Origin of the sequence: Caballeronia sp. INML1 (assembly GCF_023631085.1) — a bacterium.
Lineage (GTDB): Bacteria > Pseudomonadota > Gammaproteobacteria > Burkholderiales > Burkholderiaceae > Caballeronia > Caballeronia turbans.
On record NZ_JALQDT010000087.1, the window covers coordinates 1 to 57292 of the forward strand.

General features: G+C 64.5%; 51 protein-coding genes and 4 pseudogenes (1 of these 55 cut by a window edge). 36 read left to right on the forward strand and 19 right to left on the reverse strand.

Going from position 1 to position 57292, the window contains the following annotated elements; genetic code table 11:
- The coding region (locus tag NCR38_RS33315) for an aldehyde dehydrogenase family protein (RefSeq protein ID WP_250478509.1) at nt 1-502 on the forward strand (502 nt) is incomplete at its 5' end.
- Here the strand turns inward: NCR38_RS33315 and NCR38_RS33320 are convergent.
- The 3 genes and pseudogenes from NCR38_RS33320 to NCR38_RS33330 all read right to left on the reverse strand — a co-directional run bounded on the left by NCR38_RS33320 (nt 490) and on the right by NCR38_RS33330 (nt 4685).
- Complete coding sequence (locus NCR38_RS33320; RefSeq protein WP_061116958.1) at nt 490-2214, reverse strand: GMC family oxidoreductase; 1725 nt, start codon at nt 2212-2214, stop codon at nt 490-492. The two genes, NCR38_RS33315 and NCR38_RS33320, sit on opposite strands and share 13 nt — an antisense overlap.
- 20 nt (nt 2215-2234) lie before the next feature.
- Nucleotides 2235-3296, reverse strand: coding sequence for an ABC transporter substrate-binding protein (locus NCR38_RS33325; protein ID WP_061116959.1), 1062 nt, complete (start codon nt 3294-3296; stop codon nt 2235-2237).
- 449 nt (nt 3297-3745) lie between these two features.
- Nucleotides 3746-4685: pseudogene (locus NCR38_RS33330) on the reverse strand (LysR family transcriptional regulator).
- A 100-nt stretch (nt 4686-4785) separates the two neighbouring features.
- On the opposite strand from NCR38_RS33330, the gene NCR38_RS33335 reads away from it, so the two are divergent.
- Complete coding sequence (locus NCR38_RS33335; RefSeq protein WP_250478510.1) at nt 4786-6207, forward strand: aldehyde dehydrogenase family protein; 1422 nt, start codon at nt 4786-4788, stop codon at nt 6205-6207.
- Between the two features lie 81 nt (nt 6208-6288).
- On the opposite strand, the pseudogene NCR38_RS33340 reads toward NCR38_RS33335, so the two are convergent.
- Both NCR38_RS33340 and NCR38_RS33345 read right to left on the reverse strand, forming a co-directional pair.
- Nucleotides 6289-6423: pseudogene (locus NCR38_RS33340) on the reverse strand (CoA transferase); the annotation flags it as partial.
- A pseudogene (locus tag NCR38_RS33345) lies at nt 6408-6650 on the reverse strand (ketopantoate reductase family protein); the annotation flags it as partial. The pseudogenes NCR38_RS33345 and NCR38_RS33340, both read right to left, overlap by 16 nt.
- Nucleotides 6651-7066: 416 nt before the next feature.
- On the opposite strand from NCR38_RS33345, the gene NCR38_RS33350 reads away from it, so the two are divergent.
- The 3 genes from NCR38_RS33350 to NCR38_RS33360 are packed head-to-tail and all read left to right on the forward strand — an operon-like array spanning nt 7067 to nt 9765.
- Nucleotides 7067-7975, forward strand: a complete 909-nt coding sequence (locus NCR38_RS33350) for an ABC transporter permease (protein ID WP_061117253.1) — start codon at nt 7067-7069, stop codon at nt 7973-7975.
- A gap of 1 nt (nt 7976) precedes the next feature.
- Entirely contained in the window at nt 7977-8735 is a 759-nt protein-coding gene (locus NCR38_RS33355; protein ID WP_061116962.1) for an ABC transporter ATP-binding protein, read from the forward strand.
- A gap of 28 nt (nt 8736-8763) precedes the next feature.
- Nucleotides 8764-9765 carry an ABC transporter substrate-binding protein gene (locus NCR38_RS33360; RefSeq protein WP_061116963.1) on the forward strand — a complete coding sequence of 334 codons (1002 nt, stop codon included), beginning with the start codon at nt 8764-8766 and terminating at the stop codon, nt 9763-9765.
- Between the two features lie 60 nt (nt 9766-9825).
- On the opposite strand, the gene NCR38_RS33365 is transcribed toward NCR38_RS33360, so the two are convergent.
- The 5 genes from NCR38_RS33365 to NCR38_RS33385 are packed head-to-tail and all read right to left on the reverse strand — an operon-like array spanning nt 9826 to nt 16056.
- Entirely contained in the window at nt 9826-11061 is a 1236-nt protein-coding gene (locus tag NCR38_RS33365; RefSeq protein WP_061117254.1) for an SfnB family sulfur acquisition oxidoreductase, read from the reverse strand.
- Between the two features lie 22 nt (nt 11062-11083).
- The gene (locus NCR38_RS33370) at nt 11084-12421 is read right to left on the reverse strand and encodes an LLM class flavin-dependent oxidoreductase (protein ID WP_061116964.1); all 1338 of its coding nucleotides are present in this window, start codon (nt 12419-12421) and stop codon (nt 11084-11086) included.
- Nucleotides 12418-13611, reverse strand: coding sequence for an LLM class flavin-dependent oxidoreductase (locus NCR38_RS33375; protein WP_061116965.1), 1194 nt, complete (start codon nt 13609-13611; stop codon nt 12418-12420). The genes NCR38_RS33370 and NCR38_RS33375 overlap by 4 nt, the downstream gene beginning before the upstream one ends.
- The gene (locus NCR38_RS33380; protein ID WP_061116966.1) at nt 13608-15272 is read right to left on the reverse strand and encodes a rhodanese-like domain-containing protein; all 1665 of its coding nucleotides are present in this window, start codon (nt 15270-15272) and stop codon (nt 13608-13610) included. Before NCR38_RS33380 ends, NCR38_RS33375 begins: the two co-directional genes overlap by 4 nt.
- Nucleotides 15273-15312: 40 nt before the next feature.
- On the reverse strand, nt 15313-16056 hold the full coding sequence (locus NCR38_RS33385; RefSeq protein ID WP_250478511.1) for an SDR family NAD(P)-dependent oxidoreductase: 744 nt from the start codon (nt 16054-16056) through the stop codon (nt 15313-15315).
- Between the two features lie 231 nt (nt 16057-16287).
- Here NCR38_RS33385 and NCR38_RS33390 point away from each other — a divergent pair, with 231 nt between their 5' ends.
- Nucleotides 16288-17655, forward strand: a complete 1368-nt coding sequence (locus NCR38_RS33390; RefSeq protein ID WP_061116968.1) for an LLM class flavin-dependent oxidoreductase — start codon at nt 16288-16290, stop codon at nt 17653-17655.
- A gap of 54 nt (nt 17656-17709) precedes the next feature.
- On the opposite strand, the gene NCR38_RS33395 is transcribed toward NCR38_RS33390, so the two are convergent.
- The gene (locus NCR38_RS33395) at nt 17710-19317 is read right to left on the reverse strand and encodes a rhodanese-like domain-containing protein (RefSeq protein ID WP_061116969.1); all 1608 of its coding nucleotides are present in this window, start codon (nt 19315-19317) and stop codon (nt 17710-17712) included.
- A gap of 24 nt (nt 19318-19341) precedes the next feature.
- A pseudogene (locus NCR38_RS33400) lies at nt 19342-19602 on the reverse strand (amino acid ABC transporter permease); the annotation flags it as partial.
- A gap of 10 nt (nt 19603-19612) precedes the next feature.
- Between NCR38_RS33400 and NCR38_RS33405 the strand changes: the two are divergent.
- On the forward strand, nt 19613-20134 hold the full coding sequence (locus NCR38_RS33405) for a hypothetical protein (RefSeq protein WP_143756295.1): 522 nt from the start codon (nt 19613-19615) through the stop codon (nt 20132-20134).
- Between the two features lie 82 nt (nt 20135-20216).
- On the opposite strand, the gene NCR38_RS33410 is transcribed toward NCR38_RS33405, so the two are convergent.
- Nucleotides 20217-20519: a hypothetical protein gene (locus NCR38_RS33410; RefSeq protein WP_086960825.1), complete on the reverse strand. Its 303-nt coding sequence runs from the start codon at nt 20517-20519 to the stop codon at nt 20217-20219.
- A gap of 530 nt (nt 20520-21049) precedes the next feature.
- Here NCR38_RS33410 and NCR38_RS33415 point away from each other — a divergent pair.
- The 24 genes from NCR38_RS33415 to NCR38_RS33530 all read left to right on the forward strand — a co-directional run bounded on the left by NCR38_RS33415 (nt 21050) and on the right by NCR38_RS33530 (nt 45847).
- Nucleotides 21050-22084 carry a substrate-binding domain-containing protein gene (locus NCR38_RS33415; RefSeq protein WP_061117255.1) on the forward strand — a complete coding sequence of 345 codons (1035 nt, stop codon included), beginning with the start codon at nt 21050-21052 and terminating at the stop codon, nt 22082-22084.
- 33 nt (nt 22085-22117) lie between these two features.
- Entirely contained in the window at nt 22118-23599 is a 1482-nt protein-coding gene (locus NCR38_RS33420) for a sugar ABC transporter ATP-binding protein (RefSeq protein ID WP_061116972.1), read from the forward strand.
- On the forward strand, nt 23596-24546 hold the full coding sequence (locus NCR38_RS33425) for an ABC transporter permease (protein WP_061116973.1): 951 nt from the start codon (nt 23596-23598) through the stop codon (nt 24544-24546). The genes NCR38_RS33420 and NCR38_RS33425 overlap by 4 nt, the downstream gene beginning before the upstream one ends.
- The gene (locus NCR38_RS33430) at nt 24543-25529 is read left to right on the forward strand and encodes an ABC transporter permease (protein WP_061116974.1); all 987 of its coding nucleotides are present in this window, start codon (nt 24543-24545) and stop codon (nt 25527-25529) included. The genes NCR38_RS33425 and NCR38_RS33430 overlap by 4 nt, the downstream gene beginning before the upstream one ends.
- 49 nt (nt 25530-25578) lie before the next feature.
- A complete protein-coding gene (locus NCR38_RS33435) occupies nt 25579-26487 on the forward strand; it encodes an SMP-30/gluconolactonase/LRE family protein (protein ID WP_061117256.1) in 909 nt (302 codons plus the stop codon).
- Between the two features lie 24 nt (nt 26488-26511).
- On the forward strand, nt 26512-27531 hold the full coding sequence (locus NCR38_RS33440; protein WP_061116975.1) for an ABC transporter substrate-binding protein: 1020 nt from the start codon (nt 26512-26514) through the stop codon (nt 27529-27531).
- 269 nt (nt 27532-27800) lie between these two features.
- The gene (atzF, locus tag NCR38_RS33445) at nt 27801-29633 is read left to right on the forward strand and encodes an allophanate hydrolase (RefSeq protein WP_086960827.1); all 1833 of its coding nucleotides are present in this window, start codon (nt 27801-27803) and stop codon (nt 29631-29633) included.
- On the forward strand, nt 29630-30727 hold the full coding sequence (locus NCR38_RS33450) for a BMP family ABC transporter substrate-binding protein (protein ID WP_061116976.1): 1098 nt from the start codon (nt 29630-29632) through the stop codon (nt 30725-30727). Before atzF ends, NCR38_RS33450 begins: the two co-directional genes overlap by 4 nt.
- 22 nt (nt 30728-30749) lie before the next feature.
- A complete protein-coding gene (locus NCR38_RS33455) occupies nt 30750-31865 on the forward strand; it encodes an ABC transporter permease (protein WP_061116977.1) in 1116 nt (371 codons plus the stop codon).
- Nucleotides 31858-32784 carry an ABC transporter permease gene (locus NCR38_RS33460; RefSeq protein WP_061116978.1) on the forward strand — a complete coding sequence of 309 codons (927 nt, stop codon included), beginning with the start codon at nt 31858-31860 and terminating at the stop codon, nt 32782-32784. Before NCR38_RS33455 ends, NCR38_RS33460 begins: the two co-directional genes overlap by 8 nt.
- Nucleotides 32785-32809: 25 nt before the next feature.
- Nucleotides 32810-33502 (forward strand): cysteine hydrolase family protein, encoded by a 693-nt coding sequence (locus tag NCR38_RS33465; protein WP_061116979.1) that lies wholly within the window; start codon nt 32810-32812, stop codon nt 33500-33502.
- 2 nt (nt 33503-33504) lie between these two features.
- The gene (locus NCR38_RS33470; protein WP_061116980.1) at nt 33505-35100 is read left to right on the forward strand and encodes an ABC transporter ATP-binding protein; all 1596 of its coding nucleotides are present in this window, start codon (nt 33505-33507) and stop codon (nt 35098-35100) included.
- A gap of 14 nt (nt 35101-35114) precedes the next feature.
- Nucleotides 35115-36113, forward strand: a complete 999-nt coding sequence (locus NCR38_RS33475) for a formamidase (protein WP_061116981.1) — start codon at nt 35115-35117, stop codon at nt 36111-36113.
- A 4-nt stretch (nt 36114-36117) separates the two neighbouring features.
- On the forward strand, nt 36118-36777 hold the full coding sequence (locus NCR38_RS33480; protein WP_061116982.1) for a cysteine hydrolase family protein: 660 nt from the start codon (nt 36118-36120) through the stop codon (nt 36775-36777).
- Entirely contained in the window at nt 36777-37175 is a 399-nt protein-coding gene (gene hpxZ / locus NCR38_RS33485) for an oxalurate catabolism protein HpxZ (RefSeq protein WP_061116983.1), read from the forward strand. The genes NCR38_RS33480 and hpxZ overlap by 1 nt, the downstream gene beginning before the upstream one ends.
- A 58-nt stretch (nt 37176-37233) precedes the next feature.
- Nucleotides 37234-37929 (forward strand): GntR family transcriptional regulator, encoded by a 696-nt coding sequence (locus NCR38_RS33490; protein ID WP_086960829.1) that lies wholly within the window; start codon nt 37234-37236, stop codon nt 37927-37929.
- Between the two features lie 568 nt (nt 37930-38497).
- Nucleotides 38498-39373 carry a LysR family transcriptional regulator gene (locus NCR38_RS33495; protein WP_061116985.1) on the forward strand — a complete coding sequence of 292 codons (876 nt, stop codon included), beginning with the start codon at nt 38498-38500 and terminating at the stop codon, nt 39371-39373.
- Nucleotides 39374-39493: 120 nt separating this feature from the next.
- A complete protein-coding gene (locus NCR38_RS33500; protein WP_061116986.1) occupies nt 39494-40510 on the forward strand; it encodes a succinylglutamate desuccinylase/aspartoacylase family protein in 1017 nt (338 codons plus the stop codon).
- A gap of 28 nt (nt 40511-40538) precedes the next feature.
- Entirely contained in the window at nt 40539-41900 is a 1362-nt protein-coding gene (locus NCR38_RS33505) for an MFS transporter (RefSeq protein ID WP_061116987.1), read from the forward strand.
- 19 nt (nt 41901-41919) lie between these two features.
- Entirely contained in the window at nt 41920-42795 is an 876-nt protein-coding gene (locus NCR38_RS33510; RefSeq protein WP_061116988.1) for an MBL fold metallo-hydrolase, read from the forward strand.
- Between the two features lie 324 nt (nt 42796-43119).
- Entirely contained in the window at nt 43120-43572 is a 453-nt protein-coding gene (locus tag NCR38_RS33515; RefSeq protein ID WP_061116989.1) for a DUF2000 domain-containing protein, read from the forward strand.
- Nucleotides 43569-44303 carry an enoyl-CoA hydratase-related protein gene (locus tag NCR38_RS33520; protein ID WP_061116990.1) on the forward strand — a complete coding sequence of 245 codons (735 nt, stop codon included), beginning with the start codon at nt 43569-43571 and terminating at the stop codon, nt 44301-44303. Before NCR38_RS33515 ends, NCR38_RS33520 begins: the two co-directional genes overlap by 4 nt.
- Nucleotides 44296-45024, forward strand: coding sequence for an NAD(P)H-dependent oxidoreductase (locus tag NCR38_RS33525; protein WP_061116991.1), 729 nt, complete (start codon nt 44296-44298; stop codon nt 45022-45024). Before NCR38_RS33520 ends, NCR38_RS33525 begins: the two co-directional genes overlap by 8 nt.
- A complete protein-coding gene (locus NCR38_RS33530) occupies nt 44975-45847 on the forward strand; it encodes an AraC family transcriptional regulator (protein ID WP_250478512.1) in 873 nt (290 codons plus the stop codon). Before NCR38_RS33525 ends, NCR38_RS33530 begins: the two co-directional genes overlap by 50 nt.
- A gap of 108 nt (nt 45848-45955) precedes the next feature.
- On the opposite strand, the gene NCR38_RS33535 is transcribed toward NCR38_RS33530, so the two are convergent.
- On the reverse strand, nt 45956-46942 hold the full coding sequence (locus NCR38_RS33535) for an alkene reductase (protein ID WP_311394692.1): 987 nt from the start codon (nt 46940-46942) through the stop codon (nt 45956-45958).
- 24 nt (nt 46943-46966) lie between these two features.
- Complete coding sequence (locus NCR38_RS33540) at nt 46967-47734, reverse strand: SDR family oxidoreductase (protein ID WP_061116993.1); 768 nt, start codon at nt 47732-47734, stop codon at nt 46967-46969.
- Nucleotides 47735-47838: 104 nt separating this feature from the next.
- Here NCR38_RS33540 and NCR38_RS33545 point away from each other — a divergent pair, with 104 nt between their 5' ends.
- Nucleotides 47839-48783 (forward strand): LysR family transcriptional regulator, encoded by a 945-nt coding sequence (locus NCR38_RS33545; protein ID WP_061116994.1) that lies wholly within the window; start codon nt 47839-47841, stop codon nt 48781-48783.
- Between the two features lie 169 nt (nt 48784-48952).
- Here NCR38_RS33545 and NCR38_RS33550 read toward each other — a convergent pair whose 3' ends face one another.
- Nucleotides 48953-49177: a DUF6900 domain-containing protein gene (locus NCR38_RS33550; RefSeq protein WP_250478513.1), complete on the reverse strand. Its 225-nt coding sequence runs from the start codon at nt 49175-49177 to the stop codon at nt 48953-48955.
- 321 nt (nt 49178-49498) lie between these two features.
- On the opposite strand from NCR38_RS33550, the gene ptsP reads away from it, so the two are divergent.
- Together ptsP and ptsG are read left to right on the forward strand one after the other, a co-directional pair.
- The gene (ptsP, locus tag NCR38_RS33555) at nt 49499-52024 is read left to right on the forward strand and encodes a phosphoenolpyruvate--protein phosphotransferase (protein ID WP_061116995.1); all 2526 of its coding nucleotides are present in this window, start codon (nt 49499-49501) and stop codon (nt 52022-52024) included.
- A 31-nt stretch (nt 52025-52055) separates the two neighbouring features.
- Nucleotides 52056-53834 carry a PTS glucose transporter subunit IIBC gene (ptsG, locus tag NCR38_RS33560; RefSeq protein WP_061116996.1) on the forward strand — a complete coding sequence of 593 codons (1779 nt, stop codon included), beginning with the start codon at nt 52056-52058 and terminating at the stop codon, nt 53832-53834.
- A 155-nt stretch (nt 53835-53989) separates the two neighbouring features.
- On the opposite strand, the gene NCR38_RS33565 is transcribed toward ptsG, so the two are convergent.
- Nucleotides 53990-54253, reverse strand: coding sequence for a hypothetical protein (locus NCR38_RS33565; RefSeq protein WP_061117259.1), 264 nt, complete (start codon nt 54251-54253; stop codon nt 53990-53992).
- A gap of 98 nt (nt 54254-54351) precedes the next feature.
- Between NCR38_RS33565 and NCR38_RS33570 the strand changes: the two genes are divergently transcribed.
- Both NCR38_RS33570 and NCR38_RS33575 read left to right on the forward strand, forming a co-directional pair.
- On the forward strand, nt 54352-55032 hold the full coding sequence (locus NCR38_RS33570; protein WP_250478514.1) for a dihydrofolate reductase family protein: 681 nt from the start codon (nt 54352-54354) through the stop codon (nt 55030-55032).
- A gap of 144 nt (nt 55033-55176) precedes the next feature.
- Nucleotides 55177-55899: a DeoR/GlpR family DNA-binding transcription regulator gene (locus tag NCR38_RS33575; RefSeq protein ID WP_061116998.1), complete on the forward strand. Its 723-nt coding sequence runs from the start codon at nt 55177-55179 to the stop codon at nt 55897-55899.
- A gap of 73 nt (nt 55900-55972) precedes the next feature.
- Here NCR38_RS33575 and NCR38_RS33580 read toward each other — a convergent pair whose 3' ends face one another.
- Nucleotides 55973-57034 carry an ABC transporter permease gene (locus NCR38_RS33580; RefSeq protein ID WP_061116999.1) on the reverse strand — a complete coding sequence of 354 codons (1062 nt, stop codon included), beginning with the start codon at nt 57032-57034 and terminating at the stop codon, nt 55973-55975.
- Nucleotides 57031-57292: the final stretch of a sugar ABC transporter ATP-binding protein gene (locus NCR38_RS33585; RefSeq protein ID WP_086960831.1), read on the reverse strand. 1268 nt of this gene lie beyond the right edge of the window; 262 of the gene's 1530 nt are visible here — the last part of the coding sequence; its start codon lies beyond the right edge, outside the window; its stop codon occupies nt 57031-57033. The genes NCR38_RS33580 and NCR38_RS33585 overlap by 4 nt, the downstream gene beginning before the upstream one ends.

Below are 57292 nucleotides of genomic sequence, written 5' to 3' on the forward strand. Positions count from 1 at the left end.
ACCGGCCGGCGATCCGGCGACGACGATGGGCCCCGTGGTCAGCGATGTCCAGTTCGGGCGTGTGCAGCGGCTGATCGGCATCGGCATCGAAGAGGGCGCTTCATTGGTGACGGGCGGCCCCGGACGTCCCGATGGACTCGAACGCGGCTATTACGTGAAGCCGACGGTGTTCGCGAACGTGCATCCGTCGATGACGATTGCGCGCGAGGAAATCTTCGGCCCGGTGCTCGCGATCATGCCGTATCGCGATGAGGAAGACGCGATCGCCATCGCCAACGACACGCCTTACGGACTCGCGGCTTATGTGCAGTCGAAGGATCAGGAACGTGCGCGGCGCGTGGCCATGAAAATGCGCGCGGGCAGCGTCTACGTGAATTATCCGGTCTGGGATGCGGGCTCGCCGTTCGGTGGCTACAAGCAGTCGGGCAATGGGCGCGAATATGGCGAGTGGGGACTGGAGGCGTTTCTCGAAGTAAAGGGGATCGTCGGTTACGGGGCGTAGTCGGGCATGTGCGTTGCCGGCTCGCGTCCGTCACGCGCCGTGCCACGCAACACATCCGCCACGCGTTCCGCGATCATGATCGTCGGCACGTTTGTGTTCGCGCACGGAAGCGACGGCATCAGCGATGCATCGCACACGTACAGGCCTTCTATGCCATGAACCGCGCCGCGCGCATCAGTTACGGCCAACGGATCGTTCGATGCCCCCATGCGGCACGTTCCCGACGGATGCCAGGTGCCGCCCACCGAACGCTTCACGAACGCCGTCATCGCGTGATCGTCTTCGAGCAGTTCGTCGATGGTCACGCCCTGCGTCACGACATGCTTGATCAACCGGCCGCGCAACGGTCCCGCGAGATCGAGCAACGCGCTCAACGCGCCGCGCTGCACCGCGTTCCATGTTCCCGGAACAGCCACCGCGGCCACGCGTGGCGAATAACTCGACGGAAAGATCGCATCGCGATACGCATTCATCGATGGCGATGACAAAACGGAAGCGCCGAAGCGCAACGCAAGCTTGAGCCGTTCGAGATCGCGCGAATCGGAGAGCATGGCGAAATCGACATCGGGTTCATCGAATGCACTCGCTGACGCAAGCGTCACGCGCCCGCGCGAATACGACTTGTTGACCCAGAAGAAGATCGTTCCCAGTCGATATCCAACCGAGTGCCAGCCAGAGCGCGACAGGATCGCGCCATGCATGTCGCCTGGAACGGTATTCGGCAAGCCGGAAGAGAAGCGCACGATCGCCTGCTCGTGATGTTCGTCCGGAAACGGCGTGCGCGCTGCGCGCGGGAGATATGCGGACACGGCAATCGACGGATGCTCCATCAGATTGCGCCCGACGCCCGGACGATCAGCGAGTACATGGATGCCGAGCGAGGCGAGTTCATCGGCGGGACCGATCCCGCTTCGCATCAGCAATGCAGGACTATGAATCGCACCCGCCGATACGATCACGCGATGCGCCTTCAGTTCTTCACGTGTGCCGTGCGCGTTCACGATGCGCGCGCCGATTGCACGCTTGCCGTCGAACAGAATGCGCTCGACGACTTCGCCGGTGCGTATCGTCAGGTTGCTGCGTGCGCGCACGGCATCGTCTAGATAGCAGACTGAAGTCGGAATGCGTTCGCCCTGCGCACTGACCGCGATCGAACCGATGAAGGTGCCGTCTTGCCAGGGCCCGTTCTGATCATCGTGCAATGCATGACCGCTTTCGGCAAGCGAGCCAAGGACCGCGCGCACGAATGGCGATATGCGCGGCCATGCCGTTCGCTGGATACGCACGGGGCCATCGCTGCCGTGCAATGCGCCGCTGAAGTCGCAATCCGTTTCGAGCGCGCGAAAGTAGGGCAGGCATGTTTGCCAGTTCCAGCCCGATGCGCCGAGCGCTTCCCATTCGTCGTAGTCGGCGGGAGCGCCGCGATTGGCCATCAGTGCGTTGATGGCCGAGCCGCCGCCCAGAAGACGTGCCTGTTCGTAGCGTCGCATGGCGGCGCTGCGGCTCATGCGCGCTTTCAACGTTTGCCAGATGTTGCGCGCGTCGAGATACGCGCGGCCCGGATAACGGCTGCGAATGGCATCGGGCATCGTGTGCGCGGAGATATCGCGGCCCGCTTCGACGAGGCATACGCTCGCTCGCGCATCTTCGGAAAGGCGCGCGGCCAGCACGCAACCAGCGGAGCCGCCCCCCAGAATAAGATAGTCGAACACGTGAGGCACTCAAAGCCGCACTACTGCATGAACTTGAGCCAACGCGCCTTCGCCTGAATGCCCGGCTCCGACGCCCACCAATCCTCCGACAGCAGCGCCTGCTTCGCCGCATTCGCTGGCGCGCTCGGCAATTCGGCGGCGCGTTTGTCGGTGATCTTGCCGGTTTTGAATGCTGCCGGATTCCCCGGGCCGTAGTCGATATACAGCGGCAGATTCGCCTGCAATTCCGGCGATAGGGCCGCGTTCAGGAAGCGCACGGCATCGTTCAGATTCGGCGCGTTCTTCAGGATGCAAAGCTGCGTGTTCTGCAGAATGCCGTCGTTGAACGTAAAGGCGACGTCCGGATCATCCTTCATCACGGCGCTTGCGCGGCCATTCCAGATCATCGTCATATCGACTTCGCCGTCGTGCAGCAATTGCGCGGACTGTCCGCCCGAGGTCCACCATACGGTGATGTTCGGCTTGATCTCTTCGAGCTTCTTGAACGCGCGGTCCACGTCGAGCGGATAGAGCTTGTCGCGCGGCACGCCATCGGCGAGCAGCGCGGCTTCGAGCACGGTCATCGGATCGTTGCGCAGCGCGCGCGTGCCGGGAAAGTTCTTCACGTCCCAGAAGTCCTTCCAGCTTTGCGGCACCTTCTTGAGCGTCTTCTTGTTATAGCCGATGACGGTCGAATAGAACTCGTACGCGACCGAATAAGGCGTGCGGTATTTCTCCGGGACCGTTGCCGCGTTGGGAATCTTCGAAAAGTCGAGCTTTTCCACCAGACCTTCTCGTCCGCCGCGCAGGCAGTTGGAAGGCGGCGTATCGACGACGTCCCAGATCGGCTTGCCCGTCGCGCCTTGCGCCTTGATCTGTGGCCACGCGTCCGGAATGCTGTCCTGATTGATCGTGATGCCGAGCTGTTTCGCGGCGGGGTCGAGAATCGCCTTGGTCTGCGCTTCCTGATACGCGCCGCCTTGCGACACGAACGTGATCTTGCCCGCCGCGGATGCGGGCGCCGCACTTGCGATGGAGAGCAGCAACGTCATGGCGAGCGGGCGAACGGGGAAGTGCGTGCAACGGAACCTTGCAATGTTCATCACGGCGTTTTCCTCGACAAGGTTGAAGCGGATGTCTTGCGGATCGCGCGATCCCGCTTGCTTCGACCGAAAGCGAGGACGGCGCGTGGATGACTAAAAATATATTGAGTCAAATACGCGGCGGCAACGCCGGAATTGTTGGAGCGACCATGACCTGATGTTATGTCAGTGCAATGGTCGCATCCCGTCGCGCCTTAAGAAGACGTTTGGCGCAACTGTCGCCTTGCTCTGTCGAGATTGCTTTGCGCTTCCGTGTAACACGCAATAGACAAACTGATGCCCGTGCAACGTTGAATCGAATTGCTCGCGCTAGTCTCGCCGAGGCTAGGATTCCCGGGCGACCGGCAGATAGAGAATCACGCCGGGATCGAGAGATTGCCCCAGCGGGCGCCGAACGAAGTGATGGGTTTCTGCTAGCGCTCCCCGATCAGCAGCGCGGTGCATCGCCATCAGCGTCGCGCGGGACGCTGGCGCGCGCTCGGCGCGCGCTTGCGATTCGCTTCGGCATATTCGCGGATCATGTCCGTCAGCGCTCGCAGCCCGGCTGGCACGTGGCGCCGTCCGGGAAAGTAGAGGCAGAGCCCGTCGAGGGGCGGCGTCCAATCTTCCAGCACGCGCACGAGCGTTCCGGCCGCGAGTTCCGTGCTCACGTTCCATTCGGTCAGGTACGCGAGCCCGAGCCCCGCGCGCGCTGCAGCGAGCATCAGGCCGGGTTCGTCGAGTGTGAGCGTGCCGTCGCCGTGGATGCGCAAGGTTTCGCCGTGACGCTCGAACTCCCATTGGTAGATGGAGCCGCTCGGCATTCGGCTGCGGATGCAGCGGTGCGCCGCCAGATCCGCGGGCGTGCGCGGCGGCGGGTGTCGGCCGAAATAGTCCGGGCTGCCGACTACGGCGAAGCGCTGCCGTTCGCCAAACGGCACCGCGATCATGTCTTGCGGCACGGATTCGCTCAGACGGATGCCCGCGTCGAATCCTTCGACCACGATATCGATGAGCCGGCCTTCGGTGACGATATCGAGCTTCATGTCGGGGTAGCGTTGAAGGAATGCGATGAACAAGCGGCATCACCTGACGCGCCGCGCCCGCTGATGTATTGATGCGCAAGGTGCCCGACGGCTGGTCGCGGAAGCTGCCCGCCTGATCGAGCGCATCGCGGATGGCCGAGAGCGCGGGCGCGACGTTCTGCACGAACTGCGCGCCCGCCTCCGAGAGCGACACGCTGCGCGTCGTCCGGTTGAAGAGCCGCACGCCGATGCGGGCCTCGAGCGCGGCGACCGCGTGACTCAGCGCGGACGTCGAGATGCTCATCTCCCTTGCCGCCGCCCGGAAGCTGCGATGCCGCGCGACCGCCAGCACCGCTTCGAGCTCTCCCATTCCAGAGGTCTTCATTGTGCTAAATCGTTCAATAGGTCATGCCGGATTGTACGGCTAGTCGAATTAATCGAAACGCCTTATCTTCGTTTCAAGTTAATGACTAACGAAACGAATCATGCAGATCATCGACCGAATCTATATAGACGGCGCTTTCGTCACGCCGCACGGCGAGGAGCTTTTCGACCTCGTCAATCCCGCCACTGAGCGTGTGATCGGCCGCGTGCGGCTCGCCGACGCGCAAGACGCGCGCCGCGCCGTCGCGGCGGCGAAGCGGGCATTTTCAGCGTTCTCCCGCACGGACAGGCGCGAGCGCATCGACATGCTCAAGCGCCTGCACGCCGCCGTCGTAGCGAAAGAAGATGCGCTTTTCGAGGCGATCGTCGAGGAGTATGGCGCGCCGGTATCGCGCGGGCGCTGGATGGCGCGGCACGCGAGCAACGTGCTGATCGAGGCGGCTAGCGTGCTCGAAGACTACGCGTTCGTCCGTGAGGCGGGAACCGCCAGGGTGGTGATGCAGCCGCTCGGCGTGGCCGGGCTGATCACGCCTTGGAACAGCGACGCGGGCTTCATTTGCGGCAAACTCGCGGCGGCGCTCGCGGCCGGCTGCACGGCGGTCGTCAAGCCGAGCGAGATGAGCGCGATCCAGACGCGCGTGGTCACCGAGGCGCTGCACGACGCGGGGCTCCCCGCGGGGGTGTTCAACATCGTGACCGGGCGTGGCGAGACTGTCGGCGCGGAGATCAGCGCGCATCCGGATATCGCCAAGCTGTCGTTCACCGGCTCGACGCGCGTCGGCAAGACCATTCTGCGCACCGCCGCTGACACGCTCAAGCGCGTGACGCTGGAACTGGGCGGCAAGTCGCCGACGATCGTGCTCGACGACGCGGACTTCGATGCAGCCGTGCCGCTCGCGCTCGATGCAGGTTTCATGAACAGCGGGCAGGCATGCATCGCGGGCACCCGCATCCTGGTGCCGCGGGCGCGGCTCGCGGAGTTCGAGCATAAGATCGTGCGCGCGGTCGCGCAGATCCACTCGGGCGATCCGCGGGATCCGCGCACGGGCATCGGACCGATGGTCAGCGGCAAGCAATGGGAGCGCGTGCAGCACTATATTCGCATGGGCATCGAAGAGGGCGCGCGGCTGATTGCGGGCGGCGAGGGACGTCCGGACAACGTGGGCGCGGGCTGGTTCGTGCGTCCCACGCTCTTCAGCGACGTGCGCAACGACATGACCATTGCGCGCGAGGAGATCTTCGGGCCGGTGCTGTCGATTATCGCGTATGGCGACACGGAAGAAGCGATCGCCATCGCCAACGACACGCCCTACGGCCTGCAAGCCTACGTGTGCTCATCCGACACGGTGCGCGCGAACGCCGTTGCCGCGCGCATCGAAGCGGGGCGCGTGCTAATCAACACGCTCGCTCACGAGCCCGCCGCCCCGTTCGGCGGCTTCAAGCAATCGGGCATCGGTCGCGAATACGGTGCGTTTGGGATTGAGGCATTTCTCGAGCCGAAGGCGCTGCTTGGCGCCCGCTAGCGCTCAGCCCGACGCCGCGCGCGCCGTTTCCTCGCCGAGCAGAAGCGGCAGTTCCAGCAAGGTGCGATGCGCGCCGCCCTTGCTATGACCGCGCCCGTATACGTTCCGGGGCTCTTTGCTGCCGGGACGCTCGACCTTGATGGCTTCGGCGCCGGGTGCCGCGAGGCAGCGCCCCACGTACGGGCCCGCGAGAAAGTGGCTGTATGGAACGACTTGACGAGCACGACGACCAGATCGACCGTACCGGCCTCGGCGGCGCGTCTCGTTGCGCGGACCATGACATGCCGCGAACCGTTGGCGTCGTCGACCCGCAAACCTTCGCGGCGGATGGCTTCGACATGCGCGACCGATCGGTTGAGCAGCCACGTCTCGTGACCGGCTTCGGTAAGCGCAGCGCCGATGGCGCAGCCCAGTGCGCCGGCACCCAGCATCGCAATCTTCAATGGTCTCTCCTTGAATGGCGTCCACGATACGAGTTGCTGTTCATATCGGCAATGCAATGGCTACAATGACATCATTGCATTGGGCGATAACACCATGTCTTTCGCCTGAACTGCCATTGTGCAGGTTTGATGCTGGAAGGCCGCAAGGGGGCGTGAGTGTGAGCTCGCTGATGCCGGGAGTTGTAGTCCTGCGGCGCCACGCCGCCAACGTCAGCAATCCGCTTGGCTGCTGACGTAGAACGCGGCTCGTTCCAACGTCCGCACTTCTGACTAACGGATCGCATAAGTCTCTCAACTGCAATAGTTATTCGGAAAAGCGCGCATAGCATCCGGGAAACGCTTCGTTTGATCGGGGTGGGGACGAACGTACCATCATTCGTTCAACCTTTTCCCGATCATCCCCGCCCCGCATGCCCATGAACGTGCCCCGCTATCCTTCTGCTGCGCTACGGCTCGATGCCGGCGCGCCTTCCGAATGGGACGAAAAGCGTACCAACGATGCCCGCGCGCTCGTCGACCTGCCGACCCGCGAAGCGGCGCAGCCAGGAGCGCTCGCGTTAAGCGCACTGCGTTCGCGCGGTCTGCGTATCGGCGTGCCGCTCGCGTTGATCGTCCTGTGGCAGCTTGCCTCGTCGCTGCAACTCGTCGCGCCCGAGACCTTGCCGCCGCCGACGGTCATCGTCGCGGCACTGAAAGAACTGATCGCGGACGGCGAACTGCAAAGCGCGATTGGCGTGTCGCTCGTGCGCGCGGCGACGGGCCTTGCCATCGGCGGCGGTATCGGTCTTTTGGCCGGCCTGTTCGCGGGCCTGTGGCGCGTCGGCGAAGAGATCGTCGATGCGCCGCTGCAGATGCTGCGCACCATTCCGTTCATTGCCCTGATTCCGCTCTTCATCACTTGGTTCGGCATCGGCGAAGGCGCCAAGGTCGCGGTGATTCTTGCGGCCACGATCTTCCCGATGTATCTCAACACCTACGCGGGCGTGCGCGGCGTCGATCCGAAATTGCTCGAAGCGGCGCGAGTGTTTGGCCTGTCCAGCCGGCAAGTGGCGCTGCGCATCATTCTGCCGACGGCGCTGCCGTCGATCCTCGTCGGCGTGCGCTATTCGAGCGCCGTCGCCTTGCTCGCGCTCGTCGTCGCCGAGCAGATCAACGCGCAGAACGGCATCGGCTACATCCTCGTGAACGCGAACCAGAATCAGCGCGCAGACATCATCATCGCGGGCATTCTGGTGTATGCGGCGCTCGGCATTATCACCGACCTCTTGATGCGCGCGCTCGAACATCTCGCTCTGCCGTGGAGGCCGCGTTTTGAACTCGCGTGACATGGAACGTTTCGACGCGTTGCATCAGCGCGAATCCGCGCTCGAACTCGACGGCGTGAGCCGCGTGTTTTCCGGGCGCGCGGTGCTGAAGGACGTCTCGCTCGCCATCAAGCGTGGCCAGTTCGTCTCGATGCTCGGTGCCTCGGGCGCGGGCAAGACGACGTTGTTGCGCATCCTCGCCGGACTCGACCGCGCCGACAGCGGCCGCGTGCGCGTCGCGGGGGCGCGCTCGGTGGTGTTCCAGGAGCCGCGTCTCGTGCCCGCGAAGCGCGTATGGGAAAACGTCGTCATCGGCCACGACCGCCTGGGTGCGGCGAAGCCGTCCGCGCTCGCCGCGCTCGACGAAGTTGGCTTATCGCGCCACGCGCAAGGCTGGCCGAAGACGCTTTCCGGCGGCGAGGCTCAGCGCGTCGCGCTCGCGCGTGCGCTCGTGCGCGAGCCGAAGCTGCTGCTGCTCGACGAACCGTTTGCGGCACTCGATGCGCTGACGCGCATCCGCATGTACGAACTCGTCGCGCGTCTGTGGCTCGCGCATACGCCTGCGGTGGTGCTTGTTACGCACGACATTGACGAAGCCATTCTGCTTTCCGATCGCATCGTCGTGCTGTCGCAGGGCGAGATCAGCGCGGACGTGACGGTCGATGTTCCGCGTCCCCGTTCGCGCGGCGACGAGCAGGCCATCGCGTTGCGCGCGCGGCTGCTCGCGGAACTCGGCGTCGGCGACGATGCATTGCAGGCCGCGTCCGGAAACGCGGCATAAAGACTTCATCCACTCGGATCCCACCTTCATGCGCCTCAAGAAACGCTTCATCGCTTTATTTGTCACGAGCTTCGTCGCGGGGTCGTCGACATCGTTCGCGCAAGGCGAACCGCTGACGCTCACAATCGGCACGCAGGATGCCGCATGGCCGCTGATCGTCGAAGCGTCGCACGTGCTCGACGGTGCGCCGTACAAGGTCAAATGGGCCGTGCTGACCGGTCCGGCGGCGCAACTCTCCGCACTGTATTCGAAGGTGCTCGACGTCGGCCTGATGGGCGATACGTCGCTGATCATCGAACAGGGCAACGCGCGCACGCCATGGACCGCGGAGACCGCGCCGTTGCAGATCGTCGCGGGCTGGCGCAATCCGGACAACAGCTATCCGCCTATCGTCACGGTCGTGCGCAAGAGCGCCGACGTCAAGAACCTCGCCGATCTCAAGGGCAAGACGTGGGGCTATAACTTCGGTGGCTTCAACTATCTGCAATACGTGCTCTCGTATGTGAAGGCCGGACTCAAGCCCAAGGACTTCGAAGCCGTCAAGTTTGGCGACGGCAACGTATCCGCGTCCGCGTTCAATGCGGGGCAGGTCGCGGTCTATTCGGGCGGCTACGGCCCGGTCAAGGAAGCAGTGGACAAAGGCGATGCACGCGTCATCATCAAGAGCGACGAACTCGAAATTCCGGCGTTGTCCGTGTTCGCCGCACGCACCGACGTCCTGCGCGATCCGAAGAAGAGCGAGGCGCTCGGCGACTTCCTCGGCCGCCTGAAGAACTCGTGGACGTGGTGGGCGCAGAACGTGCCGGCAGTCGAGAAGATCTATCTCGAGAAGATGAAGCAAAGCCCGGCGCGCGCAAAGTTCTCCGCTGAAAACGGCCGTTCTCTGTTCTATCCGCTCGACAAGGAACTGGTGGCGCGCGAGCAGAAGATCGCGGACACGCTCTACAAATCCGGCGACATCAAGAATCAGATCAAGGTGGACGTGGAGTTCAACCCGGTGTTCGACAAGCAGGCCGTCGCATCGCACTGAAGCCTCGCAGAAACGGCGTGCCTCCGGTATCGAGGCACGCCGCTCGTCCTTTCGGCACCATCAGGCGTTGTCGAGCTTCGTGTATGGGTTCGCGTAAGTGAACGGATCGCAAATGAGATCGTTCAACGCATACTGCCCGACCGCGTGATATTTCCACCGCACGCTGTCGTGCAAAGTGTGCGTGCGCGCATTGCGCCAATGCCGGTCGAGATTGTGCTTCGAGAGCGTCGATTGCGTGCCCGCGAGCTCGAACAGCTTGTTCGATGCATCGAGCGCGAAACGCGTCGTGACGATCTTCGCTTCCGCCGTCGCGACGATGGCGAAGGCGACGGCCTCGCGCGGCGCATCTTTGTCGCGCGCCCGGTCGATCGACTCGGCGGCGCGCGCGGTCAGCGCCTCGGCCGCATGCAGATCGACCGTCAGTGCGCCGATGTCGCGAAGCGTGTACGGATCGCCGGTCGCATGCGATGCCCCGCTGCCGCGTGCCGGATGCGCGAGCGCGTGCAGTAAGCGCTTCGTCTCATCGAGCGAGGCGCGGCCGATACCGAGATCGATCGCCGCATGGAGCACCTGCGACACGGCATTGGCCGCATCGATATTCGCATGCCGTCCGCGCGCGACGATCTGCAGCGCATCGAGTTCGACCTCGTCGAGCCGCACCTGACCGCTCGCGGTCGTGCGCTGGCCGAAGCCCGACCAGTCGTCGATGACTTCGACGCCGCGCGCATGCCGCGCGACGAAGGCGGTCACGGGGAGGCCGTCGTCATCGCGCGCGGCGACAGGAATCCAGTGCGCGAAGAGCGCGCCGGTCGAATAGACCTTGCGCCCCGTCAGCACGAATCGGCCGCTGTTTGCGCAGCGGCGCACGCGTGTTTCGTGTTCCGAGGGCAAACGGTCGCCCGGTTCGGCGGTCGCATTGCCGAAGCGCTCCCCGGCGAGCGCGCGTGAAAAGAAGAAGTCCTGCTGACTCGGGGTGCCGTCGTGACGCAGCCGTTCGAGCGTCGCGAAGTGATTCTGCGGAATTTGCCCGAGCGACGAATCCGCCGCTGAGATCGTATCGAACACCTGCGTGATGGTGCGCACGGAGACATCGATGCCGCCGAATGCGCGCGGCACGCCGATGCCCCATAAACCGCTCGCGCTGAAGACTTCGACTTCGTTTAGCGGCAACCGGCGATCGCGATCGCGCGCGGCGGCGCCGACGGCAAATTCGGCGGCGAGACGCCGCGCGGTTTCGATGGCTTCGTCGTCCGAGCGGAGAAGCGCCGCGCGCGTGCGTTGCGTGTCCTGTGTCATGCGGTTCGTGTCCTTTCGATGTTCATGCGGCATGCGCCGACGACGCATACTGGCTGGCCGGCCGCGGCAGGCCGAGATGATCGCGCAGCGTCGTGCCTTCGTAGTCGCGGCGAAAGATGCCCTTGCGCTGCAGGATCGGCACGACGTGATCGACGAATGCGGCGAGGCCCGAAGGAAACACGTCTGCGTTGAGGTTGAAGCCGTCCGCGCCGCGTGCTTCGAACCATTGCTCGATATCGTCGGCGATCTGCTCGGGCGTGCCGACGATCATCCGGTGGGCGCCGGGGTTACGGTCGAGCAGATCGCGCACTGTGAGGTTCTCGCTCTTCGCGAGCGCGACAGTCGAGTCGATGAAACCGCGTGGCAGGTCCGAACGCGCGACCTTGCCGATGAGGTCGTAGGGCAAGGGCGCATCGATCGACAGATCGTCGGGCGCGAGGCCAAGCGCGCCCGCAAGCCGCGCGATTTCGCGATCGGTATCGAGCAGCGCATCGAGTTCGGCCTTGCGTTCGCGCGCCTCGCGCTCCGTTCCGCCGACGACCGGATACAGCCCCGGCAGCAGCAGGAAATGATCGGGATCGCGGCCATGCGCGCGCACGCGGTCTTTCATCTCCGCATAGAAGGCTTGCGCGGTCGGCAGCGTGGTCTGCGCGGTAAAGACGGCATCGGCAAAGCGTGCGGCAAGCGCACGGCCGCCTTCCGACGAGCCGGCCTGCACGAGCACCGGCCGTCCCTGCGGACTGCGCGGCACGGACAGCGGCCCGCGCACCGAAAAGTACTTGCCGCGATGCTCGATCGCATGCACACGCGAGGGATCCGTATAGCGGCCCGACGAGCGGTCGGCCACGAAGGCACCGTCTTCCCAGCTATCCCACAGCTTCGTCACGACCTCGACGAACTCCTGCGCGCGCGCATACCGTTCTTCGGTCGAGAGCGGAATCTCGTGGCTGAAGTTCGCGGCGGCGTGCGTGTCGTAAGTCGTCACCGCATTGAACGCGATGCGCCCGCCGCTCAGATGATCGACCGATGCGAAGCGGCGCGCGAGATTGAACGGATCGTTGAACGTGGTCGATGCCGTCGCGATCAGGCCGACGTGCTGCGTCGCGCTCGCGAGCGCGGTCAGCAGCACGGTCGGTTCCAGCGCCTGCGACGGGCCTTCGGCGTGATTGCGCAGCGACAGCGTATCGGAGAGAAACACCGCATCGAGCTTGCCGCGCTCGGCCGTCGCCGCGATCTCCTTGAAGAAGTTCAGGTCGATGATCGAACGCGGATTGCCGAGCGTGCGCCAGCCCGCCGGATGCCGCCCGACGCCGGTGATGTTCGTGTTCAGATGAAGTTGCCGCGGCCTCGTGGTGGTCATGTCGTCGTGTGAAGAGAGTTGGATCCAGCGAAGTCGCGACGCAGGCCCGCTTCTACGAGCAAGGGCAGCACAGCTTCACCGAAATAGGCGAGATCGGGTTCGAAGTCGAAAAAGGTCAATTGCACGCCGTCGCATCCGGCGCGTTTGAGCGCGACGAGCTTGTCGACGATCTGCTCGGGCGAACCGATCAGATGCAGATTGCCGCCGAGGATGCGCTGCTCGCGTTTGTGCTTCGCCCACGCTCGCGCGTCGCTCCGCCTGCCTTGCCCGACGAAGCCGTCGAGCGCGCCTTCATCGGCGTGCGCGACGATGGCGTCGCGGTACGCATGCGCCTCGCGCTCGGTCGGACGGCACACGATCGTCGGGTTGATCAGCGTGCGTACGCTCCGTTTCACGCGCGCGGCGCCGTCGCGAATCTTCGCGGTATGCGCGGGCAAGGCGCCGATGGCGTCGTCGAAATCCGCGCCCGCCGGACTCGTGATGAAAATGAGGTCCGAATGACGCACCGCATAGTCGATGCCGGCATCCGAGCCGGTCGCGTTGACCAGCACCGGACGGCGATAACGCGGGCGCGGGCTCACGAAGGCATCGTCGAGCTGCCAGCGCGGGGTGCGGATCGTCAGGTTCGCGTCGCTGCGCCAGAGCGTGTCGAGCACGCCGACGAATTCCGCCGCGCGTGCATAGCGCTCGTCATGCTCGATCATCGGCTGGCCGAACATCGCCCATTCGGTGGAGACGTGGCCGGTCACGAGATTGATGCCCCAGCGCCCGTTGGAGATGTGATCGAGCGTCGCGCCGAACTTCGCGAGATGCAGCGGATGCCAGGGGCCGTATAGCGCATGCACCGTCGAGATCAGCAGAATGCGCTCGGTGATCGCGGCGAGCGCGCTCGTCGCGATGAACGCATCGAGCGACTGCTCGCGATACTTCATCTGGCCGCCGTGGCCGTTCTTGCCGAGCCATTGCGCGAGTCCGAAGACGAGATCGAAGCCGAGCGCTTCGGCCTGCTTCGTCAGGCGCGCGTTGTAGTCGAAGCGCCAGTCGGTGCCGCGCGGCAGCGTCGAGATGGACCAGCCGCCGTTCTGGATCGGCAGAAAAAGGCCCAGAATCAGCGGCTGCTGGAACGCCGCGTGCAGCGGACTGCCTTCGATGTCCGCCGGGCCCGATGAGCCGTCGAACGCAGGGCTCATGCCGCACGCCCCGCGATTTCGGCGAGCCGTTCGCGGCTGCGGCGCGCGGTGGACGTTTCGAAGTCGAGCACGTCGATGGACGCGATCGCGTCGCGATTTACCTGTTCGACGAGTTGCAGTTCCCAGGCGAGGTACGCGTTCATTTGCGCGGCGACCTGATCCGGCTCTGCGTGATACGGGCTGTACCACGCGTCGTCGTCGCCGGTCAGGTTGCCGGCGTCGCCCGCCTCGTGCGGCAGCCCGAGCGCAAGCCAGCGGCGCGTGCCGCCGATCAGCGCGGACACGCCGCCGCGCGTCTGCGCGATTTCTGCCGCGACGAGTCCCGCGAGCACGCCGTCTTCGGACGTGAGCACGATCAGCGTGTCGCGCGGCAGATCGTTCAGATGCGCGAGAACCGCGCTCGCCGCGACGAAGCGCGCTCCCTTCACATGGGCGCGGCGGAATGCGAGGCTGCTGTCGATATCGATGGTCTGCACCGTGCCCGCTTCGATCTCGCGCAACAACGCATCGGCTTCTATCCAGCGCGTGCGCGCGCCGTGCGGACGCACGCGCACGGCCTGCGCACCGGCTTCGACGTGCTCCGCGACGAGCGACGCGCTCGCGGCATCGTCGAGCACGCGGACATCGAGATAGCCCAGTTGCTTGAGCCACGACGCAGTCATGCGCGCGCGCACGCCGTCGTCGTCGCGCAGCACGACGCGCGCATGCAGCGTGCCGACGTATTCGTCGGTCGCCTGCACGAGCTGTCCGCCGGGCGCGTTCTGCCAGCCTGCCGGATGACCCGCTTCATATTCGAGCGGATCGCGCACGTCGAAGCGATACAGCGTGCGTTCGCCGCTTTCGCGTTCGAGCGCGGCGAGCGTCTCGCGGTCGATGACCGGCACATACGCGCGGCGCGCAGCGGCGGCGGCGAGTTCGCGCGCGGTCGCGAGCGCCTGGCCTTCGGGGCGCGGCGCCGTGCGGATCTTGCCGTGTTCGAGCTCGAGGCCTTCGAGCAGCCACGACATCGAGCCGCCCGTGAGCGCGGCGACCGGGTTCGGCACGCCCGCATTGATCAGCGACTGTGCACCGAGAATGCTGCGTGTGCGGCCCGCGCAGTTCACGACGATCAGCGTATCCGGCGAAGGCACCGTGGCCAGCGCGCGATAGACGAGTTCCGCGCCCGCGCAATCGATGCCGCCGGGAATGCTCATCGTGTTGAATTCGCCGAACGGACGCGAGTCGAGTACGACGAGATCGTCGCCGGCATCCTGACGGGCTTTCAACGTCAAGGCGTCGATATTGGGCGTATGCAGCTTGTGCTCGATGACTTCGCCGAATGCCTTGCCCGGCACATTGGTGCCCGAAAAAATTTCGAAGCCCGCCTGCGCCCAGCCTTCGACGCCGCCTTCGAGTATCGCGACGTCGGTATAACCCCAGCGTTCGAGCAAAGCGGCTGCGCGCGGCGTGTACTCGCCGCTGGTATCGACGAGAACGATGGGTGTGCCAAGGCGCGGCACGAGGCGATCGATCAGCAGGCCGATGCGGCCCACCGGCGCAACAGACGAATAGAACAGACGCTTGCGCGCGCAGACGCCTTCCTCGCGCACGTCGAGCACGGCGAGTTCGGAGCGTTGAGCGATGAGCGTGCGCAACTGCGAGGCGGATACGGAACGGGACATGAGAGAAAAGTCCTTGAAAGTAGGGAGCGGTATCGAAAAATCAGGCGTAGGGCGGGCCGCCGCCATCGACATAGAGACGCGTGCCGGTGACGAAGCGGGCATCGTCCGAGAGCAGATACGTGACCGCCGCCGCGACGTCGCCGGGCGTGCCGGGGCCTTGCAGCGCGGTGAGACGCGTGGGTTCGGCATCGGCCTGACCGGTCGCCATCGACGCGAAGCGCGGGGTCTCGATCGGGCCGGGCGCGACCGCGTTGACGCGCACGCCATGAGGCCCGTACTTGCGCCCGAGGCCCTGCACGAGCAGATCGAGCGCGGCGTTGACGCTCGAACCGGGGAAATGGTTCGGCGGCGGTGCAATGCCGCCGCGGCCGGAAATCGCGACGATCGCGCCCTTGCCCTGCGCGATGAAGCGCGGCAGCGCCGCACGGATCGGCCGCACAGAGCCGAGCAGCTTCGCATCGATGACGCGTTGCCAGTCGTCGTCGTCCAGGTCGAGAAAGTCGCCGAACGCGCCGACGTTCGTGCTGAGCACGAGGCCATCGAGACGGCCGAATCGTTGGTCGATGTGCGCAAAGGCCTCGCGTACGCGCCTGTCGTCGGCGACGTCCACGGAAAGCGGGACGACGCGGGGCAAGTCCGTGAAGAGCGGGGCATCGACGTTGCGCGAGGACGCGACGACATGCGCGCCCCCGAAAGCGAGTCTTCGCACGACGGCCGCTCCGAGCGCGCCGAATGCGCCTGTGACCCAGAAAACCCGGTCATTGAACTGGTCGTGACTGGACATGGACTGAACATGGAATGAAAGCTCTCCATGTTGGTCGCTCGTCTCGCCAGGACGAACGGATCATTTCGCGAAAGCTCTGCATGACGGGTCCACTGAGGTATCCACGACAGGCGTAATGGGTTTTGCAGCGACCGCTCAAATTGCTTAGCTGATTAACTTGGTTGGCGCGATGCGGCCTCTCTCCTAGTGTGTATCGCTGCGAAATGCCGGCCGGGACAAAGAGCGCGCACCATGAACAGACATCTCCATTTCAACGCGTTTCACATGAATGCACCCGCGCATTCGTGGGCCGGCTTCTGGCGGCATCCGCGCGACCGTTCTCTCGAACACAACACGCTCGACTACTGGGTCGAGCTTGCACGGACTGCCGAGCGTGGCCTGTTCGACGGCGTGTTTCTGGCCGATGTCTTCGGCATCTACGACGTCTATGGCGGTGGCGTCGACGCGACCCTGTTCGCCGCTGCGCAATCGCCCTCGCACGATCCGATGCTGACGGTGCCCGCGATGGCGCATGCGACCAAGCACTTGGGCTTCGGCGTGACCGTCAATCTGACGTACGAGCATCCGTATCAGTTCGCGCGGCGCTTTTCCACGCTCGATCATCTGACCGGCGGGCGCGCGGGCTGGAACGTCGTCACCGGATATCTGGAGAGCGCGGCCCGCGGCATGGGACTTGAGAAAGCGCGCGAGCACGATGAGCGCTACGCGGCGGGCGAGGACTTCCTCGAAGCCGTCTACAAGTTATGGGAAGGAAGCTGGACGGACGGCGCGGTCGTGCGTGACAAGCGCACGGGCAAGCCGTACACGGACCCGTCGAAGATCCGCCGCGTGTCGCACGAAGGGCCGTACTTTCGCGTCGATGGCTTCAACCTCGCGGAGCCCTCGCCGCAGCGCACGCCGGTGTTGTATCAGGCCGGGGCATCGGGACGCGGCAAGGCGTTCGCGGGCAAGCACGCGGAATGCGTGTTCCTCGAAGGCCAGACGCCTGCCATCGTCGCGGCGGCGGCGCGCGACATCCGCAAGCATGCCGTCGATGCCGGCCGCGCTCCCCACGACGTGCTCCTTTATCTCGGCGCGACGGTCGTGGTGGCCCGTACATCCAGGGAAGCGCGCGAGCTACACGCCGAATACGCGGAATATGTCGATACGCCCGGTCAACTGGCACTCGTGTCGGGATGGACCGGCATCGACTTCGCGGCGATGGATCTCGACGAGCCGATCCGCTTTGTCAAGAGCAACGCGCTGCAATCGACCGTCGAAAACCTGACGAAGCGTGCCGGGCGGCCGATCACGCCGCGCGACATGACGCGCTTCGATCAGATCGGCGGCCGCGGCCCGTTCATTGTTGGCGATCCGCGAGAAGTGGCGGATCAGCTCGTCGCGTGGGCCGATGAAACGGGCGTCGATGGCTTCAATCTGCGGCGCACGGTCATGCCGGAGAGCCTGCATGCGTTCGTCGATCTGGTCGTGCCGGAGTTGCAGAGCCGCGGCCGTTACCGCGCGGCCTATGCGGACGGCACCTTGCGGGAGAAGCTGTTCGCGGGCGGCGGGCCCCATCTGCGGGACACTCATCCCGGTGCGCGTTATCGGGCGGCCTGAGGAGCGCCGCCCGCGATGCGGTGCGCAACTGCCTGGGAAAGTCGCGCGCTTTTCTCAGATCACGAAAAAGCCGTGCGTGCCGTCGCGGTCCAGTTGCGCGACGAGGCCATACTCCCAATCGAGATACGCCTGCATGGCTTCGCGCGCATTGCCGACGCCCTCATAGGGACGGCGATAACGATCGATGGGCGGCGATGCGAGCTGCGACGCTCCGCCCTCGGTCGGCAGTGCCGCGCGTGTCCACGCCGCATTGCCGCCATCGAGCACGGACACAGACTTGCCGGTCAGTGCGGCGACATCCGCGGCGGCGAACGCCGCCAACGCGCCCGAGCCGCAGGTCAGCACGTAGCGCCGCGCGTCGGGCAGATTGCGCAAATCGTCGTAGCCGGGCGCGAGGTGCGAACGCAAGATCCAGTGCGCCGCGGGAATATGCGCTTTCACGAACTTCGCGCTTGGCGCGACGTCGAGCAGCACCACGCCGTGCGACGGATCGTCGAGAAGCGCGGCAAGGGCCTGCGGCGAAATCGTCGGTAAAGGCGCGGGCTGCGGCCGCTCGGGACGATACGGGCCGGTTTCCGTCAGGTCGCCGCGATTCGCGCCATCGACGACATAAGTTTCGATGTTCATCTGCGCGAGCCATGACGCGGTCATGTTCGCGCGCACGCCGTCGTCGTCGAAGAGCACGACGCGCGCGCCGTGCACCGGCGCATACATCTCCGTTTCCTGCACGAGCTGGCCGCCGGGCGCGTCCCGAAAGCCGGGCGCATGGCCGGCTTCGTAATCATCCGGCGTGCGCACGTCGAAGCGATACGTCGTGCGCGATGCTTCGCTCGCCCAGCGCGCCGCTTCGTCTAGCGAGGTGCGGCGCACGCCGGCGCGCGTGGCGAGCGCGTGCGCCGACCGGCGCGATGCATCGAGCGTATGCGGATCGCGTCCTGCATCGATATCGAAGCGCCGTTCGCTGCCGTGTTCGAGGGTCTTTCCCGCGAGCGTCCAGCCGATCGTGCCGTTGCGCAGGGCTGCGACGGGGTTCGGCAGCTTGGCGTTGACGAGCGATTGCGCGCCGATGATGCTGCGCGTCCTGCCCGCGCAGTTCACGACGATGCGCGTCGCCGGATCCGGCGCGAGCGCACGTGCGCGCAGCACCAGTTCCGCGCCGGGCACGCTGACGCTGCCGGGAATGTTCATCGTGCGGTATTCGCCGAAGCGGCGCGCGTCGAGCACGACCACGTCCGCGCCGCTCTTTTGCAAGGCGTCGAGCGCTTCGGCCGAAAGCGATGGCGTGTGGCGCCGCGCTTCCACGAACTCGCCGAACGCCTTGCTCGGCACGTTGACGTCGCGGAACACTTCGCCGCCTGCGCGAATCCAGCCGTCGAGGCCGCCCGCGAGCAGCGCGACCTGCCTGAAGCCGAGTGCGGCGAACCGCTCGAAGGCGCGTGCCGCGAGTCCTTCGCCGTCGTCGAACAGCACGATCGGCACGTCGCGGCGCGGCAGGCGCGTGCAGGCATCGAGTTCGATGCGGGCAAGCGGAAAATTCGCTGCGAACAGCGGATGACACTGCGCGTGCGGATCTTCCTCGCGCACGTCGAGCAGGGCGAGCTCCCCTTTGGAAAGGAGCGTTTCGCGCACGTCTTCATACGTGCGCAGCGGATAAGAGGTCATTCCGGCAGATTCGATGTGACGGGTTTACTGGACGTTCACGCGGCGTTCGAGCCAGCGCGTGAAGCGCGAAACCGGATAGCAATACGCGAAGAACACGACGAGCGTGGCGACATACGTGAGCACCGTGAAGCTGGAACGCGCGACCGTGCTGCTCGCGATCTGCGCGGTATCGATCAGATCGTGGATGCCGAGGAGCGAAGACAGCGCCGTGCCCATCGTGATGATCGCATACACGTTCGTCCACGGCGGCAACATGCGGCGCGCGCATTGCGGCAGCACGATATGCGTGACGCTCGTGCGCAATCGACGCGCCGCGGACTTCGATGCGCCGCCACGCGCGCAGGCATGGATCGCGCCGCCGGTGGCCGCGCAACGATTGCGGGAGGGCGCGGCGGGCTTCGTCGCGGGATCGAGCGCGGCGTACCGGAAGGGTCATCCGGCGGGCGCGGAGTGGGTCAACCGCGCGCGTCTCGATGCGGTCATCGACACGTTGCGCGAGAAACAGGCCGCCGTCGTGTTCGGCGACGACGACACGCTCGCTTCGCTCGTCGCGATCGATCTGCGCGAACGCGTGCCGGACGCGCAGATCGAATGCGTGCGCGGCGGCGTCGCGGCGTGGCGCGCGGCCGACTTGCCGGTGGATGCCACGCCGCAGCATCCCGCCGACGAAGCGCGGATCGACTATCTGTTCTGGGCGCACGATCGTCACGAGGGCAACGTCGCGGCGATCACGAAGTATCTGCAATGGGAGGAGCAGTTGCCCGCGCAAATCGGCGATGCTGCGCGCGCCGGTTATCGTCTGCACAGGCCGCGTTGATGCGGGCGCGTCGGGTGGCGCGCGCTAGCACGCCGTGGCCGATCGAGAGCCTTTTCCGCGCACGGAGGATCAGTAACGATCGTCAGCGTCGCGCGGGATCGTCGTCAGAAGCGTTCTCGTGAAAGATCTCCATGTCGACGGTTCTGCCGTCATCGCCGAACGCGCGCGGCGCCCGGCGCAGCGCGCGCGTCTTCCACCAGAGATAGCCGACGACGATCGTGCCGACCCCGAAGAGGATGGCGAGCAGGATCAGCGACAGCATCGCGGCCGCGACGAGCACGATCACGCTCAGAACGACGGCCAGCGACCGGCCGAGCCAGCCCGGGCCGCCGGCCTGGGTTTCATTCTTGTAAGCCACACGCCGTGGCGATTCGCCGTTCTCCATTACTTGTTTCTCCGCTGCGGTTTGACGACTATCGGAATGCGGCGATCAGCGATCCTCCGCCTGAATCCGAGCCGCTGACGTTGTGCGTGCAAACGTCCTCAATGATAAATCGCTTCGGAATACGCCGATGTTTGCCTCCGCCAGCGCATTCACGGATGCTCGCGCGATGAGGGTAATCCCGCACTCGCAAGCGTCGTCCGCACGGCAACCAATTACCGTCGAACGAGTCGGATCGTGTGAAACGTGACGCGCCGCGTGACGCCGCGCGCCTGGCGCTCGTCGATTAAGGCCCGACGTTTTCTCCAACGCTGTTACCGGTAACGTCTGCGATTGCACGAGCCACCCAACAGTCGCTATACTGGCTCCGCGATCGAGTGGCCTGACCACTACGATTGGCCTGACCGCAGGACGAATCAAGCAGACAGACTGGAAGCGTCGCATCGGCACTCCGTCGATGCGCCCGGAAGGGGCGTGCTGTAGATAAAGTCGCTCAGCGCCTCTCGACAAGAAAAATGAAAGGAGACGACTCGATGTTCCGTAAAGGAGTGCAGGTGAGAGCCGCGCTGGCGCTCGCCGCTTGCGCGCTCGCAGGCGGCGCGCACGCGCAGGTCGCGACCGGCGACACCGCGCAGAAGAAGATCGCGTTATCGAACAGCTTCGCGGGTAACGCGTGGCGGCAGTCGATGCTCAAGAGCTGGAGCGCCGTCGCCCAGCAGGCGGTGGCCGACAAGAAGATCGCGGCCGCGCCCGCGTTCACGACCGCCGAAAATCAGGTGACGGAACAGGCGCAGCAGGTTCAGAACCTGATCTTGCAAGGCTATAACGCGATCGTCATCGACGCGGTATCGCCGACCGCGCTCAACGGTACGATCAAGAAAGCCTGCGCCGCGGGCGTGGTCGTCGTGTCGTTCGATGGCGTCGTCGACGAGCCGTGCGCGTATCGCGTCAATTTCGACTTCAAGGGCTGGGCGGAGCAGGGCGTCGACTATCTGGCGACGAAGCTCGACGGCAAGGGCAACATACTGGAAGTGCGCGGCGTGGCAGGCATTTCCGTCGACAACCTCATGCACGAGGGCGTGCTGGAAGGGCTCAAGAAGCATCCGGGGCTCAAGCTCGTCGGCTCCGTGAACGGCGACTGGACGCAATCGGTCGCGCAGAAGGCGGTGGCCGGCATTCTTCCGACACTGCCGCAAGTCGATGGCGTCGCCACCGAAGGCGAGATGTCGTTTGGCATCGCGCAGGCGTTCAAGGCCGCGAATCGTCCCGCGCCGCCGATGATCATCGGCAGCACCTATCCCGAACTGCAATGGTGGAGCGAGCAGGCGAAGACCGGTTATGAGTCGCGCTCGCTGTCGAATCCGCCGGGCGCGGTGTCGTTTGCGTTCTGGGTCGCGCAGCAGGTGCTCGCGGGCAAGAAAATCCCGAAGGAAGTGACGATCAACGTGCCGCTGCTCGCCATCTCGCAACAGGCGTTGCCGGCGAAGCTCGCCGCGACGCCACCGGGCGGCATCGCCGATGTGACGTACACGCTGCCGCAGACCGTGGCCTTGCTCGACAAGAAGTAAGCATGTGACGTCGCCACGCATGGAGGCATGTGAATGAGCGCAACACCCGGCACAGAGGAACAGCGCGCGCTGATTCGCTTCGAAGGCGTCGGCAAGACCTTCGGGCGGGTGCGCGCGCTCGCGGACATCGACTTCGCATTCATGCGCGGCGAATGCGTGGGTATCGCGGGACACAACGGCGCGGGCAAATCCACGCTCATGGCCGTGCTCGCGGGCGTGTATGCGCCGACGCAGGGCCGCATCGAAGTGGACGGCCAGAACGCACCGCACTACGACGCCAACGCCGCGCGCGAAGCCGGCGTGCGCTGCGTATTTCAGGAGCTTTCACTGTGCGCAAACCTGACGGTCGCGGAGAACATGACGATCGTGCATCCGCGCTTGCGCGGACGCGGCTGGCGGCGCAGGGCCACGGCGCTCATGCGCGAGAAGCTCGAAGAAATTTTTCCGGGTAACGGGCTCAAGGGCAACGAACTCGTCTCCGATCTGACGCTCACGCAACAGCAGATGGTCGAGATCGCGCGCGGGTTCACGGTGACGGACGCGCCCGTACGTCTCGTGATCCTCGACGAGCCGACGTCCTCCCTCGATGCCCATACCGCCGATCAACTGCTCGCCTTCGTGCGGCGCGCGGCGCAGCGCGGCATCACATGCCTGCTCATCACGCACATGCTCGGCGAAATCGAGCGCGTCGCGGATCGCGTCATGGTGATGCGCGACGGCGGCATCGTCGGCGTGCTGCCGGGCAGCGAGGCGAACCGGGCGTCGATCATTCAGGCGATGGGCCAGCATCTCGAAGCGGAGAAGACGCCGGCCGCCGCGCGCATGCGCAACGAACAGCGCGACGAAAAGCCTTTTCGCTGGCACGTCGGCGCGAGGAAACATACGTCGATCGAGGCGTCGCGCGGGGAGATCGTCGGATTCGCGGGACTCGCCGGGCAAGGTCAGACTGAAGCGCTGCTTGCCATCTACGAGGCAGCGACGGGCCACGGCGCGGGGCGCATGAAAGCCGCGTTCGTGGCGGGCGATCGCGGGCGCGACGGCGTGTTCCCGGTGTGGTCCATCGCGCAGAATCTCGATTTGCGGTGGCTCGTCGGCGGCGCGAAACGCAAGCACGGTCTCGTCGATCTCGCGGCGGCGCGCGCGCTCGTGGAAGCGTGGCGCGCGAAGATCGGCATACGCGGCGCGCCGATGAGCGCGGGCATCCTGTCGCTTTCGGGCGGCAACCAGCAGAAGGTGCTGTTCGCGCGCGCGCTTTCGTCGGACGCGCAGCTCATCCTCATGGACGATCCGACGCGCGGCGTCGATGTCGGCACCAAACGCGACATCTACCGGCTCGTTCACGACGAAGCCGCGAAAGGCCGCACCTTCATCTGGTACACGACGGAAAACGAAGAGCTGTCGCATTGCGACCGCACGTATGTTTTTCGCTCGTCGGCGGTGACGCGCGTGCTGCATGCCGACGAATGCACGGAAGAAGCGCTGCTCGCCGCAAGTTTCGAGGAGCAGGCCGCATGACATCCGCGCGCATCACGTTCCGGGACACGCAAGCGCGTCTGCGCGCGCTGCTTCCCGCCATCTCGCTCGTCGCGGTGCTGGTGCCGATTCTCGTCATGCAACCCACGGTGATGAGCTATTTCGGATCGAGCCTGCTGCTCAATCTCGCGGTGCCGATCGTGCTGGCCACACTCGCGCAGCTCGCGATCATCACCGTCAACGATCTCGACTTGTCCATCGGTCCGTTCGTGAGTCTCGTCGCGTGCATCGGCGCGACGCTGCTCGTCAAGCAGCCGTGGCTCGGCGCGCTCGCGCTCGCCGCCTGTGTGCTCGCGTATGCCGCCGTCGGCGCGCTGATCGAACTGCGCCAGATTCCGTCGATCGTCGTGACGCTCGGGCTGTCCTTCGTGTGGAGCGGGCTTGCGATCGTGCTGCTGCCTTCGCCGGGCGGCACGAGCCCCGGCTGGCTCGGCACGGCGATGAGCTATCAGACGCCGGTCATCGCCGCGCCGATCGTGTGGTCGGTGCTGATCGCCATCGTCGGACACATTCTGCTGATGCGCACGTCGGCTGGCGTGCGCATCCGCGGCGCGGGCGGCAATCCGCGCGCGATGCGGCGCTTCGGCTGGTCGCTCGTGCGCAGCAAGGCGACGCTCTATGGCATCGCGGGCGTGTTCGGCGTGCTGTCCGGCCTTTCGCTGCTCGGGCTCACGACGTCCGCCGACGCGAATCTCGCCCTGCGCTACACGCTGCTTTCGATTGCGGCGGTCATACTCGGCGGCGGCGAATTCGTCGGCGGGCGCGTATCGGTCATCGGCGCGGTGCTCGGTGCGATCACGCTCACGCTCGCGGCGTCGTTCCTCGCCTTTCTCAACATTTCGGCGGATTGGCAAGTCGGTATGCAGGGCGCGATCCTGATCGTCGTGCTGTCGTTGCGCGTGCTGCTGCAACGCGGGGAGCGGCAATGAAATCGCAGACATCGGGCGAAGCGCTCGCCAACAACGACACCGCGTGGGCGCGGCTCAAGGGCATTCAGGCGCCGTGGGCGTGGTCCTTCGTCGGCACCGTGCTCGTGTGGTTCGGCATCGTCGGCATCTTCGGCTTCGGCATCGCGAGCAATGTCGCGCAGACGGCCCTCACCTACGGCGTGTTCATGGTGCTGGTCGGTCTCGGGCAAATGCTCGTCATCACCTCGGGTGTCGGCAACATCGACCTATCGGTGCCATCGACGATCGCGCTCGCGGGCGTCGTCGGCATGCACGCGATGGGCGGGCTCAACGGCCAGATCGCGCTCGGCGTGGCGGCGGCGCTCGGCGTGGGCGTGGCGGTCGGGCTCGCGAACTACACGCTGATCCGGCTGCTGCGCATTCCGCCCATCATCGCGACGCTATCGTCGAGCTTCATCATTCAGTCGATCGCCATCACGCAGGGGCGTCAGCTTCCGCCGCCGCCGCCCGCGCTCGGCGCGTTCGCCACGAGCCGGCTCTTGTATGTGCCGTATATCGCGCTCGTCGCGCTCGCCTTGTCGGTCGCGCTTGCCGTGCTGCTTCATCGCGCCGTGTATGGGCGCAGGCTTTCGGCCATCGGACAGAATCCGCGCGCGGCGTGGCTTGCGGGCGTGAATGTGCATCGCACGCGGTGCCTCGCCTACGTGCTTTCGTCGATGATCGCGGCGCTCACGGCGCTTCTGCTCGCGGCGACATCGGGCGGCGCGTCGCTCGATATGGGCGTCGAGTACATGCTGATCTCGATTGCCGTGGTCGTGATCGGCGGCACGCTGGTCACGGGCGGCAAGGCGACGATCGTCGGCGTGTGGGGCGCCTCGATGTTCCTGTTTCTCACGAACGCCGCGCTCAACGCGGTCGGCGCCGATGCGGGCGTGCGCTCGATCGTCTACGGCGTGCTCATCATCGCGGTGACGGTCGCGGCTGGCGGAAAGCCGGCGCGCTGACATGGCAATCCACAAGGACGACACGAGGACGACACAAGGACGAGGCGACATGAAACCCAGCGATTTCGAAGTGCATGATCCGCGTTTCAGGCTGCTGCTTCAGCCGAACGCGTTCCTTTCCCGCCTGACGGACGAATGCCTCTGGGCCGAAGGGCCGGTCTATTTTCCGGCGACGGACCTGCTCGTCTGGAGCGACATACCGAATAACCGCATGTTGCGCTGGGCGCCGGGGATGGGCGTCGGCGTATTTCGCGCGCCATCGAACTACAGCAACGGCAACACGCGCGACCGCGAAGGGCGGCTCGTGAGCTGCGAGCACGGCGCGCGGCGCGTGACGCGCACCGAGCACGACGGCAGTGTGACGGTGCTTGCCTCGCACTTCGAAGGCAAGCGGCTGAACTCGCCGAACGATGTCGTCGTCGATTCGAAGGGCGACATCTGGTTCACGGACCCCGATTACGGCATTCTGAGCGACTACGAAGGCTATCGCGCCGAGAGCGAGATCGGCCGATGCAACGTGTATCGCGTATCGCCCGACGGCGCGCGCGTGCAACTCGTCTGCGACGACTTCGTGAAGCCCAACGGCCTGGCCTTTTCGCCGGACGAATCGCGGCTCTATATCGCGGATTCCGCCGCTTCCCATGACGACCACGCGCCGCGCCACATCCGCGTGTTCGATGTATCGGGCGAAGGCGTATTGCGTAACGGCCGAGTGTTCATCGAGATGCAAAGCGGCGTGCCGGACGGCATGCGGATCGACGAGCACGGCAATGTCTGGACGAGCGCGGAAGACGGCGTGCACTGCTACGCGCCCGACGGCGCGCTGCTCGGCAAGATTCTGATACCCGAGGTCGTCGCGAATCTGACGTTCGGCGGAATCAATCGCAATCGCCTGTTCATCGCGGCGACGTCATCGATCTATTCGCTTCATGTCGGCGTGCGCGGCGCGGGGCGATGAAAACATCAATAACCGGAGACGAGCATGAAGACAAGAATACTTGCCGTGGCGCTGTGCATGGCTACCGCGTCGGCGGGCGCGTCGGCGCAGGTCGCAACGGGCGACACGGCGTCGATGAAGATCGCGCTGTCGAACAACTACGCGGGCAATAGCTGGCGCCAGCAGATGCTCAAGAGCTGGGCCAACGTTGCCGATCCGGCCGTCAAGCAGAAGGTCGTCGCGGCGGCGCCCAGCTTCACGACGGCGGAGAGCCAGGCGACCGAGCAGGTCCAGCAGATTCAAAACCTCATCCTGCAAGGCTTCAAGGCCATCGCCGTCGATGCCGTTTCGCCCACGGCGCTCAACGGCGTCATCAAGCAGGCGTGCGGCGCGGGCGTGACGGTCGTATCGTTCGATGGCATCGCGACCGAGCCGTGCGCGTATCGCATTGCGGTGGATTTTCAGGGCATGGGCCGGATGCAGGTCGATTACCTGGCGAAGCGGCTGAACGGTAAAGGCAATCTGCTGGAAATTCGCGGACTCGCCGGCGTCTCCGTGGACGATGAGATTCATCAGGGCATCGTCGATGAGCTCAAGAAATATCCGGGGATGAAGATCGTCGGTTCGGTGCATGGAGACTGGACGCAGACGGTCGCGCAAAAGCAGGTCGCGGGCATCCTGCCGACCTTGCCGAAGATCGACGGCGTGGTCACGCAAGGCGGCGACGGCTTCGGCGCTGCGCAGGCGCTCAAGGCCGCGGGCCGGCCGACGCCGATCATCATTCTCGGCAACCGGCAGGAAGAGCTCGCCTGGTGGGCCGATCAGAAGAAGAGCGGTTACGAGACGATGTCGGTGACGATCCCGCCGGGCGCGTCCTCGTTCGCATTCTGGGTGACGCAGCAGATTCTTGCCGGCAAGAAGGTGCCGCACGACATTCGTATGCCAGTCTTGGAAGTGAAGCCGGAAGAGCTCGACGCGGTGCTCGCCAGGACGCCTGCGGGTGCGTTGGCGAACAAGGAATACACGCGCGAGGAAGTCGTCGCGGTGGTGGATGGGAAGAAGTAGGAAAAGTCGGGAGGGTGGGGGCGGTTGCTCGAGCCGCCCCGACATCGCGCCGTCGTCCTGACGATCGCGGATGTCTTCTGACGCGACGGCCGAGTGCACCGTCAGCGGGATTCATCGCACCACGAGTGGGTTGCCGCTGAACCCGAATGGATCACGGCAGAGCGGCACGGGTCGGCGACACTAACGCCAAGTGCTTGTTTCAAAACCCGAAGTTATCACTGGCACGGACAGTGCATTAATGCGTTCAACTTGTATTCAAGATTGAACTCATGAAAGCGACTGCTGTCACCGACGACAACGCGCCGCTCACCATCCGCGCACTTCTCGATGCCTACGCGCGCGGCGACACCGATCCGCAGCGAATCGTCGCCGCGACGCTGGCGCGCATCGACGCCAGCGCGCGGCCGGAAGCATGGACGCTCGTCGTTCCCACGTCGGATCTGCAAGCGACAGCGGCGTCGCTTGCACGCGAACTCGCTGAAGCCGGGCCTGCGATCTTCAAGAGCAAGCCTCTCTTCGGCGTGCCGTTCGCGGTAAAGGACAACATCGATATCGCGGGCTTGCCGACGACCGCCGCATGCCCCGCCTTCGCCTACACGCCCGCCGAAACGGCGTTCGCGGTGCAGCGTCTCATCGATGCGGGCGCGATACTTATCGGCAAGACGAATCTCGATCAGTTCGCGACCGGGCTCGTCGGCACCCGTTCGCCGCACGGCGCCGTGCGACAGGTTAGCCATCCGGAATATGTGTCGGGCGGATCGAGTTCCGGTTCGGCGGTGTCGGTGGCGCAGGGCATCGTCGCGTTTTCCCTCGGCACCGATACCGCCGGTTCGGGCCGCGTGCCGGCGGGCTTCAACGGCATCGTCGGATTGAAACCGTCGTTGGGACTGGTCAGCAAGCGCGGCGTCGTGCCCGCATGCAGGAGCCTCGATACGCTGTCGATCTTCGCGCACGACGTCGCCGATGCCTGGCTCGTCCTACAACAGATGGCCGCTTTCGATCCGCTCGACGGTTATTCGCGCCGTGTCGCATCGCTCGGTTTGCTGCCGGATGCGCCGCGTCTCGCGATTCCGGACACGCTCGAATTTTTCGGCGATACGCAGGCGGCCGACGCGTTCGCGGCGACGCTCGATCGCCTGAACCTCGCGCCCGCGACGTTTCCCTTCGCGCCCATGCAACGCACGGCGGCGTTGCTCTACGACGGCCCCTGGGTCGCGGAACGCCGCGCGGCGCTGGGCGGGTTCTTCGTCACAAATCACGACGACATCGATCCGACCGTAGCGAAGGTGATCGGCAAAGCGGATGCCTTTTCCGCCGCCGATGCCTACGACGCGCAATACGAGCTCATGCTGCTCAAGCGCGAGGCGGAAGCGCTGTTCGACGACATCGACATCCTGATCGTGCCCACGACGCCGACGCATCCGACCATCGCGGAGGTGCAGGCGAAACCGGTCGAAGTGAACAGCCGTCTCGGCATCTACACGAATTTCGTCAATCTGCTCGATCTGTGCGCGCTTGCCGTGCCGGGTCTGCCGCGCGCCGATGGTCTGCCCGCGGGCATCACGCTGATCGGCCCGTCGGGCGCGGATCAGCGGCTCGCGGTGCTCGGTGCAAAGTTTCAGGCGCTTATCGATGCAGACATCGATCCGCTGCCGCTTCAGGAGCCGAGCGTCACGCTGGCCGTCGTCGGCGCACATCTGCGCAACATGCCGCTCGAATGGCAGATGAAGCAGGCGGGCGCGCGGTTCATCGAGGAAACGGTGACGTCGCCGCATTACCGGCTCTACGCATTGGCCGATACCCAGCCGCCGAAGCCCGGACTTGTGCGTACCCGAAACGATGGCACCTCGATCGCCATCGAGTTATGGGACATGCCCGTGCGGACCTTCGGCGCATTCGTCGCGGCGATTCCCGCGCCGCTCGGCATCGGCACGGTCACGACCGCCGATGGCCGCATCGTCAAAGGGTTCATCTGCGAACCCGCCGCCGTCGCGCCTGAAAGCGGCGCACGCGACATCACGTCGTTCGGCGGCTGGCGCGCGTACCGGCACAGCCTCGTCTCATCATCCAGCGATCAACTCAAACAGGAAGCTACGTCATGACCAATCGCCGCCAGTTCATCAAAGGCGCGGGCGCACTCGCGCTCGGCAGCGCGCTGCCGTTCGACCTCGCCTTCGGCGCAAGCAATCTCACCGTCGGCGTGATCTATGTCGGCGCGAAGGGCGATTACGGCTATAACCAGGCGCAGGCGCAGGCCGCGGCGATCATCAAGAAGATGCCGGGCGTGAAGGTGGTCGAGGAAGAGAACGTGCCCGAGACCGTCGCCGTGCAAAAGACGATGGAAGCGATGATCGAACAGGACGGCGCGACGCTCATCTTCGCGACCTCGTTCGGTTACTTCGATCCGCACGTGCTCAAGATGGCCGCGAAGTACCCGAAGGTCCGCTTCGCGCATTGCGGCGGTTTGTGGAAGCAGGGCAATCCGCCGAATATCGCGAGCTACTTCGGCTATATCGATGAATGTCAGTATCTCAACGGCGTCGTCGCGGGACACGCGAGCAAGAGCAAGAAGCTCGGCTTCGTCGCCGCCAAGCCGATTCCGCAAGTGCTGCGCAATATCAACGCATTCACGCTCGGCGCGCAATCGGTGGATCCTTCGATCACCACGCACGTCATCTTCACCGGCGACTGGTCGATGCCGGTCAAGGAAGCCGAAGCGGCCAACAGTCTCGTCGATCAGGGATGCGACGTGCTGACCTGTCACGTCGATGGCCCGAAGGTCGTCATCGAAACGGCGGAGAAACGCGGCGCGATGAGTTGCGGTTATCACGCGAGTCAGGCTGCGCTTGCGCCGAAGGGTTATCTGACGGGCGCGGAGTGGGACTGGGCGACGCCCTTCAAGGAACTCGTCACGGACGCGCAAACCGCGAAGCCGCAGCCGAACATCCTGCGCGGCGGCCTGAGAGAAGGCTTCGTGAAGATGTCGCCCTACGGCGCGAAGGTCACCGCCGACGCGAAGTCGAATGCGGACGCTATCAAATCGAAAATGGCGGCGGGCGACTACGTGATCTTCAAAGGCCCGATGAAGGACAACAAGGGCGGCAGCGCCATTGCATCGGGCACGGCTTACGCGCAGACGGATATCAAGCTCGAAAGCATGAACTATCTCGTCGCGGGCGTCGTCGGGCAGATCTGATTCAAACCTTCGCGGAGCGGTCATGCGTTCTTATCCTCTGTTACCGCGCGTGGCGCTGGGCGCGTTGCCCGCTTTGCCGACGTTGTGCGCGCTCATCGGCACGCTGCTGCTGTTTTCGCTGTTCCTGCTCGTGCAGGGCCAGCCGGCCGGCGATGCGCTCGTGCTGATCGGGCAGGGCGCATTCGGCTCGTCGTTCGCGTGGCAGAGCACGTTGCTGCGCGCCGCGCCGCTGATGCTCACCGCGTTGTGCGTCGCGTTGCCCGCGCAGGTCGGCTTGATCGTGATCGGCGGCGAAGGCGCGCTGGCGCTCGGCGGACTGGCATCGGCGGTCGTGGCGACGGTCGTGCCCGCCGCGATGCCGTGGTTCATCGCCGCTCCGTTGATGGCGCTCGCCGGCATGATCGCGGGCGGCGTGTGGATCGGCGCGGTCGGCGCGATGCGCCAACTGCGCGGCGTGAACGAGACCATCAGCAGCCTGTTGATGTCGTATATCGCGATTGCGCTGTTCAAGCATCTCGTCGAAGGTCCGTTGCGCGATCCCGCCAGTCTCAACAAGCCTTCGACGCCGCCCGTTCCCGATGCGTTCGCCGTCGGTTCGTTGCCCGGCCTCGATGTGCATTGGGGCTTGTTCTGGGGCGCGCTCGCATGCGTCGCGGCGTGGGTGTTCGTGCGCCACAGCACCAAAGGCTTCGCGATGCGCATCGCGGGCGGCAACAACCATGCGGCGAAACTCGTCGGCCTGCCGGTGAACAAACTCGCGATCGCAGCCTGCGCGATGGGCGGCGCGGCGGCCGGTCTCGCGGGCATGTTCGAAGTCGCGGCGGTGCAGGGCAGCGCGAACGCATCGCTGCTCGCCGGTTACGGGTATGCGGGGATTCTCGTCGCGTTCGCGGCGCGTCAGAACCCGTTGTCGATCATTCTGTGCGCGGTGCTCGTCGGCGGTATCGAAGCAAGCGGTTCGCTCTTGCAGCGCCGCCTGGGTTTGCCCGATGCCACCACGCTCGTCCTGCAAGGCCTGCTATTCGCCAATCTGCTCGCGTGGGAAGCGATGGGCGGCCGCCTCGAGGCATGGCGCATCAGGCTGCAGGCGATGTCGGTCGCGCATTCGCCGGTTCGACTGGAGGGCACTCATGTTTGATGCACATTCACCCGTCGCCGTGCTGCTGCTGTCGCTGTTCGCGGGCGCCGTTCGCGTGAGCACGCCGTATCTGTTCGTGAGCATCGGCGAATGTCTGACGGAGAAGGGCGGGCGCGTCAATCTCGGCCTCGAAGGCATTCTCGTATCCGGTGCGATGACCGGTTACGCCGCCGCGTATCTTTCCGGCTCGCCGTGGCTCGGCGTGCTCGCGGCCGGCTGCGCCGGCTTGCTGCTCGGCTGTCTGCACGGCCTCGTGTGCTCATTGCCGCGCGTGTCGGACATCGCGTTCGGCATTGCGCTGATGCTCGTCGGCACCGGCCTCGCGTTCTATCTCGGCAAGCCGTTCATCGAACCGCAAGCGCCGATGTTGTCATCGCTCGACTTCGGCTCATGGGCATCGTCGCCGCAGTTGCATAACGCGCTGCATGTCAATCCGCTCTTCATCATCGGCGTGGCGCTGGCATTCGCGCTGCAATGGGGCTTGCGTCATACGCGCTGGGGCATGGCTTTGCGTCTCGTCGGCGAGAACGCGGAAAGCGCCCGCGCGATGGGTTATCCGATCACGCGGGTGCGCATTCTCGCGACGACGGTCGGCGGATTCTTCGCGGGCGTGGGCGGCGCGTATCTGTCGCTGGTGTATCCGGGAAGCTGGAACGAAGGCCTGTCGAGCGGACAAGGTCTGATGGCCGTCGCGCTCGTCATCTTCGCGCGCTGGCAGCCGTTGCGGTGCCTGTGGGCCGCGCTGATCTTCGGCGCGGCGGGGGCGCTCGGCCCTGCGTTGCAGGCCATCGGCGTGACGAGCGGTTACTACCTCTTCAACGCCGCGCCCTACGTGCTCACGCTCGTCATCATGATGATCAATTGCCGTCCCGACCGCACGCTCGCGGGCGCGCCCGGCGAGCTCAGTCTCACGCGCTGAACGCCACTCTCACGGAGCCAAACACATGAGCCGCTTCATCGAAGCACGTCCCTATCCGTGGCCTTACGACGGCAATCTGCGGCCGGACAACACCGCGCTCGTCATTATCGACATGCAGACGGATTTCTGCGGCATCGGCGGTTATGTCGACAAGATGGGCTATGACCTGTCGATGACGCGCGCGCCGATCGAACCGATCAGGAACGTGCTCACGCTGATGCGCGAACAAGGCTTCACGATCATTCATACACGCGAAGGGCATCGGCCCGATCTGTCGGACTTGCCCGCCAACAAGCGATGGAGAAGCCGCCGTGCGGGAACGAACGGCGTCGGCATCGGCGACGACGGGCCTTGCGGCAAGATACTCGTGCGCGGCGAACCGGGCTGGGAGATCATCGACGAACTGAAGCCCATCGAAGGCGAGATCGTCATCGACAAGCCCGGCAAAGGCTCGTTCTGCGCGACGGACCTCGAAATGGTATTGCGTACGCGCGGCATCGTGAATCTGGTGTTGACGGGCATCACGACCGATGTCTGCGTCCACACGACGATGCGCGAAGCGAACGATCGCGGCTTCGAATGCACCATCCTCGCGGACTGCTGCGGCGCGACCGATCAGGGCAATCACGACGCTGCGCTCAACATGGTGCTGATGCAGGGCGGCGTGTTCGGCACGGTATCGGATTCGAAGGCCTTGCTCGCAACCTTGGGACGCTGACCATGAACGCCCCGACCAAAGCGATGAGCGTGGAAGTGCTCGGCGCGACCAAGCGCTTCGGCGCGTTCACCGCGCTCGACGACGTGACGCTCAAGGTGCGCGCGGGCACCGTGCATGCGCTGCTCGGCGAAAACGGCGCGGGCAAGAGCACGCTCGTCAAAGGGCTTGTCGGCTATGGCGTGCTCGATGACGGCGAGATCGTCGCGGATACGCGGCAGGTGAAGATCGCCTCGCCGCGCGATGCGCAAGCGCTCGGCATCGGCATGGTGTATCAGCATTTCACGCTGGCGGCGGGCTTGTCGGTCGAAGAGAACTTGCTGCTCGCACGCGGACGATTGCCATGGAAGATCGACTGGCCGAAGGAAGGCGCCGCGCTCGATGCCTTCATGCGTTCCATGCCCTTTCGCCTGCCGCTCGATGCGCCCGTTTCCGCTCTCGCCGCAGGAGAAAAGCAGAAGCTCGAAATCCTGAAACAGCTCTATTTGCAGCAGCGTTTCCTGATTCTCGATGAACCCACATCGGTACTCACGCCGCAGGAAGCCGACGAAGTGCTCGGCCTGATGCGCGAGCTCGCCACGCGCGGCGAACTCACGGTGCTGATGATCACGCACAAGTTCCGCGAAGTGATGGCTTACGCAGACGATGTCACCGTGTTGCGCAAAGGCAAGCTCGTCGGCACGAGCGCGGTCGCGCAGACGAGCCGCGACAGGCTGGCCGCGTGGATGATGGGCGGTGAAGCATCGAAGAAGGACGATCCCGAGCTCGCTGAGACGCGGCCCGAACGCAAGCCGCTCGATGCGAATGCGCCGGTACGTCTCGCGCTTTCGAGCCTCAACGTCATCGACGATCGTGGACATCGGGCGGTGCGTGACGTTTCGCTGAGCGTGAAGTCGGGCGAGATACTTGGCATCGCGGGCGTATCGGGCAATGGACAGAAGGAACTGATCGAGGCGCTCGTCGGCCAGCGCCGCGTGCATGGCGGAGAGATGCGTATGCATGGCGCGCCGTACCGCGCGACGCGTGAGGAGATGACGCGGCTGCGCGTGTTTGCGTTGCCCGAAGAACCGCTGCGCAACGCGTGCGTCGCGAACATGAGCATCGAGGATAACTTCGCCTTGCGCGACTTCGACCGCGCGCCGATGAAGCGCCACGGCTGGCGTCTCGATCGCCGCGCGATGCGCGAGCGCGCCGAACGTCTCATCGCCGAATTCAACGTCAAGCCGCCGGTGCCGGCACGCGCCATCGGCACGCTGTCGGGCGGCAATGTGCAGCGCGCCGTGCTTGCGCGCGAGCTGGGGCAAGCGGTGAATGTGCTGATCGTCGCGAACCCCGTTTTCGGGCTCGATTTCGCATCGGTCGCGGATATTCATGCGCGCATTCTCGCTGCGCGCGATGCGGGCGCTGCCGTGCTGCTCGTCAGCGAAGACCTCGATGAACTGCTGGAACTGGCGGATCGCATCGCGGTGATGGCGGAAGGGCGGCTGGTGCACGAGACGGCTGCGAGCGGCGCGGATCGCGTCGCGTTGGGAAGACACATGGCGGGTCATGTCGAAAGCGCCGCGGCCGATACATCTGAGCCGCTCGCCGTTCACGCATAAGGGAGCAAGGAAGAATGAGTTCAAGCGGTCTCGGTGGATTGAACAAGTCGCCGCAAGGCATCGTCGTGGGTCTCGTGCAGTTGCAGAATCCCGATGTCGCCACGCCGGAACAACTGGCCGCGCAGACGGGGCGCATCGTCGAACTGATCGGCAAGGCACGCCGCAATAACCCGTCGATGGATCTCGTCGTATTCCCCGAATACATGCTGCACGGGCTCTCGATGGATACGAACGATGCCATCATGTGTTCGCTCGACGGGCCCGAAGTGGCGGCGTTCAAGGCGGCGTGCATCGAGCATCGCATCTGGGGATGTTTCTCCATCATGGAGCGCAATCCGGGCGGCAATCCCTATAACAGCGGGATCATCATCGACGATCGGGGCGAGGTGCAGCTCTACTATCGCAAGCTGCATCCCTGGGTGCCGGTCGAGCCGTGGGAGCCGGGCAATCTCGGCGTGCCGGTGTGTATCGGGCCGAAGGGGGCGAAGCTGTCGCTCATCATCTGTCATGACGGCATGTTTCCGGAGATGGCGCGCGAGGCCGCTTACAAGGGCGCGGAAATCATCTTGCGTACAGCGGGCTACACCGCGCCTATTCGCCATGCATGGACGATCACGAATCAATCGAACGCATTCCAGAACCTCGCGCAGACCGCGAGCGTGTGTCTGTGCGGCAGCGACGGCACGTTCGACTCGATGGGCGAAGGCATGTTCTGCGATTTCGACGGCACCGTGATGGTCGAAGGCAGTCATCGCCCGGATGAAATCATCACGTGTGAGATGCGCCCGGATCTCGTGCGCGAAGCACGCATTCACTGGGGCGTGGAGAACAACATCTATCAGTTCGGGCATCGTGGTTATGTGGCCGTGAAGGGCGGTGCGCAGGATTGTCCGTACACGTTCATGCAGGACATGGTGCGTGGCGAATATCGTTTGCCCTGGGATCACGAAGTCGTCGTAAAGGACGGGACGTCATGCGGTTTTCCGAGACCCGAACGCCGATACGAGGGCTGATGCGATGCTTACTCTGACGCGCGCTCAACCATCGCCTTTCACATTCGATGCGGCGCATACGGCGCTGATCGTGATCGACATGCAGCGCGATTTCGTCGAGCCGGGCGGCTTCGGCGAAGCGCTCGGCAACGATGTGTCGCTGCTTGCGTCGATCGTGCCGACTGTCGCGCATCTGCTCGACCATGCGCGCGATCGCGGCTGGCTCGTCGTGCATACGCGCGAATCTCATGCGCCCGATCTCTCCGATTGTCCCGATGCAAAGCGGCTGCGCGGCGCACCGCGGGCGCGCATCGGCGATATGGGACCGATGGGTCGCATCCTCGTGCGCGGAGAACCGGGCAACGCCATCGTCGACGCGGTCGCGCCCATCGCAGGCGAGATCGTCATCGACAAGCCCGGCAAAGGCGCGTTCTATGCGACGCGTCTCGACGAGGAACTCGCGCGACGCGGCATCACGCATCTCGTGTTCGCGGGCGTCACGACCGAAGTCTGCGTGCAGACGAGCATTCGCGAAGCGAACGATCGCGGCTACGAATGCGTGCTGATCGAAGACGCGACGGCAAGCTACATTCCGGCGTTCAAGACCGCGACCATCGAGATGATTCGCTCGCAGGGCGGCATCGTCGGATGGACGGCTACGCTCGCTGACCTGGTGGAGAATTGATGGAAGTGAATCGTCCCGAAACGGTGGCCGAAGTCGAGCGCGCGTTTATCGCCTATGAAAAGGCGCTCGTGGATAACGATGTCGAAACCATGAACGTGCTGTTCTGGCACGCGCCTGAAACGGTACGATATGGCATCGCGGAAGTGCAGCATGGCGGCGATGAAATCCGCCGCTGGCGTGAGACGTGCGCGCCGGTGCCGCGTTCGCGGCGTTTGCATCGAACGGTGGTGACGACGTTCGGCGCGGACTACGCCTGCGTGAGCACCGAGTTCAAAAGCGACGCGACGCCTTTGCTTGGACGTCAGATGCAGACATGGGCGCGCATCGGCGATGCATCGAATGCGTTCGCGGGATGGACCATCGTCGCGGCGCATGTGAGCCTGATCGAAACGCCCTGAAAGAGGCATTAGCCGGAGACAGCGAATCAACTCGCCCAAACTTACGGACAGCAGCGGCGTGCGCGCCATTCAGAGCGCCAATCCGCTTGCCGAGCAGGTTTATCAGCGGTTAAAGCGAGACATCTTCAGCTTTCGCCTGTTTCCGGGCGATCGCTTCTCGGAGACCGACATCGCGCAATACTACGGGGTGTCCCGTACGCCGATGCGCGACGCGCTGTTTCGCTTGCTGCGTGAAGGCTATCTCGAAGTCGGGTTCAGGCGTGGCTGGAAGGTATCCGAGATCAACTTCGCGCAGCTCGATCAATTGTATGACTTGCGCATCGTGCTGGAGACCGCGTCACTCGACAAACTGGCGAGCACCGCGCCGCCGCATCCGGAGATCGATGCCCTGAAATCGGTCTGGTGCGTGTCGCCCGATGCGCAGCAGAGCGATCCGGTCTTGATGTTCGGCATGGACGAGGACTTTCATCGCGGACTCGTGCGCGCGAGCGGCAATGGCGAGATGCTGCGCGTGCATAACGAAGTAACGGAGCGCATCCGGATTGTGCGGCGGCTGGATTTCCTGAAGCCGCATCGCACGAGCGCGACCTACGATGAGCACGCGAAGATGCTGCGCTTCATCGATCGCGGCAAGTACGGCGAAGCGGCCATGCTGCTGCGCGCGCATATCACTCAAAGCAAGCTGGAGGTGCGCAAGATTACCGTGTCGATGTTGACGGAGGCGCGCGATCGGAAGTTGCCGTTCGTTGGGTGAGGGGCGGCATCGTCTGCCTTTGAAGATCCGTTCGATGCCTGAGTAGCCGCGAGCGAGGTCGCGGTCCGCTGGAAGTTCAGCACAGTGTGGCGGTTCGAAGTCCCTGCCATTGCCGACGCTGACGTCCTCGCTATTATCGCGATCTTCGGCAACCGGCCAGTTCCAGCCACCCAGACAAGTTTTCTGACCGTGCCGGTCTGGGCGGAGATGAGACGGCCGCCGTAACGTTACGAATGCCCGCCCTCCGGCGTCGTGAGGTCGAAACCACGCATCGTTTGGATGCCATGCTGTGTGCGGCACATCATCAGCTTAAGCGGCCGGTGCCCATTCCGGTGGCGCGAGTGCCGGTCCAACCAACGACGAAGGCTTAAGCACGCGACGAACTGGACCCTGTACGCTCGGGAACCTCCAAGAGATGTCGTCCGGCTTTGCACCTATCGTTGAGCGGGGAATGACCATTGGCGCACCACTTGTCCTTCGATGGAAGCCTTTGCTCCGGCACCGAAGCATGTCAAGATCATTGCAGTGAGTGCTGGCAACTGGACACTCCGATCGCGCAGGAAAGGACATGGAGCTTCGGCATCTTCGCTATTTCATCGCTGTCGCCGAGTTGCGCAGCGTGCGGGCCGCATCAGAGCACCTGCACGTGACGCAACCGGCGATATCCCGGCAGGTTCAGGATCTCGAAGACGCCATCGGCGCAACGCTGTTCGAGCGAACGCCGCGCGGCCTGAAGCTGACGCCGGCGGGCGAGGCGTATCTTTCGGAAGCGCGCGGCATTCTCGGGCGCGTCGATGCCGCGAACCGGCTCGCGCGCCGCATCGCATCCGGCGTGCAAGGGCATCTGCGTATCGGGTTCGTCGAAAACGCTGCGTGGAGCGGCATCGTTTCGCGCGCGCTGAGCGCCTTCGAACAGGCCGCGCCGGATGTCGCACTCGAACTCACGCCGATGAACACGCCCGAACAGCTCGATGCATTGGCTGCGGGGCGGCTCGACGGCGGTTTTGCCTATCGCTTCGGCGCGCTGCCCGAAGGCATCGCGAGCGTGCATGTGCTCGACCAGAACGTCGTGCTGGCGGTGCCGGAATCGTGGCAGCAAGGCAGCGCGGGCGCCGTCGATGCGCGAGAACTCGCCGGCAAGCCGTTCATCGCGTTTCCGCGCCGCGTCTATCCCGCGTATTACGACCGCCTGCTTGCAGCGTGCGCCGAACGGGGGCTCACGCTCGATATCCGCCAGGAAGCATCGACGGAAACGGCGATTCTCTCGCTGGTATCGGCGGGAATGGGCGCGGCCATCGTCAATGCCGCGAATCGCGACCGGCCGCCCGCCCGGGTGCGCTTTGTCGAATTGCGCGATCTCTCCGTGCCTTTGCCGCTCGAATTCTGTTTCGTCGCGCAGGAGGCCAATCCCGCGCTGAAGCGTTTCGTCGAACTGCTGGCCTAGCGGCTCGACGGCCCGGCGGGTGATGCCTCGCAGGCATCGCCCGCCGCAGAAAACGGCATTGGCCGCACGCTTTTTCGTCGCCGATAGTAAAGACACCCCAAGCTCTTTACCGATCGCGCCATGTCCACATCCGCTTCTCTCATCGCTACCGATATCGACTTCGAACGCACGGGCTTTCAGACGGGCACGTTGCGTCTGCCGTATTCGCACGACCGCTCGGCATACGGACACGTCCCCATTCCGCTCGCCGTGCTCAATGCCGGCGCGGGCGCGGGCCCGACCCTCCTGCTGACGGGCGGCAATCACGGTGACGAGTACGAAGGCCCCGTCGCGCTGATGAAGCTGATGCAGCGCATGCAGTCCATGACGATACGTGGCCGCCTGATCGTGATTCCCGCGCTGAACTTCCCCGCATTCATCAACGGCACGCGCACGTCGCCGATCGATCGCGGCAACCTGAACCGCGTGTTCCCCGGCGCGCGCAACGGCCAGCCGACGGAGATGATCGCGCACTACGTGGAAACCGAACTGCTGCCGCGCGCCGACGTCGCGATAGACCTGCATGCGGGCGGCGCATCGTTCGATCATGCGCCGACACTGCTTGCATCGCCGCCCGCCGAACGCGAACGGCGCGCGCTGTACATGGACCTCGTGCGCGAATTCGGCGCGCCGAACACGATGATCATGGACCTGCTCGGCGAGGACCGCACGATGGCAGCGGCTGCCGAACGTCACGGCAAGCTCTTTCTGTGCGGCGAATTCGGCGGACACGCCGGCTGCGATGCCGCGAATCTCGGGATTGTCGAGAGCGGCTTGCAGCGCGTGTTGCAGCGGCTCGGCGTGATCCCGGACGCCGATACCGCGGCACCCCGCAAGACGCGCTTCCTGCGAGTCGAAGGCGCGCGTCATTACGTGTACTCGCCGCTTGCCGGTGTCTTCGAACCGGCGTTCAAGCTTGGCGATCAGGTGCGCGGAGGTCAACTGGCCGGACGCCTGTTCGATCCGCATCGCCCGTGGCAAGCACCGCTCGATATCGCGTTCCGTGGCGACGGCATCGTGATGTGCATGCGGACTTTCGCGCGCGTCGAACCAGGCGACTGCATCGCGCTGCTCGCTTCCGAAACCCACGCCGATTGAGCCGGTCCATCAACCCCGGAGACCGCATATGAGCGATCACCCCGTTTCGAGCCGGCCCGTCGCCGACGCCGCACGCATCACGCCCTACGACAGCGTGCGCCATCCCGTGTATATCGTGCTGCTGTTCTTCGTCTGCTTTGCGTTTTCTTATCTGGACCGCCAGGTCGTCAGCATTCTCGTGCAGCCGATCAAGCAGTCGCTTGCGCTCTCCGATACGCAAATCGGCTTGCTGCAAGGGTTTTCGTTCACGATGTGCTACGCAACGGCGGGTGTGTTCGTCGCGCGCCTCGTCGATCGGGGAAATCGCGTCAAGCTGATCGCCGCGTGCATCGCCATCTGGGCGATATCGACGGCGGCGTGCGGCTTCGCGACCAATTTCACGGAACTGCTCCTTGCGCGTGCGGGCACGGCTGTCGCCGAGGCCGCGCTGAGTCCCGCCGCGCTGTCGATTTTCAGTGACATCTTTCCGCCGCGCCGCGTGGCGCGCGCGAGCAGTGTCTTCATGCTCGGGCCGTATGTCGGCGGCGGCGCTGCGCTGTTTGGCGGCGGCATGTTGCTCTCGGCGGCGGCGACGGGCGATGGCAACGCATGGCTCCTCGCGCGAGGCTTTGAGCCGTGGCAAGCGGTGTTCGTTGCGGTCGGCTTGCCCGGTCTGCTTTTGGCGGCGCTCGTGGCGTTCACGGTCCGCGAACCGGCGAGACGCGAGGCGGACATGCAGCGCGCGCGCAGGCACGACGAGATGCCTTCGCTGCGCGACGTGCTCGCCGAACTGTTCGTGCGCAATCGCTTCTGCCTGCCTTACTTCGCGGCCTACGTTGCGTTGATCACGCTGTTCTATTCGCACGCCGCGTGGTTTCCGACCTTGCTGATGCGGCATTTTCAGCTCGCACCGAAAGTCGTCGGACAGATGGCCGCGCCCGCGTACATGATCGGCGGCATGCTGGGGGTTGCATGCGCGGGCCTGCTTTCGACGCGCGTCACCGACGACACCGCGTTGCGCAAGGTGCTCGGCTTCTCCGCGTGCGCCGTTGCGTTGCTGATGCCCGCCGCCGTCGCCATGCCGCTCGTCGCCAGCAGCGAGCTTGCCATCGTGCTCTATGGCATCAGCGCATTGACTGCCAGTATCGCGATGGGACTCGCGCCCGTGCCGCTGCAGATTGCCGTGCCGAACCGCATGCGGGGCCGTTCGCTGGCTCTGCTCGTGTTCATGACGAATGCGATTAGCGGCGGCGTGGGTCCGCTGTCGGTCGGCTATCTGAACGAGCGGCTCGGAGCGACCGGCGCCAGCCTCGGCATGTCGCTTGCGATCGTCGGCGGCGCCTCGGCATTCATCAGCGTGATTCTGTACGCATTGGCGACTCGCCGGGTGAGCGCTGCGAACTCACATTGAAACCAGGAGAACGGACGCCATGACATCCGCATCTCAAGTGCATCATGTCGGCGCGGCGACCATCACGCGCGTCGATGAAACGTGCTTCGCGCTCGCACCGGACCGGCTGTTTCCCGCGTGGACGGCCGAGGACGGGCGAGCGCTCGGCGAGCGCTTCGCCACCGACACGCTCGACCTCGCCAATGCGCGCGTGCAGTTGAAGACCCATCTCTGGTTGGTCGAAATCGACGGCATGACGCTCGTCGTCGATACGGGAATCGGCAACGGCAAGTCGCGGCCATTCAGCGCGCTATTCGACAAGCTCGATAACCCCGTGATGAAACGGCTCGAATCAGCGGGCTTCGCGCGGGAGAAGATCGATTACGTGCTGCTCACGCATTTGCATGTCGATCACGTCGGCTGGAATACGCATTGGCAAGATGGCCGCTGGGCGCTCGTGTTCCCGAACGCGACGTACGTCTTCGGCGAGCGCGAACGCGATTCCTTTTTCATGCCGGAAGGCGAATCGCGTCGTATGGTGTTCGAGGACAGCGTGCTGCCGGTGATCGAATCGGGTCAGGCGCGCGTCGTACCGGACGAGGGCGAAGAGATTCTCGACGGCATCCGCTTCATGCCGACCTTCGGCCACAGCATCGGGCACATGGCGATCGAAATCTGCTCGCGCGGCGAAACGGCGCTCTTTTCCGGCGACGTGATGCACAGCGCCGTGCAGGTGCATCGACCGGAATGGAATTCGATGTTCTGTCTCGACCAGCAGCAGGCGCGTGCATCGCGAGCGCGTCTGCTCGCGCATGCAGCGGATACGGGCGCGACGATATTCGCCGCGCATTTCGCCGAGACGTCGGCGGGAACCGTCACGCGAACCGCGGAAGGCTTCGAATGGCGCTATGCGTGAATGAGGCAAAGAATGTGACCGATGTCCGAAATGGTCCGGTCTGTCGACATCGATGTTTGCAAACGCCAAGGGCTGTTAGGGTCGACTGCGGCCAAGCGAGGCGGACCAGGGCATTGCCCGATGCCCGAATAGGCCAGGACGCTTGCCAGGCCGAGGAAGGACAAGGTGGCAAGCCTGGCTCAAGCGACTGTCGAGGCCGTTTGTTTCGATGTTGCGCTTCGGTGCAGTCCGATTGCCTTACATCGACCCGCTGCAAAATCGTCCAATACTTTTGGAAATGGAACTCATAGCATTGTCTCCATCACTATTTTTTGGAGAGAGGCAGTGTTTTCGCAAACCGAGACTCGCACGTCCAACGAACCGGAAGCCACGCAAAAGCCGGAGCGTTGTGTCATCGTCGTGGACGAATTGCTGCCGCCGGGGAAAGCGTCCAACGCAGCCGCAGTCGTGGCGTTTACGCTGGGCCAGCGTCACAGCCGTCTCGTCGGGGCGCCATTGCGCGGGCGCGATGGCGCGGTACATCCGGGACTCATTCCTATCGGCATTCCGGTGCTCAGGGCCACATCGCTTCAATTGAGCGAATTGCGTCAACGGTCGCTGGCGCATTGCGACGTCGTGGGCTTTCCCGTGCAAGGACAGGCAACCACGGACTACAACGCGTTTCTCGATGCCGTCCTGGCTCATCCCGAAGAATCGCTTCAATATCTGGCGATCGGTCTGGTCGGCTCGAAGAACCGGATCGGCAAACTCGTCGGTGGTTTCTCGCTGTTCGCATGATGAAAGCGAATATAACGACACAACTCGATGGACGGATCGGGTCCATCGGAATCGACCGCCCTGAGAAGCGCAACGCGCTCGATGCCGCGATGTTCGCCGCACTGGCCGATGCTCTGCAGCAGACGCAGTCCGACATGCGCGTGCATTGCGTCCTGCTGCACGGAACCGCCGATAGCTTCTGCGCGGGCCACGACACTGCCGCGTTCAAAACGCTCTGGCCACAGCCCGCCGACGGCGTGGTCAGACGCTGCATCCGCGCGTTTTCGGAGCAAACGAAACCGCTGCTGGCGGCGGTCAATGGCCCGGCCGTGGGATTCGGCGCCACGATGCTACTTCACGCCGACTGGGTAGTCGCCGGCGAGAGCGCGATGTTCCGCTTTTCGTTTGCCGATCTCGGCATCGTTCCCGAAGCGGGCGCAACGGCATTGCTGGCCCGCCGCGTGGGCGATCTGACGGCGCGCGACTGGCTGTTGAGCGGCCGCGCGATTGCCGCGGACGAAGCCCTTCTGCATGGATTCGTCTCGCGCCTCGTACCCGACGCGAATGTGCGCGACGCGGCTAACGAATACGCCATGTGCCTCGCCGCCAAACCGCCGGGCGCGCTGCAGGCCACGCGACGCTTGTTGTTGGAGGGCGCCACTTCGTCGACGCGAGAGGCAATCGAAAACGAGCTCGCTCATCTGAACACCTTCATCCCGGCGCTCACCTCGACATCGACCGCTCATGGCTAAAGTTCACGTCGTCCATGCCCACCCGGAACCGCGCTCCTTCTGCACGGCAATGGCCCACGAGGCCCGACGCCTGATGGAGTTGCGTGGCGACGACGTGAGTTTTTCGGACCTGTACGCACTAGACTTCGACCCGGTGGCTCGTGCCAGCGAGTTCGCCGAACGTGCAAACGTCGACTACCTTGTCTATTCATTGGAGCAGCGCCACGCGCTTGTGCACGACACGCTTGCGTCCGGCGTCCGGCGCGAGGTCGACGCGCTTCTCGCGAGCGATACGCTCATGCTGGTGTTTCCCCTCTACTGGTTTTCGGTGCCTGCGCTGATCAAGGGATGGATCGACCGCTGTTTCCTGTCGGGCGCGCTGTACGGCGGAAAGCGCATTTATGGCCGTGGTGGCATGGTCGGCAAGCGCGCGGTGGTCGGCGTGACGCTGGGCGGCCGGGAGCACATGTTCGGTGAGCAGGGTATCCACGGCGAACTTGCGGGCGGCATGTTGCGCCATCTGCTGCAAGGTACGTTGGGATATGTGGGCTTCGAGGTGCTCGAGCCGTTCTTTGCGTGGCACGTTCCGTACTGCACCGACGAGCAGCGGTCGGCCACGATGGCCCGCTGGCGCGACTTTATCGATCGACTCGACGAGCAACCGCGTATCCCGATGCCGCGGCTCGAGGACTATGATGACGTGTTCCGGCCACTTCGCGATTCGTCCGATCATGAAAGCTAAAGCGCCGACGCATTCGGTCAAGCTCTGGCGCGCGCCAGACGTCATGGACGCCGTCATGCTCAAGGGCCGGTTCGTCGGCCACCGGTATCCTCCGCACGCGCACGACACGCACTGCCTCGCGGTGATCACCGGCGGGGCTTTGGCGGTCGAGGTGCGGGACCAGCGTCGCATATGCCGCCCCGGCGACGTGATCGTCATCGATGCCGATGTCGTGCATTCCGGCGCCGCGGCAGGAGACGGCCAGTGGAAAATGCGCGTCGAACATGTGCAACCCGCGGCGCTGGCCGCCTACTGTGACCGGCTCGGCATTCCTCGGCGCGACCGGTTCGACGTCGCGAGCCCGTTCATCATCGACGCTCAACTGTCACGCAATCTCTACGGCATAAACTGGTGTTCCGAGGTGGACGACGACCCCTTCAAGCGCAGTGAAGCGCTGGCTTGCGCGGTCATTGGGTTATGTGGTCTGCACGCGGGCCGCTCGGCGCGCTTGCCCGCCGTGCGCAGCGAGCCGGCTCTCGTGCGCACGGTAAAGCGCCGGCTGCGCCAGGACTTGGATGCGAGGTTGACCTTGTCGACGCTCGCGTCGGAGTTCGACGTCACGCCCTTTGTCCTGCTGCGCGCCTTTGTCCGCGAGACGGGACTGAGTCCGCATGCCTTTCAGCAGCAGACGCGCGTACGCAATGCGATGCCGATGCTTCGTCAAGGCATATCCCTTTCGGAGGTTGGCGCGCGAACAGGCTTCGCGGACCAGTCGCACTTTACGCGCGTGTTCAAGCAACAAACTGGCGTGACACCGAAGGTCTATCAGGCTGCATTCCTTTGAACGGCTCGGTGAACGTCGGTTCAGGCGAAAGCGGGGTAGTCGAGATAGCCCTCCGGCCCTTGCGTGAACCACAACACGCCCTTATCGGCCGCCAGCGGAGCGCCTGCGCTAAAGCGCTGCGGCAAATCGGGATTTGCGATGAACGGCCGGCCAAAGGCGATGCGTCCGCCTCGTCGCTGGAGATAGCCGCCGCCGCACGATCGAGACCGTAGTCCGAATTGAGGATGGACACGTCTGCGAATGCCTTCCTGATGGCAGGCGCGAAGGGCGGCCGGTCGGAAGTGCCAAAATCCCGTTCATCGGCGGCTCGCGAAGTTCAAGATGCGCGACGCCGAGCGCCGATAGTGTCCGAGCCGCAGCGACAAAAACGGGCTCCGGATCACTGTCGCGCACGCCCTGGTCCGTGCCGTTGGGCGTGAGCCGTACTCCGGTGCGGCCAGCGCCGGCTATCCCGATCACGGCCTGCGTGACTTCCCTGAGCAGCCGGACGCGATTTTCGATGCTGCCGCCGTAGGCGTCGTCCCGCAAGTTGGTGCCGTCGCGCAAGAACTCATCGATCAGATAGCCGTTGGCGGCGTGCACCTGCACGCCATCGAATCCCGCGCGCAAGGCATTTCGCGTAGCGCGGCGAAAATCGTCGAGCAGTGCGGGCACTTCGTCTGCGCGCATGGGTCTGCCCGCGACATGGGGCTGCTTGCCGCTATAGGTATGCGCGTGTCCCGGCGCGGTCGTGCCCGAAGCCGATAACGGCTGCGCGCCGCCATTGAAGCTGGGATGCACGGTGCGGCCCATGTGCCAAAGCTGCGCGATGATGCGCCCGCCGGCCGAGTGCACGGCGTCGGTTACGCGCAGCCAGCCTGCAACCTGTTCGTCGGACCAGAGGCCCGTTGCGAAGGGCCATCCCAACCCCTGCTGCGCGATACCGATCGCTTCGCTGATTATGAGTCCGGCGCTCGCGCGCTGGGCGTAATACTGCGCCATGATCGTCGTCGGCAAGTGATACCGCGTACCCCGCGCGCGAGTCATAGGTGCCATGAAGATGCGATTGGGCGCTTCGATGTCGCCCAGCCGGATCGGGTCGAAAAGCGTGGTCATGGCTTTCTCCGTTGGCTTTTGCGGTTACACGAGGCGCGCGCCGCCATCGACGTTGAGCGTCGCTCCGTTCATGAAGCCATTGGTCATCAGGAACACCACGCCCGCGCCGGCTTCGCTGGCGGTGCCGAGACGATGCAGCGGCAAGGTTTTCTCCATATTCGACACGACCGTATCGCGCGCGTCACCGAGCGCCTTGCGCAGAATCGGCGTGTCGATCGGACCGGGCGACAGCGTGTTGACGCGCACCGGCGCCAGTTCGAGGGCCAGGCCGCGCGCGAGCGCTTCCATAGCCGCCGACGCCGCCGCGAGCACTGCGGTGCCGTAGGCGTTCGGACGGTCGGCGAGACTGCCCGAGATGAACGTGATCGAGCCATCGGCGCTCAAGCGGTCTCCCAGGGCGCGAATGACGTGCACGGCCGCCCAGATGCGTTCCTCGAACGCGATCCGCAAATGCGCTACGTGGGCCTCGCGCACCGTCCCTGCGACGAAGGTGCCGGCCAGCAGAACCAGATGATCGACCTTCGGAATGTCGCTTACCGCCTGCTGCAGAGCGTCGGCGTCGGTCACGTCGGCCGCGCGCCATCCGGCGAAGCCATGCTGCGCGGCGACGCGTTGCGCCGTATCCGCCGATCGCCCGACCACGACGACCGCCGCGCCCGCCCGTTTCGCCTGAAGAGCCGCATCGAGCCCGATGCCCGACGTGCCGCCGAAAATGAGTGCCGTCTTGCCTGCGAGTGCGTGGTGAGCGACTGCTGCCGCCTGTGCGTCCTGCGTTTTCGTATTCGCGTTCATGTCCTTCTCCTTTTTGACTTCGCCGGTTTGGCGTCGATGGGAGAAGGTTAATTCGCGAAACCTGGATTGATAATTGGGCAGCAATTCGCTTTAATGATGCCATCATGGAACAAATCGCTATCGAAAGATTGACTGGGCTGATCGCATTCGCGCGCGCCGCATCCCTTGGCAGCTATACGGCCGCCGCGCGTTCGCTATCCGTTTCGCCATCGGCGATCAGCAAAAGCATCCAGCGGCTGGAGCAGCACTTCGGACTCAAGCTGTTCAGTCGGACCACGCGCTCGCTGACGCTGACGCCGGAGGGGCGGGATCTTCTGGAGCGCACGCAACGGTTATTGCGCGAGGCGGAAGGTATCGAGCAAGGCGTCGCCGCTGCGCGCGCGGAGCCGGCCGGAACGCTCAAGGTGACCGCGCCGTTGCCCGTCGGCGTGAACATCCTCGCGCCCGCACTGCCGGCGTTTCGCCGGCGGCATCCGAAAGTGACCGTCGATGTGCGCCTGAGCGATCGCTACGTCGATCTGATCGAGGAGGGCGTGGATGTCGCCATTCGAGTCGGCAATCCCGGCGACGCGCGGTTGATCGCGCGCCGTCTCGCACCGCATCGGATTTGCGCGTTCGCATCGCCTGAATATCTGCGGGAGCGAGGCGTGCCGCAGCATCCGAACGATCTCTTGCAGCACGATTGCGTGAACTTCAGATATCAGTCGACGGGGCAGGAGGCCGCGTGGCTTTTCGACGTGGGAGGCAAACTCGTTGAGTTCTCGCCTGCGTCGGCCTTGATTATCGACGTCAGCGACGCGATTGCCGCGACGCTGGCCGCAGGCGCCGGAATCGGAATTTCGACGACGTATATCGCAGCGCCATACGTCCAAAGGCGCGAACTCGTACCTGTGCTGCACGAGTTCGCCTATGACCGATTCCATCTGCATGCCGTGTGGCCCGAGAGCCGGCGCAGCAATCCGGCGGTGAGAGCGTTTGTCGGCTTTCTGCAGGATATCTTTCCATCTCCCGCACCCTGGGACGTCCTGGTGCAGGCTCATGCTTCCTAGCGCGGCATGATTTACATAATGCAAATTAGCGTATTTTTGGTTTGTTGCGGCTTTATCCTAATGTCGTGTTCTGGCTATTTACAGATGTCGTGTTTTGACCTCGGCATGCTTGCCGATTCTCCGCTGCGGCCGGCTTCGACGGCAGCGAACGAACCGATCACGACGACCTTCAAACGCAGTGCCCATTCACCCGTTCGGCGCGCGTCACCGTATGTCCGACCAGGAGACCCGAATCATAGGCGCGTTCGAGCGCCCGCCCGATGTCCTCGACGCGGCACATGCGTATGTCGGCGTTGGGTTTGCCCATCGGATCGAATGATTCAATGCCGAGCTCGTCGCGGGCGATCGTTAATAGCGGCTCCCAATAAGCTTCAGCTTCGTTGCGGTAGATCATGATGCGCGCTCCTTTCGCTTGCATTTACTAATTAACAAGGTTAATGGGATCGCGGAGCGAAGCCTGCGACGGATCGACGCAATTGGAGCGTCGTCTCTAGAAACCATCGAACTGCTGCGAAACAATAGCGCGCTTTTTTCCGCCAGTGCTCCCCAACGGGAATCCGGCGTTTCAGAACCCGAATCAATGCGGACGACTCTGCACAAACGGCGTGCTTTTGCGAACGCGCATTCATTCGGTCAGCGAATCATGAAGCCGTTGCCTATGATTCATTTCAGGCCGGTTTCAGCTCATATCGTCAAGGTACAAGGAGTCGTTCATATGAAAGCTCCTCAGCGGATGGCACGAATCGAGTTGATGGCGCCGTTATCCGGCGTGATGGTGCAACTCGACACCGTGCCCGATCCGGTTTTTGCACAAAAAATGGTCGGCGACGGTGTGTCCATCGATCCGACATCCGACGAATTGCTCGCACCGTTTGCCGGTACGGTCACGCAGTTGCATCGTGCGGCGCACGCCGTCACCGTGACGGGCGAAAGCGGGCTTCAGGTGCTGATACACATCGGCCTCGACACGGTGATGCTGCGCGGCGAAGGCTTTACGCCGCTCGTCAAGGAAGGCGACGCCGTCACGACCGGCCAACCGCTGATCCGTTTCGATCCGGTCGTCGTCGGCGCACGAGCCGTGAGCCTGCTCACGCAGATGGTCATCGCCAATGGCGAGCTCGTCACGCGCTACGTGCCCGCGACGGGCCTCGTCACCGCAGGCAAGGACGTCGCGTTGGCGATCGAGTTCGTGGGCGACGCGCGCGACGATGCGAGCGGCGCTGCGGACGGCGCAATTCTGTCCGACGACGTCGCGCTGCCGAATCCTCAAGGACTGCACGCGCGGCCCGCAGCGGTTTTCGCCGCAGAAGCGAAGAAATACAAATCCGACATCCGCGTTGTGCGCGGCAGCGACAGCGCGAACGCGAAGTCCGTCGTCGCGCTGATGTCGCTTGCGACGAAGTTCGGCGACACGCTGCGTGTCGAGGCCGCCGGCCCCGATGCGGCGGAAGCCGCCGCGGCGCTCGCGCGCCTGCTCGCGTCTGGCTCGGGCGAGAAGCCCGGCGAGGCGCCCCCCGCGCCCGCCGCCGAAGCGCTCGCGACCAAACCCGCTGCGCCCGCCGATGCGAACGAATTCACCGGCGTATCGGCGTCGCCGGGGCTCGCGGTCGGCAAGATCGTGCAGTTCCGTCAGGAAGTCATCGATGTGGCCGAAGCCGGCGAAACGCCGCAACGCGAGCGCGCACGGCTCGAGGCCGCGCATCACGAAGCGCGTCAGCAGATCGAGGCGCTGAAGGCGAAGCTGACCGATCCGGGCAAGGCGCAGATTCTCGATGCGCACCTGGAACTGCTCGGCGACCCCGATCTGAACGATGCCGCTATCGGGGCGATCAGCGAGGGAAAAAGCGCGGGCTTCGCGTGGCGCGCCGCATTCCAGGCGCAGGCGAACAATCTGGAGAAGCTCGACAACGCGCTGTTGCGCGAGCGCGCAGGCGATATCCGCGATGTCGGCCGCCGTGTGCTGGCGCTGCTCGCGGGCGTGAAGCAGGCGCATGTCGATGTGCGCGACGAATCGATCCTCATCGCCGAAGAGCTCTCCCCTTCCGACACCGCGTCGCTCGATCGCACCAAGGTGCTCGGTTTCTGCACGACGACAGGCGGCGCGACGAGCCATGTGGCGATCCTCGCGCGCTCGCTCGGCATTCCGGCGATCTGCGGCATCGACGAGGATGCGCTGCAACTGCCCGACGGCACGCTCGTCGTGCTCGATGGCTCGCACGGCAGCCTGCGGCGCAATCCGAGCGCTGACGAACTCTCGAAGGCGCACGAACGCATCGAGCGTCAGACGAAGAAGCGCGAGGAAGAGAAAGTCGCGGCGAGCAAGCGCGCCGTCACCGCCGATGGTCATCGCGTCGAAGTGGTCGCGAACATCCGCAATGCGCAGGAAGCGCGCGATGCGGTCGCGGCAGGCGCCGAAGGCGTCGGGCTTCTGCGGTCCGAGTTCCTGTTCGATAACCGCGACACCGCGCCGTCGGAAGACGAACAGGCCGCCGAATATTGCGCGGTCGCCGAAGCGCTCGGCCGCGAGCGTCCGCTCGTCGTGCGCACGCTCGATGTCGGCGGCGACAAGCCGCTCTCCTACATGCCGCTGCCGAAGGAAGACAATCCGTTCCTCGGGCTGCGCGGCGTGCGCGTGAGTCTCGATCGTCCCGATATGTTCCGTACGCAATTGCGCGCGATTCTGCGCGCCGCATCGATCGGCAATCTGCACATCATGTTTCCGATGGTCGCCGCGATCGAGGAAGTGCGCGCGGCGAAGCGGATTCTTCAGGAAGAAGCCGGCGATCGCATCGGCAGCGTGAAGGTCGGCGTGATGATCGAAGTGCCGTCCGCCGCGCTGATCGCCGAGCCGCTCGCGCGCGAAGTCGATTTCTTTTCGATCGGCACCAACGATCTGACGCAGTACACGCTCGCAATGGATCGCGGGCATCCGAAGCTCGCGAAGCAGGCCGATGCGCTGCATCCGGCGGTGTTGCGTCTCATCGGCATGACGGCCGACGGCGCGCACAAGCACGGCAAGTGGGTCGGCGTGTGCGGCGGCATCGCATCCGACGCGATGGCCGTGCCGGTGCTCGTCGGCCTGGGCATCGACGAGCTATCGGTCAGCGTGCCCGCCGTCGGCTCGATCAAGGCGCAGCTCGCGCGTTTCACGATGGATGAAGCGCGCGCGCTGGCGGCGAAAGTCATCACGCTCGGCACGGCCGACGAAGTGCGCGCCCTGCTCGCGCCTTACGCGGAATAAGCGGAATTAGCGGAATAAGCGGAGACCTCTCATGTTCAAGAACGCTTTCGGCGTGGTGCAGAAAGTCGGCAAGTCGTTGATGCTGCCGGTCGCGGTGCTGCCCGTCGCAGGTTTGCTGCTCGGCCTCGGCGCGACCGATTTCCACGGCTACGTGCCCGCCATCGTGCTCGCGTTGATGAAGAACGCGGGCGATGTCATCTTCGGCAACCTGCCGCTCATCTTCGCCATCGGCGTGGCGCTCGGCTTCACGGAGAACGACGGCGTATCGGGCATCGCCGCGACCATCGGCTATCTCGTGATGACGGCGACGCTCGGCGTGATCGCGAAGGTCGAAGGTGTCGAGCCGGACATGATCATGGGCATTCCATCGATCCAGACCGGCGTGTTCGGCGGCATTCTCGCGGGCGGTCTCGCCGCATGGATGTTCAACCGCTACTACAAGATCGCGCTGCCGGCCTATCTCGGCTTCTTCGCGGGCAAGCGCTTCGTGCCGATCGTGACGGCCATCGGTTCGATCGTGCTCGGCGCGGTGTTGTCGGTCGTATGGCCGCCGATCGGCGGCGTGATCAAGGCGTTCTCGCAATGGGCGGCGGTGTCCGATCCGCGCACGGCGGCGACGGTCTATGGCTTCGTCGAACGTCTGCTGATTCCGTTCGGCTTGCATCACATCTGGAACGTGCCGTTCTTCTTCGAAGCGGGCAGCTTCCTCGATCCGACGACCGGCAAGGTCGTTCATGGCGACATCAACCGCTTCTTCGCCGGCGATCCCACCGCGGGCATTCTGTCGGGCGCGTTCCTGTTCAAGATGTTCGGCCTGCCTGCGGCCGCCATCGCCATCTGGCATTGCGCGAAGCCGGAGAAGAAAGTGGCGGTCGGCGGCATGATGGTGTCGGCGGCGCTGACGTCCTTTCTCACGGGCATCACCGAGCCTATCGAGTTTGCGTTCCTGTTCGTCGCGCCCGTGCTGTACTTCATTCACGCGTGCCTCGCGGCATCGGCGCAGTTTGTCGCCAATACGCTGAACATGCACATGGGCTTTACGTTCTCGCAAGGCGCGATCGACTTTCTGATGTTCAACCTGATCGGCAACAAGGCGACGCACGCGTGGTACGTGTTCATCCTCGGGCCGATCTACGCGGCGATCTACTACTGCGTGTTCCGTTTCGTGATCATGCGATTCAACCTCAAGACGCCGGGCCGAGAGGATGACACCGTCGAAGGCGCCGCAATGAGCACGGCTGAGATGGGCGGACGCTCGCGTGATCTCGTGCTCGCGTTCGGCGGCCGCTCGAACATCAAGAGCCTCGATGCGTGCATCACGCGGCTGCGGATCTCGGTGAACGATCCATCGCTCGTCGACGATGCGCGGCTGAAGGCGCTCGGTGCCGCCGGCGTCGTGCGTGTGGGCAATGGCGTGCAGGCGATCTTCGGGCCGCTATCGGAAAACATGAAGACCGACATGCAGGAATACCTGAAGAAGGCGGGCAGCGATGCCGACCTGCCGGCCGCCGCCGTGACAGCCGCTTCGACGGACGCCGCGACTGCACCGGCTGCCGTCGCCGCGCGGGACACGGCGCAGCACGAAGCGCGGGCCGAGAAGATTCGCGCGGCGCTTGGCGGCGCGGCCAACATCGTGAAGCTCGAACCGCTCGCAGCCACGCGTTTGCGTGTCGCGCTAGGCGATGCGTCGCGGCTCGACGGCGCCGCGTTGAAGGCAGCCGGCGTGCCCGCGACGCAAGCGCTTTCCAACGGCGAAGTCGATCTGATCGTCGGGCTGGAAGCGGAAAATCTCGCGGGCGCGATGCGGTGAATGACAGGCGCTTGTCGCTCGATGGGGGTTTCCCGATCGCGTGACAAACGCCGCGCGTATGAAGCGAGGCCACGTCGCTCGACGTGACCATCGACGACGGACACGCTGCGCCTCTCGGAACGAGTGCGCGGTGCGTGCCGCTTACTCCTTGCCGCTTACTTCTTGCCGCTTACTTCGCCGGTCACCCACTGCTTCGTCGCGTGATAACCGCGTCTGGACGTATCCGCGATGGCGTGACCGGCCGATTTCGCGCCGTCGCCGATCGCGTGAGCGGCATCCCGCGCCGCGTGGCCCGTCTGCCGCCCCGCCGATTTGACGTCTTCCTTGAACTGATGCGCGCCGGATTCGAGGCTCGCGTGCGCGAGCGGGCTGAGCGCGATCAGCAAGGCCGGGACGATGAGCAAAGTGTTCTTTTTCATGTCGCCGATTTTCGCACATCGCGCGAACGCGCGATTGCCGCAGGCGGCACGGCGCTTGCGTCGCTCGTGCACCGAATCTTTGCCGCCCGGAGCGCACCATGCATATCGTCTGCCACATGATGTCGTCGATCGACGGCCGCAGCCTCACCGATAACTGGAATCTCGATTTCGCGTCGCCGATCTACGAAGACACCGCCGCGCGCTTCAAGGCCGACGCGTGGGTATGCGGGCGCGTCACGATGCAGGAAATCTCGCATGGCAAGGACCGCGACTATCCTCGCGGACTCGCGAAAGGCCCCGTTCCGCGCACCGATCATTTCGCCAGACGCGATGCGAGCCAGTACGCGATTTCCATCGATCCGAAGGGACGCGTCGCGTGGAAGAGCGATACGGCGCTCGAATCGCACATCGTCGAAGTGCTCGCCGAAAGCGTCGAGGACGATCACCTCGCGTATCTGCAATCGATCGGCGCGTCGTATGTGTTCGGCGGCAAGGACGACATCGAACTGAAGCGCGTCGTCGACACGCTCGCGCGCGAGTTGAAGATCGGCAAGCTGATCGTCGAAGGCGGCGGCCATGTCTCGGGCGCGTTCGTGAATGCACAGCTTGCCGATGAAGTGAGCGTGCTCCTGATCCCGCTCGTCGATGGACGCGAAGCGCATACGTCATCGTTCGAAGTCGCGATGGACAAGTGGCAAAAGCCCACATATCTCAAGCTCGAATCGATCGAAAAACTGGAACACGACGTCGTCTGGCTGCGCTATACGCGCAAGTCGTGAAGCCTCGGGATTTACCCGCGCAGCCCGCCGCAAGCCGCTAAAAATGCGGCTTGCATTGTTATAATCCTCTCATCGAACGACCAAAACCTAACACACCTCGCGCGACACGCCGCCACCAAGAGCGTGCCCCGTCGCGCCATCCCGATGGCCAAGAACGACCGCTTGCGCGCCCTTTCCGGTGCGCTCGAAAAACAGAACGTCATGCGTCTGCGCGATGCAGCCGCGTTGCTCGGCGTATCGGAGATGACAGTGCGCCGCGATATCGCCGCGCATCCCGGCCAGTTCACTTATCTCGGCGGCTACATCGTCAGCGCGGCCGATGTCCCGAACGCGGGTTACACCATCGAGGAAGAAAAGGATCATTTCGCGCAGGCCAAGGCGATCGCATCGAGTCATGCGGCGCGTTTGCTCGTCGATAACGAGACCATCTTCATCGATTGCGGCACGACCCTGACGACGCTCGCGCGGCAGATTCCCACGGAGATGCATCTGACGGTCGTGTGCTATTCGCTCAACGTAGCGGAGATTTTGCGGCGCAAGCCGAATGTGCGCATGATCCTGCTCGGCGGCGTGTATGTGCCGTCGTCGGAATCATTTGCCAGCGACGAGAGCGTCGAAACGTTGCGGCGCATGGGCATCAACAAGGCGTTCATGTCCGCGGGCGGCGTCGATGAAGCGCGTGGCGTCACGTGCTGGAATTTTCATGAAGTCGCCATCAAGCAGGCCGCCATGGCGAGCGCGGTGGAACGGCATCTCGTCGTCGATGCAAGCAAGTTCGGCAAGGTGAAGGCGGTGCGGTTCTCGCACATTTCGGAGTTCGATTCGGTGATCACCGAAGAAGGACCGGCGCTCCATAAACGCACCTGATTTGTTCCGGTAAAAAACAGAAAGGCTCGTTCAGGATTTGAACGAGCCTTTTTTGTTCCGCTTTTTGCAGCGCTTACTGACGGCGCCCCAACGCGAACAACGTTCCCGCGACGAGGATGAACGCGCCGATGATCACCTTCTGCCAGGTGCTCGGCACGCCAACGAGAATCAGCACGCTATTGATGAGCGTCACCAGCACGACACCCAGCAGCGTGCCCACCACCGTTCCCGTGCCACCCGTGATGCGCGCGCCGCCGAGAATCACGGCCGCGATCACGTCGAGTTCGGTGCCGACGAGATCGAACGGATTCGCAAGCCGGTTGGTCGACACATGCAGAATGCCCGCCACGCCCGCCAGCAAGCCCGTATAGCCGAACACGAACAGATGTATTGCGCGCAGGTTGTAGCCGAGCCGTTCGGCGATGGCGAGCGAGCCGCCCATCGCATAGACGCCGCGGCCCATCATCGTGCGATTGAGCAGCCACCACGTGACCACTGCCGCGATCACGAGCGCGAGCACGGAGACCGGCAATACGGCGCGCAAGCCATCCGGCGTGTGATAGAAGAAGAGCGGCAAGCGCCCGAACGTGTCCATGCTATGCGGAATGTTCATGAAGAACTGCGTGCCGACGAACGTCAGCAACAAGCCGCGATACAGATACTGCGTGCCGATGGTGACGATCAGCGAAGGCGCCTTCAGTCGATGCACGAGCATCCCGTTGATCACACCGAGCACGACGCCGCCGATCGCGCCCGCAAGCAGGATCAGCGCGAACGGGCACTCGGGCCACCATGCGAACACGGCTTTGGTGATCGAGTACATCGTCAAAGCGGCGATGGCCGTGAACGACACATCGATGCCGCCGGACGCCAGCACGACCAGCGTGCCGAGCGCGAAGAGCGAGACCGTCGTCGCGGAATGCAGCATGTCGAACAGCGTGGCGAACTGGAAAAAGCGCGGGTTGAGGCTGCCCACGACCAGACACGTCACTACGATCAGCCCGACCGTGAACCACTCGGGATTGCGCATCAGCTGCGCGTACAGATTGCCCTTGCGCACACGCGGCGCGACTTCGGCCACGTGCTGCGGCATCGTCTCGCTTCCCGTGCGGCGGATGGATTCGCTCATGCTCATGCTGCCTCTGAAAGTAGCGCGTGATAAAGATCGGCTTCGTTCAACCGGTCCGCGCGATATTCGTTTGCGACGCGGCCCTTCTTCATCATCAGAATGCGGTCGCTGTTCTGCAGCAGCTCGGGCAGGTCGTCGCTGATCAGGATGATGCCGATGCCTTCCTTCGACAGCCGCTGCATGATGCGATAAATGATGTCCTTCGATCCGACGTCGACGCCGACCGTCGGGCCATGCAGAATCAGCACGCGCGGATCGATCGCG

Coding starts and splice junctions, on each gene's coding strand:
- NCR38_RS33530 (WP_250478512.1), top strand. CDS start 44,975: ATGATGACGTGTTCCGGCCACTTCGCGATTCGTCCGATCATGAAAGCT.
- NCR38_RS33425 (WP_061116973.1), top strand. CDS start 23,596: ATGACATCCGCGCGCATCACGTTCCGGGACACGCAAGCGCGTCTGCGC.
- NCR38_RS33370 (WP_061116964.1), bottom strand. CDS start 12,421: ATGACCACCACGAGGCCGCGGCAACTTCATCTGAACACGAACATCACC.
- NCR38_RS33535 (WP_311394692.1), bottom strand. CDS start 46,942: ATGACCACGCTTTTCGACCCGATCCGGCTGGGCGACATCGAAGCGCCC.
- NCR38_RS33415 (WP_061117255.1), top strand. CDS start 21,050: ATGTTCCGTAAAGGAGTGCAGGTGAGAGCCGCGCTGGCGCTCGCCGCT.
- NCR38_RS33495 (WP_061116985.1), top strand. CDS start 38,498: ATGGAGCTTCGGCATCTTCGCTATTTCATCGCTGTCGCCGAGTTGCGC.
- NCR38_RS33390 (WP_061116968.1), top strand. CDS start 16,288: ATGAACAGACATCTCCATTTCAACGCGTTTCACATGAATGCACCCGCG.
- hpxZ (WP_061116983.1), top strand. CDS start 36,777: ATGGAAGTGAATCGTCCCGAAACGGTGGCCGAAGTCGAGCGCGCGTTT.
- NCR38_RS33500 (WP_061116986.1), top strand. CDS start 39,494: ATGTCCACATCCGCTTCTCTCATCGCTACCGATATCGACTTCGAACGC.
- NCR38_RS33325 (WP_061116959.1), bottom strand. CDS start 3,296: ATGAACATTGCAAGGTTCCGTTGCACGCACTTCCCCGTTCGCCCGCTC.
- NCR38_RS33335 (WP_250478510.1), top strand. CDS start 4,786: ATGCAGATCATCGACCGAATCTATATAGACGGCGCTTTCGTCACGCCG.
- NCR38_RS33440 (WP_061116975.1), top strand. CDS start 26,512: ATGAAGACAAGAATACTTGCCGTGGCGCTGTGCATGGCTACCGCGTCG.
- atzF (WP_086960827.1), top strand. CDS start 27,801: ATGAAAGCGACTGCTGTCACCGACGACAACGCGCCGCTCACCATCCGC.
- NCR38_RS33465 (WP_061116979.1), top strand. CDS start 32,810: ATGAGCCGCTTCATCGAAGCACGTCCCTATCCGTGGCCTTACGACGGC.
- NCR38_RS33385 (WP_250478511.1), bottom strand. CDS start 16,056: ATGTCCAGTCACGACCAGTTCAATGACCGGGTTTTCTGGGTCACAGGC.
- NCR38_RS33375 (WP_061116965.1), bottom strand. CDS start 13,611: ATGAGCCCTGCGTTCGACGGCTCATCGGGCCCGGCGGACATCGAAGGC.
- NCR38_RS33420 (WP_061116972.1), top strand. CDS start 22,118: ATGAGCGCAACACCCGGCACAGAGGAACAGCGCGCGCTGATTCGCTTC.
- NCR38_RS33410 (WP_086960825.1), bottom strand. CDS start 20,519: ATGGAGAACGGCGAATCGCCACGGCGTGTGGCTTACAAGAATGAAACC.
- NCR38_RS33520 (WP_061116990.1), top strand. CDS start 43,569: ATGATGAAAGCGAATATAACGACACAACTCGATGGACGGATCGGGTCC.
- NCR38_RS33460 (WP_061116978.1), top strand. CDS start 31,858: ATGTTTGATGCACATTCACCCGTCGCCGTGCTGCTGCTGTCGCTGTTC.
- NCR38_RS33470 (WP_061116980.1), top strand. CDS start 33,505: ATGAACGCCCCGACCAAAGCGATGAGCGTGGAAGTGCTCGGCGCGACC.
- ptsG (WP_061116996.1), top strand. CDS start 52,056: ATGTTCAAGAACGCTTTCGGCGTGGTGCAGAAAGTCGGCAAGTCGTTG.
- NCR38_RS33575 (WP_061116998.1), top strand. CDS start 55,177: ATGGCCAAGAACGACCGCTTGCGCGCCCTTTCCGGTGCGCTCGAAAAA.
- NCR38_RS33395 (WP_061116969.1), bottom strand. CDS start 19,317: ATGACCTCTTATCCGCTGCGCACGTATGAAGACGTGCGCGAAACGCTC.
- NCR38_RS33565 (WP_061117259.1), bottom strand. CDS start 54,253: ATGAAAAAGAACACTTTGCTCATCGTCCCGGCCTTGCTGATCGCGCTC.
- NCR38_RS33475 (WP_061116981.1), top strand. CDS start 35,115: ATGAGTTCAAGCGGTCTCGGTGGATTGAACAAGTCGCCGCAAGGCATC.
- NCR38_RS33435 (WP_061117256.1), top strand. CDS start 25,579: ATGAAACCCAGCGATTTCGAAGTGCATGATCCGCGTTTCAGGCTGCTG.
- NCR38_RS33380 (WP_061116966.1), bottom strand. CDS start 15,272: ATGTCCCGTTCCGTATCCGCCTCGCAGTTGCGCACGCTCATCGCTCAA.
- NCR38_RS33350 (WP_061117253.1), top strand. CDS start 7,067: ATGAACGTGCCCCGCTATCCTTCTGCTGCGCTACGGCTCGATGCCGGC.
- NCR38_RS33550 (WP_250478513.1), bottom strand. CDS start 49,177: ATGATCTACCGCAACGAAGCTGAAGCTTATTGGGAGCCGCTATTAACG.
- NCR38_RS33540 (WP_061116993.1), bottom strand. CDS start 47,734: ATGAACGCGAATACGAAAACGCAGGACGCACAGGCGGCAGCAGTCGCT.
- NCR38_RS33430 (WP_061116974.1), top strand. CDS start 24,543: ATGAAATCGCAGACATCGGGCGAAGCGCTCGCCAACAACGACACCGCG.
- NCR38_RS33355 (WP_061116962.1), top strand. CDS start 7,977: ATGGAACGTTTCGACGCGTTGCATCAGCGCGAATCCGCGCTCGAACTC.
- NCR38_RS33505 (WP_061116987.1), top strand. CDS start 40,539: ATGAGCGATCACCCCGTTTCGAGCCGGCCCGTCGCCGACGCCGCACGC.
- NCR38_RS33545 (WP_061116994.1), top strand. CDS start 47,839: ATGGAACAAATCGCTATCGAAAGATTGACTGGGCTGATCGCATTCGCG.
- NCR38_RS33450 (WP_061116976.1), top strand. CDS start 29,630: ATGACCAATCGCCGCCAGTTCATCAAAGGCGCGGGCGCACTCGCGCTC.
- NCR38_RS33455 (WP_061116977.1), top strand. CDS start 30,750: ATGCGTTCTTATCCTCTGTTACCGCGCGTGGCGCTGGGCGCGTTGCCC.
- NCR38_RS33360 (WP_061116963.1), top strand. CDS start 8,764: ATGCGCCTCAAGAAACGCTTCATCGCTTTATTTGTCACGAGCTTCGTC.
- NCR38_RS33570 (WP_250478514.1), top strand. CDS start 54,352: ATGCATATCGTCTGCCACATGATGTCGTCGATCGACGGCCGCAGCCTC.
- NCR38_RS33480 (WP_061116982.1), top strand. CDS start 36,118: ATGCTTACTCTGACGCGCGCTCAACCATCGCCTTTCACATTCGATGCG.
- NCR38_RS33525 (WP_061116991.1), top strand. CDS start 44,296: ATGGCTAAAGTTCACGTCGTCCATGCCCACCCGGAACCGCGCTCCTTC.
- ptsP (WP_061116995.1), top strand. CDS start 49,499: ATGAAAGCTCCTCAGCGGATGGCACGAATCGAGTTGATGGCGCCGTTA.
- NCR38_RS33510 (WP_061116988.1), top strand. CDS start 41,920: ATGACATCCGCATCTCAAGTGCATCATGTCGGCGCGGCGACCATCACG.
- NCR38_RS33365 (WP_061117254.1), bottom strand. CDS start 11,061: ATGACACAGGACACGCAACGCACGCGCGCGGCGCTTCTCCGCTCGGAC.
- NCR38_RS33580 (WP_061116999.1), bottom strand. CDS start 57,034: ATGAGCATGAGCGAATCCATCCGCCGCACGGGAAGCGAGACGATGCCG.